The 55,554-nt window shown below is 60.8% G+C and carries 61 protein-coding genes (1 of these 61 only partly in view); 22 read left to right on the forward strand and 39 right to left on the reverse strand.

Annotated features, from left to right (window positions below; translation table 11 throughout):
- Positions 1-94: 94 nt before the first annotated feature.
- The 5 genes from FJ248_05030 to FJ248_05050 form a co-directional block, all read right to left on the reverse strand.
- Positions 95-1,438 carry a hypothetical protein gene (locus FJ248_05030; protein ID MBM4120247.1) on the reverse strand — a complete coding sequence of 448 codons (1,344 nt, stop codon included), beginning with the start codon at positions 1,436-1,438 and terminating at the stop codon, positions 95-97.
- 53 nt (positions 1,439-1,491) lie between these two features.
- A complete protein-coding gene (locus FJ248_05035; GenBank protein ID MBM4120248.1) occupies positions 1,492-2,217 on the reverse strand; it encodes a phosphocholine cytidylyltransferase family protein in 726 nt (241 codons plus the stop codon).
- Complete coding sequence (locus FJ248_05040) at positions 2,214-3,308, reverse strand: aminotransferase class V-fold PLP-dependent enzyme (GenBank protein MBM4120249.1); 1,095 nt, start codon at positions 3,306-3,308, stop codon at positions 2,214-2,216. Before FJ248_05040 ends, FJ248_05035 begins: the two co-directional genes overlap by 4 nt.
- A 92-nt stretch (positions 3,309-3,400) precedes the next feature.
- On the reverse strand, positions 3,401-3,979 hold the full coding sequence (locus FJ248_05045) for a sulfopyruvate decarboxylase subunit beta (GenBank protein ID MBM4120250.1): 579 nt from the start codon (positions 3,977-3,979) through the stop codon (positions 3,401-3,403).
- A gap of 63 nt (positions 3,980-4,042) precedes the next feature.
- On the reverse strand, positions 4,043-4,540 hold the full coding sequence (locus tag FJ248_05050) for a sulfopyruvate decarboxylase subunit alpha (protein MBM4120251.1): 498 nt from the start codon (positions 4,538-4,540) through the stop codon (positions 4,043-4,045).
- A 127-nt stretch (positions 4,541-4,667) separates the two neighbouring features.
- Here FJ248_05050 and FJ248_05055 point away from each other — a divergent pair, with 127 nt between their 5' ends.
- The 6 genes from FJ248_05055 (at position 4,668) to FJ248_05080 (ending at position 12,625) form a co-directional block, all read left to right on the forward strand.
- Positions 4,668-5,192: a hypothetical protein gene (locus FJ248_05055; protein MBM4120252.1), complete on the forward strand. Its 525-nt coding sequence runs from the start codon at positions 4,668-4,670 to the stop codon at positions 5,190-5,192.
- A 10-nt stretch (positions 5,193-5,202) separates the two neighbouring features.
- A complete protein-coding gene (locus FJ248_05060; GenBank protein MBM4120253.1) occupies positions 5,203-5,727 on the forward strand; it encodes a hypothetical protein in 525 nt (174 codons plus the stop codon).
- Positions 5,728-5,786: 59 nt separating this feature from the next.
- Positions 5,787-7,463: a phosphoenolpyruvate mutase gene (locus FJ248_05065; GenBank protein ID MBM4120254.1), complete on the forward strand. Its 1,677-nt coding sequence runs from the start codon at positions 5,787-5,789 to the stop codon at positions 7,461-7,463.
- Positions 7,464-7,559: 96 nt separating this feature from the next.
- Positions 7,560-8,195, forward strand: coding sequence for a TetR/AcrR family transcriptional regulator (locus FJ248_05070; protein MBM4120255.1), 636 nt, complete (start codon positions 7,560-7,562; stop codon positions 8,193-8,195).
- Complete coding sequence (locus FJ248_05075; protein MBM4120256.1) at positions 8,192-9,385, forward strand: efflux RND transporter periplasmic adaptor subunit; 1,194 nt, start codon at positions 8,192-8,194, stop codon at positions 9,383-9,385. The genes FJ248_05070 and FJ248_05075 overlap by 4 nt, the downstream gene beginning before the upstream one ends.
- A 69-nt stretch (positions 9,386-9,454) precedes the next feature.
- Positions 9,455-12,625 (forward strand): efflux RND transporter permease subunit, encoded by a 3,171-nt coding sequence (locus FJ248_05080; protein ID MBM4120257.1) that lies wholly within the window; start codon positions 9,455-9,457, stop codon positions 12,623-12,625.
- Between the two features lie 426 nt (positions 12,626-13,051).
- Here the strand turns inward: FJ248_05080 and FJ248_05085 are convergent, their stop codons facing one another.
- The 6 genes from FJ248_05085 to FJ248_05110 all read right to left on the reverse strand — a co-directional run bounded on the left by FJ248_05085 (position 13,052) and on the right by FJ248_05110 (position 17,233).
- Positions 13,052-14,293 (reverse strand): tetratricopeptide repeat protein, encoded by a 1,242-nt coding sequence (locus FJ248_05085; protein MBM4120258.1) that lies wholly within the window; start codon positions 14,291-14,293, stop codon positions 13,052-13,054.
- A gap of 155 nt (positions 14,294-14,448) precedes the next feature.
- Positions 14,449-15,510 (reverse strand): hypothetical protein, encoded by a 1,062-nt coding sequence (locus FJ248_05090; GenBank protein MBM4120259.1) that lies wholly within the window; start codon positions 15,508-15,510, stop codon positions 14,449-14,451.
- A 78-nt stretch (positions 15,511-15,588) separates the two neighbouring features.
- Entirely contained in the window at positions 15,589-16,218 is a 630-nt protein-coding gene (locus FJ248_05095; protein ID MBM4120260.1) for a hypothetical protein, read from the reverse strand.
- Positions 16,219-16,274: 56 nt separating this feature from the next.
- Entirely contained in the window at positions 16,275-16,628 is a 354-nt protein-coding gene (locus FJ248_05100) for a hypothetical protein (protein MBM4120261.1), read from the reverse strand.
- The gene (locus FJ248_05105; protein MBM4120262.1) at positions 16,629-16,961 is read right to left on the reverse strand and encodes a hypothetical protein; all 333 of its coding nucleotides are present in this window, start codon (positions 16,959-16,961) and stop codon (positions 16,629-16,631) included.
- Positions 16,958-17,233, reverse strand: a complete 276-nt coding sequence (locus FJ248_05110) for a hypothetical protein (protein MBM4120263.1) — start codon at positions 17,231-17,233, stop codon at positions 16,958-16,960. Before FJ248_05110 ends, FJ248_05105 begins: the two co-directional genes overlap by 4 nt.
- A 483-nt stretch (positions 17,234-17,716) precedes the next feature.
- Between FJ248_05110 and cobT the strand changes: the two genes are divergently transcribed.
- The 10 genes from cobT to FJ248_05160 all read left to right on the forward strand — a co-directional run bounded on the left by cobT (position 17,717) and on the right by FJ248_05160 (position 26,752).
- A complete protein-coding gene (cobT, locus tag FJ248_05115) occupies positions 17,717-18,793 on the forward strand; it encodes a nicotinate-nucleotide--dimethylbenzimidazole phosphoribosyltransferase (protein MBM4120264.1) in 1,077 nt (358 codons plus the stop codon).
- Positions 18,780-19,592 (forward strand): adenosylcobinamide-GDP ribazoletransferase, encoded by an 813-nt coding sequence (locus FJ248_05120; protein ID MBM4120265.1) that lies wholly within the window; start codon positions 18,780-18,782, stop codon positions 19,590-19,592. Before cobT ends, FJ248_05120 begins: the two co-directional genes overlap by 14 nt.
- Complete coding sequence (locus tag FJ248_05125) at positions 19,592-20,143, forward strand: phosphoglycerate kinase (protein MBM4120266.1); 552 nt, start codon at positions 19,592-19,594, stop codon at positions 20,141-20,143. The genes FJ248_05120 and FJ248_05125 overlap by 1 nt, the downstream gene beginning before the upstream one ends.
- A gap of 246 nt (positions 20,144-20,389) precedes the next feature.
- On the forward strand, positions 20,390-21,280 hold the full coding sequence (locus FJ248_05130) for a polyprenyl synthetase family protein (protein ID MBM4120267.1): 891 nt from the start codon (positions 20,390-20,392) through the stop codon (positions 21,278-21,280).
- Positions 21,281-21,391: 111 nt separating this feature from the next.
- Positions 21,392-22,378, forward strand: coding sequence for an NAD-dependent epimerase/dehydratase family protein (locus tag FJ248_05135; GenBank protein ID MBM4120268.1), 987 nt, complete (start codon positions 21,392-21,394; stop codon positions 22,376-22,378).
- Positions 22,378-23,193: a carotenoid biosynthesis protein gene (locus tag FJ248_05140; protein MBM4120269.1), complete on the forward strand. Its 816-nt coding sequence runs from the start codon at positions 22,378-22,380 to the stop codon at positions 23,191-23,193. The genes FJ248_05135 and FJ248_05140 overlap by 1 nt, the downstream gene beginning before the upstream one ends.
- A gap of 47 nt (positions 23,194-23,240) precedes the next feature.
- Positions 23,241-23,807 carry a cytochrome c gene (locus tag FJ248_05145; protein ID MBM4120270.1) on the forward strand — a complete coding sequence of 189 codons (567 nt, stop codon included), beginning with the start codon at positions 23,241-23,243 and terminating at the stop codon, positions 23,805-23,807.
- 31 nt (positions 23,808-23,838) lie between these two features.
- Positions 23,839-24,297, forward strand: a complete 459-nt coding sequence (locus FJ248_05150; protein MBM4120271.1) for a phage holin family protein — start codon at positions 23,839-23,841, stop codon at positions 24,295-24,297.
- 82 nt (positions 24,298-24,379) lie between these two features.
- A complete protein-coding gene (locus FJ248_05155; GenBank protein MBM4120272.1) occupies positions 24,380-26,224 on the forward strand; it encodes a GAF domain-containing protein in 1,845 nt (614 codons plus the stop codon).
- 153 nt (positions 26,225-26,377) lie between these two features.
- Positions 26,378-26,752, forward strand: coding sequence for a hypothetical protein (locus FJ248_05160; GenBank protein ID MBM4120273.1), 375 nt, complete (start codon positions 26,378-26,380; stop codon positions 26,750-26,752).
- 208 nt (positions 26,753-26,960) lie between these two features.
- On the opposite strand, the gene FJ248_05165 is transcribed toward FJ248_05160, so the two are convergent.
- The 5 genes from FJ248_05165 to FJ248_05185 all read right to left on the reverse strand — a co-directional run bounded on the left by FJ248_05165 (position 26,961) and on the right by FJ248_05185 (position 32,243).
- A complete protein-coding gene (locus FJ248_05165; GenBank protein MBM4120274.1) occupies positions 26,961-27,503 on the reverse strand; it encodes a DNA-3-methyladenine glycosylase in 543 nt (180 codons plus the stop codon).
- Between the two features lie 92 nt (positions 27,504-27,595).
- A complete protein-coding gene (locus tag FJ248_05170; GenBank protein ID MBM4120275.1) occupies positions 27,596-29,644 on the reverse strand; it encodes a TonB-dependent receptor in 2,049 nt (682 codons plus the stop codon).
- Between the two features lie 6 nt (positions 29,645-29,650).
- Complete coding sequence (gene nikR, locus FJ248_05175) at positions 29,651-30,067, reverse strand: nickel-responsive transcriptional regulator NikR (GenBank protein MBM4120276.1); 417 nt, start codon at positions 30,065-30,067, stop codon at positions 29,651-29,653.
- Between the two features lie 114 nt (positions 30,068-30,181).
- Entirely contained in the window at positions 30,182-31,627 is a 1,446-nt protein-coding gene (locus FJ248_05180; GenBank protein ID MBM4120277.1) for a Do family serine endopeptidase, read from the reverse strand.
- Positions 31,575-32,243: a disulfide bond formation protein DsbA gene (locus tag FJ248_05185; GenBank protein MBM4120278.1), complete on the reverse strand. Its 669-nt coding sequence runs from the start codon at positions 32,241-32,243 to the stop codon at positions 31,575-31,577. Before FJ248_05185 ends, FJ248_05180 begins: the two co-directional genes overlap by 53 nt.
- A 76-nt stretch (positions 32,244-32,319) precedes the next feature.
- On the opposite strand from FJ248_05185, the gene FJ248_05190 reads away from it, so the two are divergent.
- Positions 32,320-32,862, forward strand: a complete 543-nt coding sequence (locus FJ248_05190; GenBank protein ID MBM4120279.1) for a hypothetical protein — start codon at positions 32,320-32,322, stop codon at positions 32,860-32,862.
- A gap of 91 nt (positions 32,863-32,953) precedes the next feature.
- On the opposite strand, the gene FJ248_05195 is transcribed toward FJ248_05190, so the two are convergent.
- From FJ248_05195 to FJ248_05295, 21 genes are all read right to left on the reverse strand, one after another.
- Positions 32,954-34,006, reverse strand: a complete 1,053-nt coding sequence (locus FJ248_05195; protein MBM4120280.1) for a tetratricopeptide repeat protein — start codon at positions 34,004-34,006, stop codon at positions 32,954-32,956.
- Between the two features lie 129 nt (positions 34,007-34,135).
- Positions 34,136-34,621: a hypothetical protein gene (locus FJ248_05200; GenBank protein MBM4120281.1), complete on the reverse strand. Its 486-nt coding sequence runs from the start codon at positions 34,619-34,621 to the stop codon at positions 34,136-34,138.
- A gap of 22 nt (positions 34,622-34,643) precedes the next feature.
- Entirely contained in the window at positions 34,644-34,985 is a 342-nt protein-coding gene (locus tag FJ248_05205; protein MBM4120282.1) for a PepSY domain-containing protein, read from the reverse strand.
- A gap of 151 nt (positions 34,986-35,136) precedes the next feature.
- Positions 35,137-35,436, reverse strand: a complete 300-nt coding sequence (locus FJ248_05210) for a hypothetical protein (protein MBM4120283.1) — start codon at positions 35,434-35,436, stop codon at positions 35,137-35,139.
- 221 nt (positions 35,437-35,657) lie between these two features.
- Positions 35,658-37,013, reverse strand: coding sequence for a PepSY domain-containing protein (locus FJ248_05215; GenBank protein ID MBM4120284.1), 1,356 nt, complete (start codon positions 37,011-37,013; stop codon positions 35,658-35,660).
- Positions 37,014-37,026: 13 nt separating this feature from the next.
- Positions 37,027-37,449, reverse strand: coding sequence for a YceI family protein (locus tag FJ248_05220; protein MBM4120285.1), 423 nt, complete (start codon positions 37,447-37,449; stop codon positions 37,027-37,029).
- Entirely contained in the window at positions 37,343-37,813 is a 471-nt protein-coding gene (gene exbB, locus FJ248_05225) for a TonB-system energizer ExbB (GenBank protein MBM4120286.1), read from the reverse strand. Before exbB ends, FJ248_05220 begins: the two co-directional genes overlap by 107 nt.
- 3 nt (positions 37,814-37,816) lie before the next feature.
- Complete coding sequence (locus FJ248_05230) at positions 37,817-38,428, reverse strand: hypothetical protein (protein ID MBM4120287.1); 612 nt, start codon at positions 38,426-38,428, stop codon at positions 37,817-37,819.
- Positions 38,425-38,994: a hypothetical protein gene (locus tag FJ248_05235; protein ID MBM4120288.1), complete on the reverse strand. Its 570-nt coding sequence runs from the start codon at positions 38,992-38,994 to the stop codon at positions 38,425-38,427. Before FJ248_05235 ends, FJ248_05230 begins: the two co-directional genes overlap by 4 nt.
- A 146-nt stretch (positions 38,995-39,140) precedes the next feature.
- Entirely contained in the window at positions 39,141-39,386 is a 246-nt protein-coding gene (locus FJ248_05240; protein ID MBM4120289.1) for a helix-turn-helix domain-containing protein, read from the reverse strand.
- A 128-nt stretch (positions 39,387-39,514) separates the two neighbouring features.
- The gene (locus FJ248_05245) at positions 39,515-40,063 is read right to left on the reverse strand and encodes a hypothetical protein (protein ID MBM4120290.1); all 549 of its coding nucleotides are present in this window, start codon (positions 40,061-40,063) and stop codon (positions 39,515-39,517) included.
- A gap of 45 nt (positions 40,064-40,108) precedes the next feature.
- Complete coding sequence (locus FJ248_05250; protein ID MBM4120291.1) at positions 40,109-40,450, reverse strand: hypothetical protein; 342 nt, start codon at positions 40,448-40,450, stop codon at positions 40,109-40,111.
- A gap of 258 nt (positions 40,451-40,708) precedes the next feature.
- The gene (locus FJ248_05255) at positions 40,709-41,065 is read right to left on the reverse strand and encodes a hypothetical protein (protein ID MBM4120292.1); all 357 of its coding nucleotides are present in this window, start codon (positions 41,063-41,065) and stop codon (positions 40,709-40,711) included.
- A gap of 48 nt (positions 41,066-41,113) precedes the next feature.
- Positions 41,114-41,350 carry a helix-turn-helix domain-containing protein gene (locus FJ248_05260; GenBank protein MBM4120293.1) on the reverse strand — a complete coding sequence of 79 codons (237 nt, stop codon included), beginning with the start codon at positions 41,348-41,350 and terminating at the stop codon, positions 41,114-41,116.
- A 23-nt stretch (positions 41,351-41,373) separates the two neighbouring features.
- Positions 41,374-41,736, reverse strand: coding sequence for a Plug domain-containing protein (locus FJ248_05265; GenBank protein ID MBM4120294.1), 363 nt, complete (start codon positions 41,734-41,736; stop codon positions 41,374-41,376).
- 16 nt (positions 41,737-41,752) lie between these two features.
- Positions 41,753-44,056: a TonB-dependent receptor gene (locus FJ248_05270; GenBank protein MBM4120295.1), complete on the reverse strand. Its 2,304-nt coding sequence runs from the start codon at positions 44,054-44,056 to the stop codon at positions 41,753-41,755.
- A 92-nt stretch (positions 44,057-44,148) separates the two neighbouring features.
- The gene (locus FJ248_05275; GenBank protein MBM4120296.1) at positions 44,149-44,478 is read right to left on the reverse strand and encodes a hypothetical protein; all 330 of its coding nucleotides are present in this window, start codon (positions 44,476-44,478) and stop codon (positions 44,149-44,151) included.
- 1 nt (position 44,479) lies between these two features.
- Entirely contained in the window at positions 44,480-45,301 is an 822-nt protein-coding gene (locus FJ248_05280) for an energy transducer TonB (protein ID MBM4120297.1), read from the reverse strand.
- On the reverse strand, positions 45,298-45,828 hold the full coding sequence (locus FJ248_05285; protein MBM4120298.1) for a TlpA family protein disulfide reductase: 531 nt from the start codon (positions 45,826-45,828) through the stop codon (positions 45,298-45,300). The genes FJ248_05280 and FJ248_05285 overlap by 4 nt, the downstream gene beginning before the upstream one ends.
- 5 nt (positions 45,829-45,833) lie before the next feature.
- Positions 45,834-47,108, reverse strand: coding sequence for an exo-alpha-sialidase (locus tag FJ248_05290; GenBank protein MBM4120299.1), 1,275 nt, complete (start codon positions 47,106-47,108; stop codon positions 45,834-45,836).
- A 95-nt stretch (positions 47,109-47,203) separates the two neighbouring features.
- Positions 47,204-47,509: a hypothetical protein gene (locus FJ248_05295; protein ID MBM4120300.1), complete on the reverse strand. Its 306-nt coding sequence runs from the start codon at positions 47,507-47,509 to the stop codon at positions 47,204-47,206.
- A gap of 103 nt (positions 47,510-47,612) precedes the next feature.
- On the opposite strand from FJ248_05295, the gene secA reads away from it, so the two are divergent.
- Positions 47,613-50,330 carry a preprotein translocase subunit SecA gene (gene secA, locus FJ248_05300; GenBank protein MBM4120301.1) on the forward strand — a complete coding sequence of 906 codons (2,718 nt, stop codon included), beginning with the start codon at positions 47,613-47,615 and terminating at the stop codon, positions 50,328-50,330.
- 579 nt (positions 50,331-50,909) lie between these two features.
- On the opposite strand, the gene FJ248_05305 is transcribed toward secA, so the two are convergent.
- Together FJ248_05305 and FJ248_05310 are read right to left on the reverse strand one after the other, a co-directional pair.
- Positions 50,910-51,581 carry an FKBP-type peptidyl-prolyl cis-trans isomerase gene (locus FJ248_05305; GenBank protein MBM4120302.1) on the reverse strand — a complete coding sequence of 224 codons (672 nt, stop codon included), beginning with the start codon at positions 51,579-51,581 and terminating at the stop codon, positions 50,910-50,912.
- A 157-nt stretch (positions 51,582-51,738) separates the two neighbouring features.
- Positions 51,739-52,410 carry a winged helix-turn-helix transcriptional regulator gene (locus tag FJ248_05310; GenBank protein ID MBM4120303.1) on the reverse strand — a complete coding sequence of 224 codons (672 nt, stop codon included), beginning with the start codon at positions 52,408-52,410 and terminating at the stop codon, positions 51,739-51,741.
- A gap of 147 nt (positions 52,411-52,557) precedes the next feature.
- Between FJ248_05310 and FJ248_05315 the strand changes: the two genes are divergently transcribed.
- The 4 genes from FJ248_05315 to nuoD all read left to right on the forward strand — a co-directional run.
- A complete protein-coding gene (locus FJ248_05315) occupies positions 52,558-53,859 on the forward strand; it encodes a class I SAM-dependent methyltransferase (GenBank protein ID MBM4120304.1) in 1,302 nt (433 codons plus the stop codon).
- 17 nt (positions 53,860-53,876) lie between these two features.
- Entirely contained in the window at positions 53,877-54,248 is a 372-nt protein-coding gene (locus FJ248_05320) for an NADH-quinone oxidoreductase subunit A (protein ID MBM4120305.1), read from the forward strand.
- An 88-nt stretch (positions 54,249-54,336) separates the two neighbouring features.
- Positions 54,337-54,816: an NADH-quinone oxidoreductase subunit B gene (locus FJ248_05325; protein ID MBM4120306.1), complete on the forward strand. Its 480-nt coding sequence runs from the start codon at positions 54,337-54,339 to the stop codon at positions 54,814-54,816.
- 74 nt (positions 54,817-54,890) lie between these two features.
- On the forward strand, positions 54,891-55,554 hold the 5' portion of the coding sequence (nuoD, locus tag FJ248_05330; protein ID MBM4120307.1) for an NADH dehydrogenase (quinone) subunit D. The gene runs 1,088 nt beyond the window's last position; the window shows 664 of its 1,752 coding nt (coding positions 1-664); the start codon lies at positions 54,891-54,893; the stop codon falls past the right edge of the window.

A 55,554-nucleotide genomic window follows, 5' to 3' on the forward strand; every position in this document is an offset into this window, starting at 1 on the left:
TTTCAGTGATCAGTTCCGGGTACTGGATACTGCCAACTCATCGCTTTGAAAGAACGCGAAGTGAAAAAAGTTCACCGCCGTGTTCAGCATTCGGCTAAGCACGAGTCGTGGCAGAAGGGCGGATCACCCACGCCAGCATCGGCCAGAACAGATTCGCGCCGATGGCCGCGAGCCACAGAAACCATTCCAGCTTCCCGATCACCGCAAAGGCAAGCAGGAGAATGGAAAAGTCGCGGCTGGCCATGTTCTTGAGGATAAACTCCGCGCGAGCCGCCTGCTCCGGCGTGCGCCAGGCGTTCTGCGCCTGAGCTGTCTTAGCCCTCGTCATTAGCCATAGGGACACAATATTGGCAAACACTGCCGCGCTGCTCAGCGCCAGTGGCAGCCACACCGTGCCGCCGCTGCTCCATCCGCCATGCGCCCGGAACACGCCCAGTCCGATGGCGCCGAAGATCGCCATGTGCACCAGGTTGTCCGTCATGATGTCCAGTTGCTCGCCGAACGGCGATTCGGCGAAAGTCAGACGGGCTACTTCGCCGTCGCAGCAATCGATAATGGCCGACAATTGAAAGAGCACTGCGCCGATAATCCCGGCCGCATAGGTCCCCACCGAAAAGACCGCCGCCGCCAGCATGCCGACCGCCGTGGCCACCAGCGTGATGGCATTGGGCGAGAGATGCAGCGCCAGAAACATTTGGCTGAGCAGCGCCGAGATCTTGCGATTGAAATAGGTGTCGACAAATCCTTCGTACTGGCCACGGAGCGATGCAAATAATTTCTCCTTGGCCCTCGTCGCAGAGTCCAGATCGTCCACGCGCAGACACCAGCAGCGCGACGTCACGGAAGTTTCGAAGGTCGTCACCAGGCCGTCCGCCTGAGCACGCCCCAGCAGGGCTTGCAGCGGCGGTGACTCGCTCTTGATCGGTGTGGCGACACGCAGCAGCACCGGCTGCACCACCGCCAGATCTGTGGCGCGCCCATCGCAGACCACGGTTAGGGCTCCCGCAGCAGCTGCCGCCTCGCCCGCCAACACTTCGAGAAGCTGGCGCGACAACACCATCTGCGCGCCGACTACCACACAGGCCCCCTTCATTTCATGCGCGAGCGCGTCCCATGTCGTGTAATCGTTGGCGGGAAATTCACGGGCTGGCCACCATCGGACCGGCACAGTGATTCTCGGGTTACCCGCTAGCGCGCGCTTGAGCTGCAGCTCGTCATCGCCGGCCACGACCGTGACGCTCTGTACGCCGGCCCGCTGCAGCGTCAGGATGACGCGCACGAACAACGGCAGCCCCCCCACCACTGTCAGCGGCCCCACCGTTTGCCCGACCGGCGAAGCCGAACCAAAGATGCCCGGCGCCGCGATCACGATGGCGCTGACCAGCGACGACCCCGCCGGCACGGCCAGCTGCTCGTTGGGAATGGTCTGGCCCATCATCACTTGCAGGCACGCGGTGAGAGAGGGCGCCCTCTCGCCGCGTGCCCTCCCCCCTAGCCTTCCATTTTTGGCAGAATCTCCCGCTCGGCTTTCGCGATGTCGTCCTCGAAGTCGATTTCGGTCCAGGGCAGCCCCCCGATCCGCTCGAAGCCGACCCTCACGTCTCGGAAAAACTCCAGCAGGGCGTCCTCATACTCCATGTCCAGCTTGCCGCGCTCCACATAGGCGCCCACGGATTTGATGAGCGTCCCCGTGTCCGTACCACGGACCTTCAGAAACCCGACGCCCTCCCCAGCCAGATCGTACTGCTCCGGGATTTTCTTCGTCAGTGCGATCACCCGCCCACCCTGGGAGACCACCATGCACTCTTCGCCGGTCTGCTTCACCGATTCATCCATCAAGAGCGCGTTCGCGTGAGACGACTTCACCAAGCGTTCGAGAATCTGCTGATGAAACAGCACATCGGCATCCATGATCACAGCGTCGCCGTTCAATTCTTCGCGAGCGCGCCACAGCGAGGTGATACTGCCTCTCTGGTACTGATCGCTCTCGAGATAGCGCACCGCGACGCCGTGCAGCCCCGACCCGACGGCTGCCTGGATCATTTTATTTTTATACCCGACGACGAGGACCGCCTGCCGAACGCCCACAGCCGCGAGCGACCGGAGGTAGCGCACGATGAGCGGCTGCCCACCAAACTGGATCAAACACTTGGGGTGATGTTGCGTGACCGGCCAGAGCCGTTTTCCTACACCTGCCGCCAGGATGATCGCTTTCATGTGCGGATGGTCGAGGTTTCCAATACTTTTTGAAATGCAGCGAGAAATCCGTCCACGTCCTGCACAGATAGGGCGCCCATATTGGCAATGCGAAACACTTTGCTCTCCAATTTTCCTTGCCCCGCATAGATCACATAGCCCTGTTCTTTCAGGCGATCGTGCAGCGTCTGATAGGCTAGGCCCTCAGGCAGATGGAAGCAGGTGATCGTGTTGGACTGATGATTAGCCGGCAGCAGCGGCTTGACGCCCAGCGCCTTCATGCGCTCACGGATTTTCGCAGAGACTTTTTTATACCGCTGGATGCGAGTGGCCACGCCCTCCTCGAGCAATTCATCAAGCGCTTCGTTGAACGCATACGCCACCTGCACGGCCGGCGTGAAGGGGATGGCCGCCGCTTGATTGTCCTCATAATAATGAGGCAGGTGCAGGTACCAGGAACGCATGGGATAGCCCTTCATCCGTTCCATGAATCCCTTGCGAATCAGCACGAAGGACATGCCGGGAAAACCCTGGATACATTTGCCTGCCGTCCCGGCAACCATGTAGAGCTTCGAGCCTGCGATGTCGAGCGCCTCGCCCGCCAGTCCGCTAACCGAGTCCACGAGAAAGGCGCGGTTCTGGCTATCCACTACCTCGGCAATCTCTTTTATCGGATTGATCAACCCCGTCGTTGTTTCGTGGTGCACCATCGCCACTACGTGCACTTCCTGGTGCTGCCGCAGCGCCAGCCGTAATTGTTCCGGATCGGGCCGTTTCGTCCAGTCCATCTTCAGCTCAGCCACGCCCAGGCGGTGCACACCGATCATGCTGGAAATTCGTTCACCATAGACACCGTTGTTGATTACAAGCATCCGCTTGCCGTGCGGGAGGGAGGAGAGCGCCGCGGCTTCGACGGCGGCGGTGCCCGAGCTGGTCAGCAGCACGGCCGTGTACTCAGATTCCGCTCCTGGTACGAACGCTTTCAGGAGTTTGTGCCGGATGCCCTGCAGCAGTTCCGCGCATTCCGGCTCACGATGGCAGATATCGGGCTTGTGGAGCGCCTTGCGGACACGCTCAGTGACATTGACCGGTCCGGGATTGAGAAGAATCATAAGAACTTGGCGCGATGACTGAGGAGCGATGAACGAAACGGGCTTGGGTCTTTCCGCTCGTTTATCATTCTACATTCAGCATGCATCGCTGGCTATTCAATCGCTTTCTTAAACCGCTGCGTCATATCGTGCGGCTCGATCAGTACGCGGTCGGCATCCTCGGTCTGCTCGGTCACCTTGATGAGCAGCATGCTGGGGCCGTCCTTCTTAAGCATCTCCTTGAACTCGTAGACGATGTCCTCACGCTCAATGACGCGCTCGACGTGAACGTAGCCGGCCGCCTTTGCAATGTGCTCCAGCCGCACGACGTTCGAAATTGTCGGCTGATTGCCCGTGGTGCCGTAGACTTCGTTATCCAGCACGACGTGCACAAAATTTTTCGGCCTCAGAGCGGCGACGGTCGCCAGCGTCCCCATGCCCATGAGCACGTTGCCGTCCCCGTCGAACACGACGACCTTCTTATTCGGCTTGTGCAGCGCCACGCCAAGGCCGATGGCTGCCGCTACGCCCATGGAGCCGATCATGTAGAAATGCGTCGCCCGGTCCGCAATCTTATGCGCCTCACGCGACGGAAAGCCGTTGCAGATGATGACCGGTTCGTCCTTCAACTGCTCCAGCAGCGCGGCGATCGCCCGCGCGCGGCTCTGCATGGTGCCTTCTTCGGGTCTCATTCTTTCCTCGCCACACTCGTATTTCCTCGTTTGTGAAACAAAATCATTTTGACGAGATGCACTTCATGGATGGAGCGACTTGACGATACCTTTTTTTAGCAGCAGTGCCACTGGCACGCGCTCCTTCATGAAAGTCTGCGCGGTCCACCGGAGGTCGTCCACCAGCGTTTGCTCGGAAATGGTGCGATGCGGAATCTTCACCGAGTCCAGCACTTGCGTCATGTTCTCGCCCATGACCAGATGTTCAGGCGCGTCCTTGCCCTGAAACCCGCGCCACGAAATCAACAGTAGGCAGGGCTGTTTGTAGATGACATTGAGCGAGATGATCGCGTTCATGGACGTGCCCAGGCCCGAGTTCTGCATGAGCACCGCCGGCACCTTGCCCGCCATATAGGCGCCGGCCGCTATGGCCACCGCCTCGTCCTCACGCACGGCAGGGGTATACAGACGCCGCTCCATGAGGGTTTCAATGATGCCGCCCAATATGGAGTCCGGCACACCGGTGAAGAAATCAAAGCCTACGTCCTGTAGGGCCTGCACGAATACGTCGCTATCGATCATATCGTCCCTTCAGAAACAACAACGGCCGGCCTCATCTGCCGACCGACCGCGCGCATTATAGCCAAGCCTCCGGGGGATTCACAAGGAGCCGTGATCGTGTTACTGTGCCACACGTCAGGAGCGATTCATGCTGACTTTACGCCATCGCTTTCCTCTTCTCACCGCCGTGTGCATGTGGGCTGTGATCAGCGTGCCTGTCACCCACGCCGTCCCCATGGTCAGCGACCCAAAAGGCTTCAGCGGTATCACCTGGGGCACCTCGTTGAACGATCGGCCGGAACTCGCACTGGTCACTACCGCCAACCGCATCAAGGAATATGACCGCAAGAGCAGTCCGCTGCAGTTTGGCGACGCCGCCGTCGACACGATGCGCTTCTCCGCAGTAGACGGAAAATTTGCCCGCGTGACCATTCGCTACAAAGGCAAGGACACGCTGGCGAAAGTCCTGGTCCATCTTCAACTGCTCTACGGCCCGCTGGACCGCACCCCCGGCCAGATGATGCGGAGCGCCAATCAGCAGTACAACTGGCGCGGCACGGACACCGAGGTCAACATGACCTTTGATGGCATGGGTGAGCGCGGATTCCTGTTCATCGAAAGCACCGTGCTGGCCCCCCGGTTCAATGATTCGCTCACGGATAGCGCCTACTAATGAGGCGGCCATGCGCCTGCCCTCGGCTCGTCTCATTATTTTAGGGCTGACTGTCGGCGCAGTACTTCCGTTTGCCGGCTCCGCTCACGCCGTCCCCATGATCAACGACCCCCAGGGATTCGGCGGCATTACCTGGGGAACTACCTTCAAGACGCTGGACGACTATGCGCTGGTGGAATCCACCACGCGGATTAAAGGCTACGAATTGAAAAGCGGCCCTCCACCGCTGGGCGAAGCCAAAATCGAGATGATGCGCCTGCTGACGATCGATGGGAAATTTGCCCGTGTGATAGTCCGCTACCAGGGCGACCAGACCCACAAAAAGGTGCTGGCCTATCTAGAAACCACGTACGGCCCCCTCGACCGCACACCGGGTCAGCTTTCGGTGGGCACGCTCACTCTGCACAACTGGCGCGGCCCGGAAACTGAGATTAATCTTTCCTTCGACGCCAAACAGGAACGCGGCGTGATTTTCTTCGAAAGCCGGATGCTGCTGCCGACCTTCCAGGATGCCATCAGTGATACGGTGAATTGATCGGCAACAATCGACAACTAGATTGACAATTCGCGCGCCCGTCTCGCATCATGCGCCTCATGCATCAAGCCACCAAACTGCGTGAACTTCTGAAGCGCCCCGGCGCAATCAAAATTGTCGGTGCCCACGACGCGCTCAGCGCCAAGCTGATCGAGCGTGCGGGCTTCGACGGCGTCTGGGCCAGCGGATTCGCCATCTCCGCCTCGCTCAAGTGCATTCCGGATGCGAGCTTCATTGATTCTAGCGAACAACTCGCCGTCGAACGCCGCATCGCTGAAACGATCAACATTCCGATTGTCGCTGACTGCGATACTGGCTACGGTAACGCGCTGAACGTCATGCGCACGGTGAGCGACCGTGAGCGCGTGGGTGTGGCCGCCATCTGCATTGAAGACAACGTCTATCCCAAACGCTGCAGCTTCTACGCCGGCGTCCGCCGCGAGTTGATTCCCATCAAAGAGCATTGCGGCAAGATCAAGGCAGCCAAGGCCGCGCAGACCGTGCCAGACTTCATGGTGATCGCTCGCACGGAGGCGTTGATTGCGGGCTGGGGCAAGGACGAAGCTATCAAGCGCGCAGAGGCCTACGCAGAAGCTGGTGCGGACGCGATCCTGATTCATTCCAAATCGAAAACTTTCGACGAGCTTAAGTCAGTTTACAGGGCGCTCTCGTGTCGGGTCCCGATCGTCGTCGTACCGACCATCTTCGACCAGACCACAGCGAAGGAAATGGAAGACGCAGGCGTCAAGATTATCATCTATGCCAACCAGCCGGTGCGCGCGGCCATCCGGAACATGCGCGATACGCTGGAGCTGATCAAGAAGGACACGCGGCCCGGCGTGGCCAACGACCGCATCGTCACCCTGCCGGAAGTCTACGACATTGTCGGTGTCCCGCAGATGGAGGAGGATGAGAAGAACTTTCTGCCTGTGGGCGGTGAGAAGATCACGACGATCATCGCGGCGGCAGGGTTTGAAAAACAGCTCCTGCCCCTGATCGAGGACAAACCCAAGTGCCTGCTGGACATCAAGGGCAAGACCATTCTCGAACGGCAGGTGGCGGCGCTCAACGATTGCAACATCAAGGACATTGCCCTCGTCCGCGGCTACAAAAAAAACGCGATCAACCTTTCCAACATCAAGTACTACGACAACGACCGCTATGAGGAAACCGGCGAGCTCTACTCAATCTTTTGCGCTGAACCGGCCATGAAAGGTCGCTGTCTCTTCCTTTATGGCGACATCATCTTTGACGCGGCTGTACTGGAAAAACTCTTGAAGTGCCCAGCGGATATGGCCATCGTGGTCGACTTGGCCTGGTCGGATCGACCGAAGACCGGCACCCCGCCGCCGCATCTCAAGCCGGACCTCGTGACATTGGAGCATGCTCCGTCAGCAGGCGGCACGGGCCGCTTCGTCATGCCGGACAACCAGCCGCGCGTGCGCAAGATCGGCCAGCACATCGCCCACGGCCAAGCGCATGGCGAGTTCATCGGCATGGCAATGCTCTCCGAAAAAGCCACGGAAGCCTTCAAGCAGGCCTATCACGACGCAGGCCAAAAAACCGGCAAGGGCTTCCACGAAGCGCCTACGCTCCAGAAAGCCTCCCTCACCGACCTCCTCCAGGAACTGATCGACCGCGGCCAGACCGTCGAGGCCGTGCCCATCTACAAGGGGTGGATGGAAGTGGATTCGTTCGAGGAATATCAGCAGGCCTGGGCCAGGCTTCGTCAGTAATCGCTCCGCGTTCTCTTTTCCAAATCAGCTTTGCCTTGCTCATTGGTCAAGCTGCGTGGTATCGTCATAGGTAAGTGAGTAATCACTTACCTATCTATGCCAAGCATGAAGAAGAACGGCAAGCGGAAGGCGTCCGGACAGGAGCGGCAGGCAGGTATCATCGCGGCGGCGGCGGCGCTCTTCGCGCGGCGCGGCTTCACCGGCGCGACGACCAAGGCGATTGCCAGAACCGCCGGCTGCAGCGAGGCGCTGGTTTTCAAATACTTCCCGACCAAGCGCGCGCTCTACGCGGCCATTTTGGCCGAGAAGGTCCCGCTTGGAGAGATGATGGTCGCCGTGGAGGATGCGGCGAAAAAGAAGGACGACCGGCTTGTCTTTACCACCCTTGCCCGCCACCGCATCCGGCGCAATGCCGACCCAACCCTCCTGCGCCTGCTGCTTTTCAGCGCGCTGGAAGGGCACGAACTCTCAAAGATGTTCTTCAAGAATCAACACCGGGTCTTCTACGATTACCTCGCGGCCTACATTGAACAGCGCACCCGCGATGGCGCATTCCGCCGTGTAGATCCCCTGCTCGGCGCCCGCTCCTTCATGGGCCTGATTGCGCACCATCGGCTGCTGCATGAACTGTTCGGCGTGGCTCTGCACCGGTCCCAGGAAGAGTGCATTGAGAGCTACGTCTCGCTGTTCCTTAACGGCATTCAAACGAACGGCGGAAAGACCAGCGCATGAACCGGCTGCGGCTCCACCCCCTCGTCACCATCTTTGTCGTAATCCTGCTCGTGCTGGCCGGTCTGATCACGTTCAAGCTAACCAGCAGCGGGGCCAAGAGTGACCAGCGTAAGGGCCGCGTGATCACGGTCAGCACGGCCACGCCGGTGCGGCAGGATTTGGACGTCCGCCTCGAGTACACGGCTGATATCGGCCCCTATCAAATGGTCAACCTCTTTTCGCGCGTGGATGGCTACATCGCTAAGATGTACGTGGACAAGGGTGACGTCGTGAAGGCCGATCAATTGCTAGTGGAGATTGACCACACGGATTATCTCCATGCCGTCAATCGGGCCAAAGCCAATCTGGCGTCGGCCCAGGCCGAGGTCCTGAAACAGGACGCCAATCTCCGTAACACCAAACTGACGCTCGACCGTATGAAGGCGCTGATCAAGGATCAATTTGTCTCGCAGCAGGATTTGGATACAGCGCAGGTGAATTTCGACGGAGTGTCGGCGCAGCTCGAGGCGGCACGCGCACAGGTGAAACAGATGGAGGTGGCACTGCAACAGGCCGAGACCAATCTGGCCTATTCCTACATCCGCGCGCCCTTCAACGGCTATGTCGCCGAGCGCAATCTCGATCCTGGCGCCTACGTGACTGGCTCAACGGCTAGCACCTCGACCATGTCGCGCGGCATCCTGAGTCTGCACGATATCGAAACCGTTCGCACACTAATCGAGGTAGTCGAAAAAGATATCCCCCTCGTGAGGATTGGCCAGCCAGCGGAGATTCGCGCCGAAGCTTATCCGGACCGTACCTTCACCGGCACGGTGACGCGAACCGTGCAGGCCGTCAATCGCAACACGCGCACGATGACCGTGGAGGTGGATCTGGCGAATAAGGACCGCCTACTCAAGGGCGGCATGTTCGCTCGCGTAGCGCTCAAGGTGGGCGTGCACCGGAATGCGATTCAGATTCCAATTGATGCCGTCACTCGACTCGAAGACAACCAGTACGTCTATGTGGTGCGCGAGGGCAAGGCACGCCAAGTCGCCGTCGACCTAGGCGCCCGCAGCGAGCACAGGGTCGAGATCACGAGGGGGCTGACCGGAGACGAGCAGGTGATCGTCTCCGGTAAGGACCTCGTCAGCGACGGCACCGTCGTCGAAGTCCACCCACTGGAAACCGACGTGAAGCGGCCCTTATAAAGGGCATCTCTTAACCATGACGACTCTTCGACGCTTCACACTTCACGTTTCACGCTTCCCGGCACCGCCATGTGGCTGACGATCCTCGCGCTCCGCAACAGCGTCGGCATTTTGATGCTCTCCCTTGCCATGGTGGTCCTGGGAGCGACGTCGCTCCAGCGCCTGCCGGTGGACCTCTTCCCGAACATTTCCGTGCCAGTGGTCTTCGTCGGTGTCATCTACGAAGGGGCGCCGCCGGTGGATATCGAACAAAGTGTCATCTATCCGATTGAGAAAGCCGTCAGTTCGGCCTCGAACGTCGAGCACGTCGAGTCTTTTTCAAAACTTGGGCTGGGCGCGGTACAGGTCTGGTTCAACTGGGGAGCCGACATCAACGTGGGCCAGATGGAGGTGATGCAGCGCATCACCCAGATTCTCAATCAATTGCCTCCAGGCGTCTTGCAGCCCTTCGTCGTCAAGTTCGACGTCTCCAACATCCCCGTGGCCTACGTCACGGTCGGCAGCGACAACCTGGACGAACGCGCACTCTACGACCTGGCCTTCAATACCATCGCGCCGCAGATTGAGCAGATCAACAACGTGGCCGCGGCCACGGTCGAGGGTGGCAAGATCCGCCAAATCAACATCAGTCTTGACCCGGCACTCTTGCACGCGCGCGGCCTATCCATTCTGGACGTTGTCAAATCCGTCAAGGCCGCCAATCTGATTCTGCCGTCTGGCGACATCAAAGCGGGCAATCTCGATTACAACGTCTTCACGAACAATCAGTTCAAGACCGTTGAGCCGATCCACGACGTCGTCGTAAAAGTGGACTCACGAGGCAACCCGGTACGGGTGCGCGATCTGGGAATCGTCACTGATTCCTCCGACATCCAGACCAACATTGTACGCATCGACAGTCAGCGCGGGGTCTACCTCCGCGTAAACAAGCAACCGATCGCCAACACGGTGGAGGTGGTCGACGCACTCCAGCGCACCCTGCCCAACATGATCGGGATCCCCCCCGGCGTGAAACTAGGCATTTCGTTCGACCAGTCGCTCTACATCCGCATGGCGATCAAGAACCTAACCGAGCAGGCCTTGCATGGCTCGCTGCTGGCGGCGGCGGTCATTCTGCTGTTCCTCCGCAATTTGACCAGCACGGCCATCATCTCTATCGCCATCCCTCTCTCGATCCTGGTGACGTTCATTGTCATGTTCTTCAGCGGTATGACGCTCAACATCTTCACACTTGGCGGGCTGGCGCTCGGCGTCGGCCGTCTGGTGGACGACTCGATCGTCGAGCTGGAAAACATCCAGCGACATCTCAACAAGGATCCCTCTCGCTGGCACGCCATCGTGAACGCAGCCCGCGAGGTGGCCATGCCAATTTTCGTATCCACCGTGACAACTGTCGTGGTGTTTCTCCCGATGTTTTTCGTCATCGGTATTGCACGGCTGCTGCTCATCCCACTTACGCTCACGATCGCTATCTCACTGTTCACATCGTTCTTCATCTCGCGGACGGTCACGCCCTGCCTCTGCTACAAGTTCCTCAAGCCGGAGGAGGAAGCCGCGCGCAATCTGCCCGACTGGTGGCGCCGCTTTATCGAGCGCAGCCGGCGGTATTACGAACGGCTGGATGACGGCTACCAGCAGGCGCTGGACTGGACGCTATCGCACCGCAAGACGGTCATCGGCTCGATTCTGACGCTATTTCTAGGCACCTTGGCCCTGCTGCCGTTCATTGGTTCTGAGTTCATCCCCGTCACCGATGAAAGCCAATTCCGCATCGTCGTGCGCGCGCCGGTGGGTCAGCGGGTGGAAAAAACGGAGCACCAGGTAGCGGAGATCGAAAAGGTCCTCCGGGAAAACATCCGGCCGGAGGAATTGGACACGATCGTCTCCAGCACCGGTGTGCTCCAGCAAGGCCGTTCGTCGCTGTTCAACCCTAACACCGGTCCGCACACCTCGCTTGTGCAAGCCTACCTGGTCTCGCCGGACAAGCGGACGAGAAGTCAGGTCCAGATCATGAACGACGTCCGACCGAAGATCACCAAGCTCTTTCCCGGCGTCGCCATGTTCTTTGACCCTGGAGGGATCGTCAAGCGCGTGACCAGCTTCGGCTCGCAGAAGGCGGTGGATGTCGAAATCTACGGCTATGAATTTGAGAAAGCCCGGACCGCCATCAAACAGGTGGAGGCGGTGATGCACGAGGTTAAGGGCCTGGCTGACATTGAAGTCAGCCGGGAAGAAAACTATCCGGAGCTCAACGTGCAGGTGGACCGCGAGAAGGCTGCACTGCTGGGCATTAGCGAGACCGACGTCGCCAACGCCGTCCTCTACTCAATGGTCGGCAACGGCCGAACTGATCCGATCATCTACACCGATCCACAGACTGGCAACGAGTATTACATCAGTGCCTGGCTAGCCGAGCAATATCGAAAGGAGCTGAGCGACCTCGAAAACAACGTAATCCTGACGGCGCGAACCGGCGAGCCGGTACTGCTCAAGAACTTGGCCTTGATCAAGTTCAACGCCGGACCAGTGAAAATCGAGCGCAAATACTTCCAGCGTGTCATCCATATCACCGCCAACCCGGTCGGGCGCGACCTCGGCAGCATCGGCAATGAGCTCGACGAGCGGTTCGCGCAATTACAATTGCCGCCGGGCTTCGGTATCCGGCTGGCCGGCCAGATCCAGCAGCAGCGCGAAACGAGGGAGGGCCTCCTCTTCGCAACCCTTCTTGCCATATTGCTCGTCTACATGGTCATGGCCGCGCAGTTCAAATCGCTGGTCGACCCCTTCATCATCATGTTCTCAATTCCGCTTGGACTCGCTGGCGTTTGGCTGATTCTCTTCCTAACCAGTACGACAATCTCGACGACTTCGATGATGGGCGTAATCATGATGCTGGGCATCGTCGTCTCGAACGGCGTGTTGCTGGTGGATTACACCAACGTGCTGCGGCGGCGTGGCCTGGCCCTGCGCGAAGCCATCGTGCTCGCGTCGCGGACGCGGTTGCGGCCGATCCTCATGACCTCGCTGGCAACCGTGGTCGGTCTGGCTCCGATGGCGCTGGGCTGGGGCGTGGGCGGGGAAACCAACGCGCCGCTGGCGCGCTCGGTGGTCGGAGGGCTCAGCGTCTCGACGATTTTGACGCTGTTTCTGATCCCGACGCTCTACATGATTCTCGAAGAACGTTTCCCGCGCAAATCCGATCCGATGCTGGGCGATGGACCGCCCACACTGCAGAGTTGAGAGTTATCCATTGAGCCTGCTGGGCTAAAAGGACTCTTCACTCTCCACTGTCAATTCGCAACTGAGTTGGAAGCACGTTGACATCCGCGCGAGGGCTCAGTGACAATGCCGCGCATGTCGTCACAGCCGGGCCAGCCCGCACAAGCTGACATTCCTGACCGCCGCTGCACCTGGTGCAAGGTGCCGATGAAGAAACGCCTCGTTGGCAACGGGCAGTATCTCCACTACACCTGCCCAAAGTGCGTGTTTCAGCACGCCATGAAGTGGGAGAAAAAGTAGCGGGAGCAGGCCGTATGGCTGCTTTCGTCCGCACCTGCCGGAGCGACCCGTCCGGGCTTGCTCTCCAGATCAATAAGCAACTTTTCATCCCCTGCACGTTGTTTCTGATACATCGATTCGCCGGTGGGGGCCTTTCCCGGCATCCTGCTATAATGGGCCGCGCTTAGAGGGGGGAGCTACCGCTTCGGCCGGCTTCGGCTTGTCTTCGAACTGCCTCAGCACTTTCAGAATGGTTTTCGCGCGGTCGATACCCACCCGGTTCCCCGGCGTGTCGGCCGCAAGCCGCAGATATTCGCGAAACTCCGGTACCGCCTCTCTGGGGCGCGATTTCGCCATCAGTGCCACGCCCAAATTGTAATGAACCGTGGCGTAATCAGGTTTGAGCTTCAGCGCGATTTGGTACTGCTTGATCGCACCGTCGAGATCCTGCTTATCTTGCAATGCTAGCCCTAAATCGTGGTGCGTGTAGGCGTCGTTGGCGTTGAGACGGAGGGATTCCTGATATTCAGCGATGGCGCCCACTAAATTTCCCTTGGTCTTGAGCGTGAAGCCCAAGTTGTGATGGGCCTCGGCGTAGCCCGGCTGTAGGCGGATCGCGTGGCGGTACGCCTCGATCGCACCGTCGAGGTCGCGCTTGGCCTGCAGCGCGATCCCGAGATGGAAATAGATCGGCGCGTTGTCCGGCTGAAGACGTACGGTTGTGCGGTACTCCTCGATCGCCGCCGTCTGATCGCCTAAGGCGGCGAACGCGAGGCCCAGATTGTAGTGCGCTTCCACCAGATCCGGATTAAGTTTCAACGCCGCCCGGTATTCGGCCACGGCCCCCGGCACATCGCCCTTCGCATGCAACGCGGCGCCGAGTCCCTGGAGTGCAACCACGAGATTGGGCTGATATTGCAACGCGGCGCGATACTCCTCGATCGCACTGGTGAGATCCCCACGTTTGGCCAGCGCAACGCCGAGCGCATGATGCGCGGCGGCGAATCCCGGCCGGATCTGGACGGCGGTCCGGTAGGCAGCAATCGCACCGGTCTGATCGTCCACCGCCGTGAGCACCACGCCCAGATTATAATGGGCTTCAACCAGATCGGGTTGGAGCCGCACCGCCTCACGATATTCAGCAATGGCGGCCCGATGTTTATTTTTGGCCTGCAAACCGACGCCGCGATTGTAGTGGGTTTCAGCATCCGTGACGTTTCGGTGGACTCCGGATGGGACATCCCCCTTGGCCCAGAGACTGGGGGGGCACGCACATATCAGTGCAAGCAACAGCCCCGCCCACACCATCATTAGTCCCATCCGGCCTTGAGCGGGCATGGTCAACGGTGGAGACGGGAAAATCTGTGCGGCGGTTCCGGACGCGACCTGGAATATGATCTGCGTCGTCATTGTTTCATTATATCTCCCACTCTGCGCGTCAGCCTACCTAGGCGCCGTGCCCCTGTCCAGTGGAACCTCGGTTCGATAGATGAGAGTCTTATGCTGTCTCAAGGGGCCGGTCGGCGACTCTACGCGCACTGCAATGCGCGGCAGCAGGACATACATCACGGGAAGGGAAGAAGCGGCGCATACGTCACCGGCATCCCCAGCAACCGCTCCAACTCGCCGGTCATGTTTTCCTCCTGCAGCGGCGCACGGTTGAGCCGAACTTCAAGTTGAAATCCCCCGTCACTGCCGACGATGCCTATGATCGCCGACGCGTCGGCGCCACCCGGCCAGATCTGCTGCGTATGGAATTCGCAGAGCGTTGTGTAGAGCCGGCCGGCCGGCGCGATCGCACGCAAGACTTCGGGCACGTCACCTAGCGGGCAATGGACCGAGCAACGGTAGGATAAACGGGTGCCGGGCGCTTCTGCGGCAAATTCGTCCAGCGCCTCATCAGAAAATCCCGTCAGATAAGCCCGTACGCGGGCCGGCGTGCCACCGCACGTCGCGGCCAGACGACTGGCGGGCACAAGATATTCGAAGGCGTCCGGCGAATTGCATTCGAACTGGCAGGGACCGAAGGCATCGGGCCACGAACAGAACAGCGGACGGCTTGTGTCGTCGGAGCACAATATGGTTTGCCCGTTGTCGTTCCGCACGTCGATCGGCACGTCCAGCAGCTTGATGGCAGCGAGAAACGCACGCCGGCGTTCGTCAAGCCACTCCCCGCGCCAGGCATCGGCCCGGGTTTCCCCCGGCGTCACCACTTCAGTCGTGTGCAGCCGTACGCGGATGAACCCGTGCGTGTGACGGAACCCTTGCCAGAGCATGCCACGGGGATAGTGACGGGCAAAGGGACCGGCCAACTGCCAGGGATGGCTGACCGAGCAGTAGGTGCCGACGGACTGGTGGCGCTGGTAGACCGTGTGGTAGGCACCGGCCAACAGAAAGAAATCGCCCTGCCAGCCCTCGCGCAGATGCACGAGCGTGACGTCTTCGGTGGACCAAGGATCGAGCGCGTCGAACTCCTCTGGCGCACGAACGGCCCATTCCTCGACATAACAGATGACGTCCTTGTTGGACGCCACCGGTGTCAGCCCCTGAGCGGCCAGTTGGCCGGAAACGGCAAGCGCTTCACCGAAGGTCAGCGTGGCCTGTGTTTCCCATCGCCGCTCGCGCATCTAGTCAAGATGGGGTGAGGGGCAGGCTTAGGCGAAGCAACGGATTCCCTGTTCTCGACCCCACCCTCAGCCTTTCCGCTACTTGATCTGCAGCGCGCGATCCTGCACCCGGATGTCGGCCAGCACCTTGTCCAGATTCTCCGCGAGCATCCGGTTCACCAGTTCCTGCACTTCCATCGGGTCAAACCAAAAGATGGCACTCTCGCGCATGCCGTCAAGGTTGAACCGCATCGTACTGCGATCCGACGCGTTGGCCACCTGGATTACCGCCTTGACCCTGGCCGTTATCGCGGTCGAAAAAAACCGGCTGCGCCCCTGGACCGAAAGCTGTTGCACCTGGCCAGTGATCACGACATCCGGTTTGGCCAGCACCTCCTGCGCGGTGGATTTGCTTACCCAAACTTGGAATCCCAGCCGGGCCAGATGATCGCCCACCATCCGCGCCAGTACTGTACCGATCTTCCCGTCCTGCACCGTGAACACTGTTTCGCCGCCGCCGAGATGCGTACGCACGCCAAGCCGGTCCGCATCCGCGTTGGATTCGAATGGCTCGATAACGACCCTAATATCCTGAAAACTTTGATTGACGGATTTGAGACTCGGCAGGGTCTGAATTTTCAACGGCACCACTTCACCCGTACCGACGCAGCCAGCCACGCCCAGGATGATCCCAAGGCATGCACACAGTCGCTGCACCAATGACATCATGACATCCTCCCGTACCTGAATAACGCCGCCCTCTACCAGACCGCACCAAATTATCGTTAATGCGTTTCGATGGCGCCGATTTCGAGATCGAAGAGCCTCCGGCAGTCGGCGCAGCGGAGTCCCATCTGGTCACGCACGACGTCCATGGCCCGGACTCCGATGGCGGTCAGGTGCGCTCCCGCGCAATCTGTCAGTCGCTCGGAGGCCGAGCGCCCAGGACCTTCCTCAACCGCCCGCATCACGGAGACCCGCAGCGAAAGCGTCCGGACGGCCACCGCATGGACCAAATTACACGAGCTGCAGTGAAAGATCAGCCGGGCGGGAAGGTCGAGCTTTTTGAGAGTGAGGCACAGGGGATGGACCGCAAAACACTGTTGAATGAAGGCTCCGCTTTTATACACCTGTCCCATTTACATCCTGGCAAGCAGGAGAAGGACCGCAACCCCCATGAGATACGGCAACGCGCAGGTGTAGAGCACGATTTTCAGCGCGCGGGAGCTGTCTGGCTCACGCGTCAGCTGTTCCTTGTACACGAATTCGTAGGTGAGTACGGCAATCGTGACCGTGAGGACTAACACGCGGCTGGTCCGCGGCCAGGTGTAGGCACCGCTCAGGACAAAGTCGGTAGTGGAAAATCCGCTGATGAACAGGATGACCGGCGCGACCACGAAACGGACGCCATCGGCAAACCGTTGCGGCCAGCGGGAGGAGGGTTCGTCGACCCTGATATCGGCCCGCGTCACGCCCCGACCACGGTCTTTTTGGTGGCGCCAGAGGCTAGCGCCTGGTTGGACTGGCAGGTTTTGCAGATACGGGGACGCTGCTTGAGGAACTTAGCCTTACCGCCGGCTAAGCAGCCGTAGTGCACGAACTGATCGCAGACCGTGCAGCGGGACCAACCGCCGCGGAAAAAGGTAGTGTTTCGGTAAAGACCCTTGTGGCAAACATAGCAGGTGCGGGGCTCGATCCCCAGCAGCATCGGCTCCCACTGCCCGCCTAACGCGCGAATACTCATAGAGTCAGTTTAGCAAAGCTGACGGCCGGCTGACAAGACGGAGGGATCTGGACACCACGGACTGTTAATCTGCGGGTCTGGGGTTCGTGTCCAGATCGGGGAGCCAAAAAATACGAACGCCCAGCAGAAATGCTACCCCTCCCCCAGCACCCGAGGCTTGGTTGCCAAAAACCAAGGCAAAAAAACCTTGCCTTTCAGTTTGTTTCCACCCGCTCTAACTCTACAGGAGGTGATAAAAATATTGAATTAGTAATAGCATCAAGCTAGGCTGAAAACTCTCACAAACCTTGAATCAACATTTAACGCGGGCCCGTCTTGATGCAGTGATCAGCGGCGCTTAGAGAGAAGACAGCACCTTGTTCAATGGCGGTGCCGGCTGCCAAACCTGAGCAGGTCCGGCCTATTGAGTCCACCCCCGCTTAGAAAGATGCCGGCAAATCGGTTTCGCCAGGTAGATTTCAGATCATAAACGCAGGCTAAACCATGTTTTTCACCATTCCCTCCATCGAAGACATCGACCAGCCCGCACTGACCGAGCGCCTCCAACGCAAACTCGACAACAAAACCAAGCCCATCGGCTCGTTAGGCGACCTGGAACGCTTGGCCATGCAAATAGCCATAACCTTGGGCACTGAGTCGCCACAGCTGCAAAGCCCCCAACTGATCGTATTTGCTGCAGACCACGGCTTAGCCCAGCAAGGAGTGTCGGCCTACCCCAGCGATGTGACGTGGCAAATGGTCGCAAATTTTTTGTCAGGCGGTGCAGCCGTAAGTGTGTTAGCGCGCCAACATGGTATTTGCCTTCACGTGGCCGACTGTGGCGTTAGCCATAACTTTGACCCCAGGCACGGTTTGCTTAGGTACAAAATTGCCCATGGCACGCGAGATGCCCTGCTTACCCAGGCGATGTCGCTTGAGCAATGCCACCAAGCGTTGGCCAATGGCGTTGATCTGATTAAAAACCTGCCTGGCAACGCGCTGTTGTTGGGAGAAATGGGTATTGGGAACACATCTGCAGCAGCATTGCTCATGAGTCGTTTGTTGGGGCTCGACATTGCCGATTGCACAGGTGCGGGCACAGGTCTTGATGCCGGAGCCATAGAGCATAAAACGCAGATCTTGCGGCAGGTTTTGTTGCGCCACGACCAGGCCCATGAGCCTCTCGATGCGCTGGCCGCCATGGGTGGGTTTGAAATCTCCACCATGGTGGGGGCGGTACTCCAAGCTGCTGTAGAACGCAGGGTGATTGTGGTGGATGGATTCATTGCCTCGGCAGCCGTGCTGGTAGCCTGCAAGCTCCAACCGTTTGTTGTGCAGCGCTGCATATTTGCACACCAATCGGCTGAGCGCGGGCACGCAATCATGCTCCAGCACTTGGGCGCTAGGCCGCTGCTCCGGTTGGACCTCCGGCTGGGTGAGGGCTCGGGGGCCGCTTTGGCCTGGCCCTTATTGGTGTCAGCCTGTGAGGTGCTAAACAACATGGCCAGCTTTGAGTCTGCAGGTGTGGCCCGCCAAGTGCCGGTCGACCAAGAAAAACATAAACCTAATGCAAGCCCTTAAGCACTTTTTAATTGCTGTACAGTTTTTTACCCGTATTCCTGTCGTGGGGCGATTAGCGGCATGGGTGGGGTACTCACCAGACATGCTGCGTGCCTCTGCCGTGTATTTTCCGCTGGTGGGGTGGGTAGTAGCAGCAGTATCAGGGGCGGTGATGTGGTTTGTTTACGCTACACTGCCAGCCCTGTCTGCAACGCCTTGGGCGGCTGTATTGCTCAGCACCGCGGCGGGTATTTTCCTGACCGGTGCTTTTCACGAAGATGGCCTGGCCGATACGGCCGACGGCCTGGGCACCGGCTTTCCCCCTGAGCGCGTATTGCTCATCATGAAAGACTCTCGAATCGGCACCTATGGTGCATTGAGCCTTTTTTTGGTGGTCTTGACAAAAGTTGCCTTGCTGGTTGTGTGGGTGCAGCTGTCTTTGACATGGGCGCTTTGTGTCTTGTTGATGGCGCATACCGTCTCCAGGTTCTTCCCGCTCTGCGTGATCAAAGCCCTCCGCCATGTAGGAGACGCACCAACCTCAAAATCCAAACCCCTTGCGTCTCAAATCTCTTGGCGTGGGCTGTGCATGGCACTGGTCTGGTGCGTGCCACCTTTCATTGGCTCGTTAAGTTGGTTTCCGGGGCTGGTCATGGTGGGTGGGGTGTCTTTCTCGGCTCTATGTGCGGTTTATATGGCTTGGCGGCTTCGTGTGCGCATCCAGGGGTTTACAGGTGACGGCTTGGGTGCCGTACAGCAGCTAAGTGAAATTGGGTTTTACTTGGGTGCTTTGTGGGTTGCGGGGCTTAGGGGCTGGTGATGAGGCTGTGGCTTTGTAGGCATGCGCCGGTGCTCGTTGAGCCGGGGGTCTGCTATGGAGCCAGCGATGTGCCATTCGATGAAACAGCCACCCAAGTTGCTGCGAAAAAAATAGCCACTTGGCTACCCAAGGCCTGCGTGGTTTGGGCATCACCCTCGTCCCGAGCTGCCGTCTTCGCCAGGCAACTTGTGCAATTTCGCCCCGATTTGAATCTCGCAATCGATCCCCGTCTTGCTGAAGCGGACTTCGGCACTTGGGAGCTAAAGAAATGGCATGACATCCCCAAAACGGATCTCGATACGTGGGTCGCGAGCTTTGCCCTTTACACGCCAGGCGGGGGTGAAAGCGTGTATCAATTGATGTTGAGGGTTACCGCGGCCCTTGATCACCTGCAGGATTTACAGGTGCCTGAGGCACTTTGGGTTACTCATGCCGGCGTCATTCGCGCAGCGCAGTTCATGGCCATCCATGGGGTGAGGAAATTACCGGAGGCCCAAAATTGGCCCGATACGCCAATTCCGTTTGGGGAACCCCTGCCACTGGATCTTTAACTCAACATTTTTGAGGCCTGGGCCAAAATTATTAGTGCACCGCTGTTGCGCGGAGCCGCGGTTTTGCGATCTGCCGCGATCCCTGTTATTTGGCAAGGCCTCTTCGGGGGGACGGTGAATCAAGCGGTTCGCGCAATATTCAAACTTGGACATTCTGTCCGACTTGTTATTAGTACACCGACTTTCGTCGCGCGGCTTGCCTGATGCTATAGCCCTTTGTTAGTCTGCGACGCGACGGACGAACTCATGGATATCAAGAAATATCTCGAGCAAAAACGCGACGCGGTAGACCGGTTTTTGGACTCGGTCATCCCAAGCGCCACCACCCCGCCGACCACGCTGCACGAATCCATGCGTTACAGCCTCTTCGCTGGCGGCAAACGCGTGCGGCCAATTCTGGCCATTGCGGCAGCCGAGGCGGTCAGCTCTCCGTCAAAAGCCATTTTCCCGGTCGCCTCCTCTCTTGAACTCATTCATACCTATTCGCTTGTTCACGACGACCTGCCCGCGATGGACAACGACGATTTTCGCCGCGGCAAGCCGACCAATCACAAGGTCTACGGCGACGCGATGGCCATTTTAGCTGGCGACGCGTTGCTGACGCTGGCCTTTGAGCTCTGCAGCCGGCCCGATCTGATGGACGGCCTCGACCCGGCTCGCCAGGTGCAGATCGTCCGCGAGCTGGCGCATGGTTCCGGCAACCTCGGCATGGTCGGAGGGCAGGTGCTGGACATCCAGGCGGAGAACAAGGACATCGACCTGGCCATGCTCCAGGGCATTCACAAGCACAAGACTGGCATGCTGATCCGCGCCTCTGTGCGCATGGGCGCACTCGTGGGCGGCGCTACGCCGGCGCAGCTCGACTGCCTGACGAAGTACGCGGAAGACATCGGCCTCGCCTTCCAAATCGCTGACGACGTGCTCAACGTCACCGGTACGCGCGAGGAACTCGGTAAGGACGCCAACACCGACGCCAAGCGCGGCAAGAAAACCTATCCGACGTTTTACGGCGTGGACGGCGCCAGAAAAATGGCCGACGAATGCGCGCGGCGAGCGATCGGTCGCCTGCCATCTTTGGACGCCAAAGCCGATCCGCTCCGCGAACTGGCCCGCTACATCACGTCCCGCAAGAACTAAGTCCGAACGTAGCATGATGACCGCTGGAGCAAGCATCTCGAGACTGAGCAGCCAGCGTTTTCAATCCTCGCCCACCTTCATCGTTCATAGTTCCTCGTGCATTGCGGTTTTATGAAAGCGCTTGTCACCGGGGCGACGGGATTCGTGGGAGCCGCCGTGGCTCGCGCTGTGGCCGCCACCGGCGCGGACGTGCGCGTGATGGTCCGGCAGGACAGCGAGCGCGGCAACCTCGACGGCTTGCCTGCTGAGCATGTCCAAGGCGATTTGCGCAACCCCGACTCCTTGCGCCATGCGCTGGCCGGCTGCCGGCAGCTCTACCACGTCGCCGGTCATTACGCACTCTGGGCGCAAAACCCGTCGATTTTCTACGACATCAACGTCACCGGCACGCGCCTGTTGATGGAGGCGGCCGGCGATATCGGCGTCGAACGCATCGTCTACACCAGTACGATCGGCGCGATCGGCCTGCCGGATGGCGGCGGCCCTGGAACGGAACAGACACCTCTGTCGCTGGGGCAGATAACGGGCGACTACAAGCGCTCCAAATACCTTGCCGAGCAGGAGGTGCTGAAGCTGACACGGGCCGGTCTGCCGGTTGTGATCGTGAACCCCAGCGCGCCAGTGGGTGAGCGCGACATCAAACCCACTCCTACCGGACAGATGATCGTCGACTTCATGAAGGGCCGTATGCCGGCCTATATCGAAACCGGCATGAACCTGATTGACGTGGACGATGTCGCCACCGGCCATGTTCGCGCGATGGAACGCGGCCGTATTGGCGAGCGGTACATTCTTGGGAACAAGAATCTCATGCTGCGGGAGATTTTCGACGCGCTCAGCAAACTGACCGGAGTCTCCGCCCCGACAATCAAATTGCCCCGACTGGCGATTCTGCCACTGGCCTACGCCAATCAATGGATCGCAAATTACTTCACCCATCAGCCGCCGCGCATTCCGCTGGAAGGCGTCAAGATGGCCAAGTACAAGATGCACTATGATTGCAGCAAGGCCGTCCGCGAGCTGGGCCTACCGCAGCCACCGATCGAGATCGCGCTGGAGAAGGCCGTGCGGTGGTTCCGTGCGTACGGCTATGTCTGATGGCCGCTCCCCTTCTCCTTTATAAGACGCTCCTCCTCCGGCCTTACGTTTTTATTTTTCTTGCCGCGGCGGTCTTCTGCGCATACCGGCTGATCGGCTGGAAACGGACCGGACTGTTTTTCGGCATCACGTGGTTTGTGGCATTCGTGTGCGAATGGTCATCCACGCGCACGGGCATTCCCTTCGGCTGGTACCACTACACAGGGTCGACGGAGGGACAGGAGCTCTATTTTTCGAACATCCCCTTCATGGATTCGATCTCGTTCAGCTTTCTGCTCTACGCGAGTTACTGCCTTGCGCTGTTCTTCCTGTTGCCCAAACAGACGGGTGCTGGCGCGCGCGGTTGTGGGCCTGCGCTTGATTTTACACTGACAGCCCGCACCTCCTGGCCGGCCTGCGGAGTGACCGTGCTGCTCTTCGCCCTGATCGACATGGTGATTGACCCGGTCGCGTTGCGCGGGAGCCGTTGGTTTCTTGGGCAGATTTATTTTTACCCCGATCCCGGCATCCACTTCGGCGTTCCACTCGCCAATTACGTCGGCTGGATGGTGGTGGGCGCGATATCGCTGGCCCTCTACGTCCCGCTTGACCGCAACCTGCCCGGACCTCTGCCCTGCGATGGCCGGCCTGCCACCAGCGCGATTCTCCTGGGCTGCGGCCTCTATTATGGGGTACTGCTCTTTAATCTGGGCGTCACGTTCTGGATTGGCGAGTTTTTGCAGGGCATTACCGGCACACTCATGTACCTGCCGCTCACGGCCCTGTTTCTGATACGCGCCTTGGATCGATTGCCGCTACCGGGGCACAGCGACTAATCTACGCCATCTTGGGTTCTGTACCATAAGGCTGTATACTGAGACTGATGTCATTTCGCGCTAAAATTGCTTTCGGTATCATTGCCGCTTTTGTCCTCAGTGGCATTCTGACTGGAGTCTGGTTTGCCTACGTGTTTTTCCAGACCGGCTTCAGTGCCAGGGCCGAGCCGTCCGCGCTGGAAGTGGCCGTGGCCCGGCAGGCCCGCTATCTGGCAATTCCCTACGTGCAACGCAACAGGCCCAATCCGATCCCGCTGTCGCCGGAACTGCTTGTGGACGCCCGCCGGCACTTCGCCGACCACTGCGCCACCTGCCACGCCAACAACGGCAGCGGCAAAACCACGATCGGCGAGAACGTGTACCCCAAGGTACCGGATCTGAGGCTCGCTGACACACAATCCATGTCGGACGGCGAACTCTTTTTCGTCATTCACAACGGCATCCGCTTCAGCGCCATGCCAGCCTGGGGCAAGGGAAGTCCGGATGAAGACAAGGAAAGCTGGAAGCTCGTCCATTTCATCCGGCACCTCCCCCAAGTCACGCCGGAAGAACTGCGCGATATGGAACATTTTAATCCGAAGACCGCACACAGCGCGGAAAGCCACCGTCACTGAGTAATTTTAAATTTTTGATGGTGAATTATGAATGGCACTGGCTCGGCTCCGCAATTCACCGTTCATCGGTCATAATGCAACACGCTGGCTGCCCATGAAAGGTCTCTTCATCCGATTCTGCATCACCGGGGCGGCCGTTCTCGCAGCGGCCGAGATCGTTCCCGGCATCCACATCGACGGTGTGGCGGCCGGCGCGGCCACCGTCATCGTGCTGGCGCTCCTGAACGCAGTCATCCGGCCAATTCTCTATCTCTTTTCCTTTCCTCTCATCATGTTCTCTCTCGGCCTGTTCATGGTCATCATCAACGCGATTCTGCTGCACCTGACAGCCTGGCTGGTGACAGGTTTCACCTTGGCCGGGTTCTGGCCGTCGGTCTGGGGTGCGCTGCTGATCAGCGCGGTGAGCACCGTGCTAAATCTCATGATTTCTGAGGAAGGCAAGGTCGAGGTCCTCGTCCACAAACCCAGACTGCCGCGCGTCGTCAATTAAATTGAACATGATCGCTGCCATTGCTAGAATCCTGGCGTATTCGCTCAGCATCCGTCGGTCCTAGTTTATTATTGGAGACCCCATGGCCTACGCTGCGCACGCACAGAGTGACCGCTCCCCAAAGCAGGAGAAACAGACGACCCTCCAGCGCACGCTGACGACCGCGCTCAACGAACTGGGCACCGAAACGGCGTTGATTGGGCTGTTCGAGCTCGAAGGTGGGCCCCTGGCACTCCACGGCTGCCGCGGATTCTCTCCGCGCGAGGCGCAGGCCATACTCCGCACCCTCTCGGTCCAGGATGTTGACTTGCTGCGGAATGCCACTCTTGCCGATGAAGGTGAATCATTCCGTGCAACACGGCTGCGCATGATCACACCGGTTGCCAAGACGCTGCTGACCGTGCCGCTCCAGCACCTCCACCGGATCTACGGCGTACTCGTGATTGGCCGGAAGGAAAGCGCCCCCTTCACCAAAAAGGAAAAGGCAATTCTGGAAGGCGCGGGCGAGCAGATCACGTCGGCACTATCGCGGGCTGATCTGTTCGACGGTACGATCTTGCTGCGCCGCCCAACGGTCGGTTACGAGCCGGCCGCCGCCGCGTCCCGGCCGGCTGCAACCGCGCCGCTGGCTCCGCTGCTCTCCTATTCGACACCAGAGATGCAGGAACAGGTGACGGCCCTGCTCAACGAGACCGCCGCCACGCTGCCCTTCGACCGAGCATTCGTCACCGTCTACGATCCCGTGTCCAGCGTCATCGAAATCGTCGGCATGGCCGGCACACCGAATGCCGACCCCAAAAAGGATCTCAAGCCCGGGCAGCGCCTGGCGCTCGACGCCTCCGCCTCCGGGTGGGCCATCCGGCACCGCAAGACACGCGCGGACCAGGACCTGGCCTCCTCGCAGGGCCGCTTTCTCGATTACAAGCCGCTCTACAAGGACCACTACATCTGCGCGCTGGTCGTGCCATTTTTCGTTCGCGGCCAGGTGGGCGGCACCGTGGCCCTTGTGTCAAAAATTGCGGGGCAGTATTCGCTGGCCGACACCAAACAGCTCGAAGGCCTGATCAGCAAACTGGTGGAGCTGCTCCAGCAAACGCCTGTGCCGGCCTCGCCGGCTGGAACGGCCACCGACGAGGAGGGCGATGAGGGTACGCCTGCGCCGGGGGCCCCGATGCAGGCCGGCCCCTCCGAGCCGATGATCCGCAAACAGGAACGGCAGGCGGCGCTGGGCGAATTCAGCACCTTTCTTGCCACGGAAGTCCGCGAACCGATGGCCTCTGTCCGGGCGCAATTGGAAGATATCACCCGCGAGGGCATTCTCGACTTCGATCCCCAGACCCGGATCGAAAGTGCGATGCGCGACCTAATCCGCGTGGAAACTACGCTGAACGAAATCCTCGATTTCGCCAAACCGCTGGAGCTCAACCGCCGCGCATGCCGCATTTCCGAAGTCATCGAAGGCACGCTGAGCCTGGTGTCGAACGATATCGAAATGAACCGGATCACCGTCACCAAGGAATACGAGGGCCATCCGGTACCGGTCCGATGCGACGACGCCAAAATGCAGCAGGTGTTTCTCAGCATCGTCAAGAACGCGCTGGAGGCCATGACGCCGGGCGGCCAGCTGGGCATCAACGTCTCTGCCCAGAAGGGCGGGCGCATGGTGCAGATCGTTATCAGCAACAACGGCGCGCAGATCCCGGCCGAACACGTGGGAAAGCTGTTTGAGCCTTATTTCACGACCAAGCGGTCTGGCACAGGGCTGGGTCTGGCAACGGTCAAAAAGATCGTGGACGAACATCAGGGGGAGATTGCGATCGCCAGCGAGCCGGAGCGGACGGCCGTCACCATCCAGTTGCCCGCCGCCCCCGCCCGAGGGGGAGGGCGATTCCGGGGCCGCGGGCGGGGCCGCCGGCACCGGCGGTGACAATCAGGGAAAACCCCTCTGCCCTACCCCAGTTTCCCCTCTGCCTCTCGTCTTGACACGCTTCCCCGAGGTCGCTAAGATACGCCCGGTTTTACGCATTTATCAGTCCCGAACACGACATATTTTCCACCATTCTCAAAAGGAGTGCGTGACATGAAAACGTTGATCAGCACTGTTGTGGGCGTCGCAATCATCGGTGTAGCCACGTCGGTGGCCATGGCCAATCCCGCGAACCTTCCGAAGCACGAAGGCTATCCAGCGAAGGCGGCCACCAGCCCGGTGACCGGGCAGTCGCTAGCAAACGATCCCGGTCAGACCAACGCCGGTGGGGACAAAGCGATTGTAAAGTCCGTCGACCGCACGGACAACCACGTTGAGCAGAAGCTGGTGGACCCGAACAACGCTCGCGTCACCGACAAGTCGGCGGGCTCGGGCCGCGTGCCGAAGGTGCAGGGACCGCAGATTCAGATCAATCCTCCCGTGACCTCAGCGACCAAGGCGGACGCCAGCATCGGCGCGGCTAAGTAAGCTTTTTCGTGAGACATCAACTGGGGCCGCCGGGAAACCGGCGGCCCCATTTGATTTGTGCCGTGCCCTCCCGTTCTGACTTAGAAGGGCTTCCCGCAGAATGGTCAAACCGGTCACCCGGCGAGGCGGCAGCAAACGCCGGCCCGAGCGATACGTTTTCAGTGCGTTGCGGGTCTGCGTGAGGCGAGAACAACGCCAAAAGCCATTTTCACCCTTCTGCCAGTCGAAAGCGCCACGGTTTTTTTGCCCAGATTCCAGCATATTCAACTCCGATCCTTCGACCAGCCTCAATGCGCGAGTGGACAGTTCGTCTGCCCCGATCCTCAACCCACAACTGCGAGCCCGCCGTCAGATCTTTGCAATTTAACGTCCGATCGATCGCCAGAAACCGGCAGACACGACCGGGACCGTCGATCCGCACCTGCGCCGCCACATCTTCCACCGCCCGCACCAAGATGGCGGAGGGAAAGCCTTCCCGCTCCGTGACGATATTGAAGCAGTGGTGCATGCCGTAGATTAAATAGACATACGACACCCCGGCCGGGCCGAACATGACGTCCGTGCGGCCCGTGCGCCCCTTCGAGGCGTGGCAGGCGCGATCCTCCATGCCGATATAGGCTTCTACTTCCACGATCCGTCCAGTAATAGTCCTGCGGCCAAGTCTCCGGACAAGGTACTTGCCCAGCAACGACCGGGCCACCCGAAGCGTGGGTCTATTGTAATACCGGCGCTGCAAGACAACGGGGCGCATGGTAATTGTTAGTGATCACCGTTTACTGGCGCGAAGCCTTCCGGCAATGCATCATTCCACATAGCGCATTAAACATTCGCGCACATCGCGCGTCAAAAGTACCATGCCAAGCCGCCCATGAGCATGCGCGGGTTCCCTGGCACGAAGTGAATATCACTTGCTCCGGCTAACTCGTTTCTCAGGCGTGATTGAAATGCAAAGGTCGCCTGTTCCCATTTAGTGTCCAAGAGATTCTGCACGAAAAGAAAGGCCTCGAGCCGCCCACCCTCCAATTTGACCGGCACCTGATAGCGCGTCGCGAGGTCGAAGGTCAGCCACGACGGTGCATGGACGCTTTTGTTCTCCGCCAGTGGACGGACCCCCAGATAGGTCGCCTGCAATTGCGTCGTCACCCCCTGCGGCCATTTGACGATGGCTGCACCATAGGCCGTGAGTTCCGGTGCCAGCGGGATGGCACTGCCATTCGTGAATTCCGCTTTTGTCCACGTCACGCTGCCGTTGAAGGCCAGTGGGCCCCAGACTGGCCCGCGCGCGCCGGCTTCCAGACCGCGCCGCCGGCTGGCGCCACGAATCTGCGTCGTCCCCTGATCGCCAACGAACACCAATTCGGAATTTAAATCCACCGCCCAGAGGGTCCCGGTCAATTCCATGCCGCCCGGTCCCCACGGTTTTGAGCGGATGCCAACCTCGTAGGTGCGCGCGCGGGCCAGCGGCGCGGAGCCGCTCGTAATGGATGCTCGTGCGTCGTTGCTGTGAAAGCCCTCGCCATAATTGGCAAACAATTCCGTCGCGCCCCAGGGCCCGAGGATCAGATTTGCCTTGGGCAGCAGAATGGATGACATCGCCCGTCCGCCCGATTGCGTCGCGCACGCCGCACAGCGATTGCGGACATCGAACGTGAAGGTCTCGCTGCGCATACCGCCGGCCACTCGCAGCCAGCGGGCCAGTTGTAACTCCCCCGTCACATAGGGTGAATAGGATGCCTCCAGCACCTCGCTGTCCGTTGTCACGCCGGTCGGATCGCGTTTCACTTGGGGAGCCAGCCGGGCATGAATAGCATCCCCCCGGCTTTGCACCCCGACTGTCGCAGACGCATCCATCTCCAGCAGCTTCCCGACTTGACGGTAACCAAGATCGCCACCGTACATCACACGGCGGTCGGCTTGCAGAAACCCGTCGCCCTCCGTTTGATTATTCAGAAAGAAAGTGAAATTCGAGAAGAGATCGAGCCGGTAATACTGCGCATAGCCATTGGCGAAGAAACTCCCACCTGTCGTCGTATCATAGTGAAGGTTGAGCCGGCCGGTGACGCGGGTCGTCCGGCCGCCCTCGGTCGGATCGACCGAACCGAAGCGGTCCAACGTCCCGCCTGTGACGGCCCGCAGCGGAATTTGTCCCGACCCGTTCCACTGGGCCTTGTGAAAGGTCCCGGTCAGGCTGAGCTCCGATCGCGCATTCGGATGCATCGTCATTTTGCCCATCAGATTACTTCGAAAATAGCGGTTGTCGTTCTGAACGGGCCCGTTCGTATAGTAGCCTTCGGCGGCAACCAGCGTGCGGACCTCCCCGGTGGTCGGCGAGAACATGAGCAGATGCCGTTGCGTATCGAATTGTCCACCGGACAATTGCACCACGCCTTCCTTGACCACCTCGCGGGTTTTGAAGTCGACGGCGCCCGCGGTAGCGAAGTCTCCAAACCGGGCATCGTAGGACCCCTTGTGGACGTCCAGCCCCTCGATCGTCTCCGGAATGATGAAGTTCAGATCCGCATAGCCCTGCCCATGCGCGTGGGAGCGGAGATTGACCGGCATGCCGTCGGCGAAAAATGCGACGTCCGTGCCGTGGTCCGCATCAAATCCGCGCAGGAAATACTGGTCGGCCTTGCCCGCTCCCCCGGAATGCTCCACGGCGATGAAGCCGGGAATCAGGCGCAGCACCTGGGCCGGACGGCCCTGCGGCTGCAACACGTATTCATTGTCGGGAATAAACTGTTGCGAGGAAGCCGCGATGGGCTGGTCGGTCATCACCCCGACTTCCGGCACGGCAATCTCCGGCAGGCCCGGATCGTGCGCGAATAGCGGCGGCACACCAAAAAAAGCCCATAGATACCAGATTGTCAGGACGAATCCGCGCGGGCGCATGACGAATCAGTGGAAGCCCTTTGCTGTGGTCGTCATCGCCAACTTGCCGTGCTTGACGCCCTTGGTCCCGATCAGGATATCGGCCACTTTGCGAACCTCCGAGCCGCGGCCCCGTACGACCAGCACCTCCAGACAATGGTCATGGTCCAGATGCACGTGCATGCCGGAAACGATCAGACGCTGATAGTCGTGCTGGATGCTGGTGAGCTTGTCGGTCAGGGCGCGGACGTGATGGTCATAGACGATCGTAACCGTCCCGACCGTATCTTGGTCCGCGCCCCACTCCTGCTCGACCAGATTGCCCCTGATCAGGTCGCGGAGGGCCTCCGACCGGTTGAGGTACCCCTTGCGGGCGATCAGCTTGTCGAAGTCGTCGAGCAGATGGTGGTCGAGGGAGACGCCGAACCGGACAAGTTTTTTCATGCCACCCTCGTGCTACGAATTGTGAAAACGTAGCACGACAATAGCACCGCGGCCCCCCGAACTCAATGACTATTCCCAGCGAGCCCGCGCCGGGGAGGTCGGTTTCAGCGGCTGTTAGCCGCCTTCGATGGGCACGTAAAGAATCGTCCCCTGGCGGTTGATGAGTAGGAGGGTCAGATCCTTGGGTTTGATCGGTTCCACCAGGCGCTGGTAGGCCTGTAGGTCGGCGACCGGTTTGCGGTTCACTTCCAGGATTTGATCGCCCATCGAAATGCCGGCCGATTCGACCAGGCTCCCTTCCTCGACTGCTGTGACGACCACGCCGCTCGTGGACGTCAGGCCCAGTTGCCGAGCCACCTGCGGAGTCACTTCCTCGACCAGCAGCCCGCCCAGCGGATGGCTCAGCGAAACGCCGTGCGCTGATGCGGCCGCCCGCTTTGTGCGCTCGCGGGGCGCTTCCTGGATCAGCAATTCGGCCTGCCCCGGCTTGTTGTCACGAATGAACTCGAGTCGGTGCTTGCTGCCGATCGGTGCCAGTGCGATGACGTTGCGTAGATGGCCCGAGTCCACGACGTCCCTGCCGTCGAACCGCACCAGCACGTCGCCACGCTTGAGCCCGGCTTTGTCGGCCGCCCCCTTCGCGAACACGTCCGTAACGATGACCCCCTTCACTTCCGGCAGCCGGAACATCTTGGTCAACAGCGGCGTCACATCCTGCGTGCCGGCGCCGAGAAAGCCGCGCACCACGCGGCCCGTTTTAAGCAGGCTCTGCATGGCCGCCCGCGCCATATTGCTAGGAATGGCAAACCCCACGCCGACGCTGCCGCCGGTCGTGCTGGCGATGGCCGTGTTGATGCCCACCAGCTCGCCCTTCACGTTCACCAGCGCGCCCCCCGAATTACCTGGATTGATCGGCGCGTCGGTCTGGATGAAATCCTCGTAGTCGGCTACGCCGACGTCCGCCCGCCCGACCGCGCTGACGATACCGAACGTGACCGTCTGGTTGAGCCCCAGCGGATTGCCGATGGCTAGGACAAAATCGCCTGCCGTCAGCTGGCTGGAATCGCCCCAGGCCACGGTCGGCAGGCCACCGGCCTCGATCTTCACGACCGCCATATCCGTCTTGGGATCGGTAGCCACGACGCGGCCCTTGAATTGCCGCCGGTCCGCCAGCAACACCTCCACGTTCACCGCCTCCGCCACGACGTGATTGTTCGTGACGATGTAGCCGTCTGAGGACACGATGACGCCGGAGCCCTGCCCGTACTGGCGGCGCGGGGTGGGCTGCGAGAAAAGGCCGAACGGAAGCCCCTCGTCACTGAACGCCTGCTCGCGCACGATGACCGTGGACGCGATGTTGACGACCGCGGGCGTGACCTTCGCCGCCGTGCCCTTGATCTGGCTCTGCAGATCCGACAAGTTGGCGGCGGCCGGCGCCGTCGGACCGCACCAGACAAACACGCACAGCAGTCCGATCAACCCCTGCCGGGCTGGATTGCTCTGCCCGTTATTTCTTCTCACTCTTCCTGCTCTTGCCGTCCAGGGCCAGGATGCTGGCAATCACCGTCTTGAGATTGTCGGGTTGCAGGTTTTCGCCTTCGACCTTAATGTTGCCATCGAGCACCACTGTCGGCGTGTACTGGATCTTCACCCGCTCCCCCCACTTGCGGCCGGCCTCGAAGGCGGCCGCGGGCTTGCCGCCGTCCAGCCCGGCCTCGAACGTAGCCGGGTCGAGCCCGACTTCTTTAATCAGGGTCTCGCGGATCGTCTTGTCGAGCACGTGCAGCTTGTCCTTGTGGATCGTGCGGAAGAGGACCTTCTTCATTGCCGTCCCCCGCCCCATGATCTTGGCCTGCTCGTACATTTCGAAGGCCGTCGGCAGCTTGCTGTTGATGACGGGAAACCCGACCATCGTGATCTCCACCTTACCACCAAATTCCTTCTCCATCATGATGGCGACGGTCTGCTCAAACATGTGGCAGTGGGGGCAGTAAAAGTCGGCGAACGTGGTCATCTTTACCCGGCCCGGCTCGTGCGTGTTTTTTTCGTTTGCGAGAATTTCGTATTTGCCCTCGTATTTCGACGTCACGCCTCCGTCGACGCCTCGCGGCGCGGCCGGGCTGGCCCAGACCGGTCCGCCGACCATGACCGTCAGCATGATCGCCGCCATCACCATTCGGTGCATACGTTTCTTCCTTTCTTGACAACGGAAAACGGGGCTCATTATAGCCAATCTGCTGTTATAATGAATCATGATTCCTCGCGTGCACAGCCTGATCTTCGCACTGGCCGCACTGCTGGCCGGTTGCGCCGGCAATCCAGTCGTGCCCGCCGCCCTTGCCGCCCAGCTCGACAAGACCCTGACCTTCACGCTACTCCGCCAGTCTGCCGATTCCTACCGCGGCCATCTGATCGTCTTAGGCGGCGAAGTGCTGTCGGCGAAACGGCTCAAGGACGGCACGCGGATCGAGGTCCTGGAGATTCCACTGGAAGGATCCCTGGAACCGGGACCGGACCGCACGATGTCGGAAGGCCGGTTTGTCGCCATCCAGACGGAATTTCTCGACCCTGCGACTCTCCCCCCCGGCACGCGGCTCACCGTCGTCGGCGAGGTGACCGGCTCCGCGGTCGATAAACTCGACGAAACGGACTACACCTTCCCGGTGCTGGAGATCAAAGCCTTGAGGGTCTGGCCGAGGAGAGAAGAATCCTACGCCCGCACGCCCTATTACTACTACCCGCCCTCATACTACTGGCGGCCGTACTACCACACGTTCGGACGAATCAGGCGGTAGCGCGAGAACGCGAGCGGGACTTGCGAGAAAGGCGCGCCTCGCCGGAGGCTCCCCCGGCCACACGCGCGGCTCTCGCAGGTGCGATCAGCGCCTATCGTGCCGCTTGGCCCACGATGCGCTCGATGCGCTCGTCGCGCCCGCCCAGTTCGATGTATTTGCGGTAGGACGCCAGCGCACGCCCCACATCCTTCCGGTGGGATTCGTAGAACAACCCGAGGCTATAATGGGCCTCGGCGAGGTTGGGCTTGAGCTGCACTGCCGTTTCGTATTCGTCCTCCGCCAGGTCGAGCTTGCCCATGTTGGCGTAGAGCCCGCCCAGATTCAGGTGCGCCTCGGCATATTCCGGCCGCAGTCTGATCACCTCTTCGAAGCGGTGGACCGCCTCCTGCATCTTGCCCTCACTGCGGTAGAGAAACGCCAGATTGAAATGGGCGTCCACCAGATCCGGCTTGGCGGCCACGGCCATCCGGTAGGCGTCGATCGCCTGCGGCACGCGGCCCCCCTTTTCCTCAAGCCGGCCCAGCAGGTACCAGCCGTCCGGATGCGAGGGATCCACCTTGGTCAAACGCTCCAGCGATTCGCGCTCCTGCTTGCCCTCTCCCTGCGCATCGTGAACCATCGCCAGGCTGAAGAGCGCACCCGTGTGGTTAGGATTGACGGCCAGCAGCTCGGTCAGGAGGCCGATGGCCTGCTCGTACCGGCGGTTGCGCTGGAATTGTCGGCCCAGCGCCCAGTAGGCTTCTTCGTACTTGGGATTGAGCCTGATGGCCTTCCGCAGTAAATCCTCAGAATCGCGGAACTTGCCCTGCACCTGATAGACCAGCCCGAGATAGTAATACGCCTCCGGGAAGTCCGGCTTGATCTCGATGGCCTGCTTCATTGCCGAAGTGGCATCCCCTACGCGCCGCTTCCCCTCGAATTGGATGCGTCCGAGCAGCAGATGGGCGTCGGCTAATTTGGGCTGCAACTGGATGGCTTTCTTGGCGGATGCGATCGCCTCGTCGTATCTGTCCTGCTCGAAAAGCTTGGCGGCCTGGAGATACTGCTCCTGCGCCTTGCTGTCGGCGGCCACGGCCGGACCGGGGAGGCTGAGCGTCAGCGCAAGAGTCACCGGCAGGAATCGTGTCGCAAAAGAATTCGGCATCGCGCGCCCTCCGGAATGTGCGGCGACTATACCCGGCAGAAGAAGCGAAATCAACGTGCGAAAGGACAAAAAAGCCGCCTCCCGTCCGATGTTCAGGACGGAAGGCGGCAAAACGCAGTCGCGGCTCGGCTACTTGAGCATCACCAGCCGCCCGCCGACCACCTCCGGATGCAGGTGGTCGCTGTAGTACAGCACGTTGCCCTGCGTGGCGTAGAAGAGGTCGCTGGTCGGAATGCCGATGTACTTGGACTCGCCCGGCTTCAGCGTAATTTTCGCCTTCATCACGGTCGGCGCGGCCTGGTTTTGCTCCGCCGAGAAGAAAAACCCGCGCTCGCCCGAAGAACTGTTGGTGACTTTGATCATGAACGGACGCCCGGGACGGACCTTGAAGTCCACCACCGTCGTCGGAGGATACCAGACCTTCTTGCCCTGCGCCCCGCCCAGATCGAGCGCGAACAATTCCGCATCCACCTCCAGCGACTTGAACGGCAGCCCGACGACCGAACCCGTCTCCAGATCGCCGATTTCCACACCGCCGGCCTGGAGCGCCCATCCTGACGATGCTAAGGTTAGCACAACTATCAAGAGACAGAATCCCGAGATCCACAGTTTCATAACAATGACCTCCTCGTGAATATTAGGACGATGATGGCTGCGCTGAGTCCGACGACCCGCACGGCGGTAGATCCTTGCCTTCCAGCACATTCCCGCCGATCACCTGCTCGCCGGCGATGAGAAACAGGATTTTAATACGCTTCGTGTTCTCCAAAAACCTGCCGCTGGCCACAGCCACCACCTCGCGCGATCCGTCGCCCTGCGGCTCGTCGGACTCGATCGTGACGTGATAAGACGAGAACCCCTCGAACATTTTGTTGAACACCTGCGCCCGCAGGAGCCGCTCCAGTGAGGACTCATCCGCGAAGACTGACGCCGTGCCCGCCCAACACAGCACCAGCAGCACTATTCCCGCGATGGACATTCCCCGTATCATAACGGGTCGGTTATACGGGCTTGGCAACGACCTGTCTACCGATGAAAACAGACGTCTGCTACAGGATGCTACACATTTTCATCGATCGAATTTCGGCCGACGGCTGGGCAGCACCGAACGTTGCTCCGCACAGAGACGCTTACTTGCCCTTCGCTTTTTTCTTCTCAGCCGCCTGCTCCGCATGCGCGAGGGATTCTTCGGCATGCTTGACCGCTTCCTTGGCATGCTCCAGGGCTTCCTTTGCATGCGCGTCGGAAGCTCCTTTCACGGCCTCTTCCAGATGCTTGATGGCTTCCTTTTCGTGCTGAATGCCTTCCTTCGCATGTTTGATGGTTTCCCGCACGTGTCCGTCGCCGCCGGCCAGCGCGACGCCCCCGGACATCGCAAGGGACAGTCCGTACACGGCCAGCACCAGCAACCCGAATCCTGAACGTTTCATGACATTCCTCCTTGTGAATGAATTACAAGGCTTCCTTCACGCTCCGGCGAGTATACTCCACGCGCCCCACCCCCTCTGCAACCGATGCAGACCGATGCAACAGTTTCTCCACATTTCGCCCATGCCGGAGGGCCGGGACCGATGCACCGCAACCGCGCGCTCGACGCGCGTGAAGGAGCGTCTGTGCGGTCGGATGGAGGGAGAACAACTCCCGCGAGGATCTAGGCGAGTCCGAGCCAGTTGCGCGCGGCGGGGATGCGGCGCAACATGAAGTGTTCCGTCAGGAGCACGACGATCAACGAGGCGGCGAACAGCGGCAGATAGAGGCTGAAGAGCAGCACCAGCGCCGGCAGACCTTTCGAAAATCGCGGCGGTTGGAGCGCCTCGGGCGCGCCCAGCACGCCGGGGGCGCGCCGGCGCCACCACATGGTCACGCTGCTGGCCGCCAACGTCAACAGACCGAGGGCGGTCAGCGCGCCCACAACCTGATTGGGCCAGCCGAAGAGCTGGCCCTCGTGGGCGGCCACCCCAATGCCCACCATGCGATCCAGCACGTGACGATCCTTGAAGTCTTCGCGTTTGAGAATGGCGCCCGTTGCCCCGTCGAGCGTCAGATTCACACGCAACGGACGGTTCTGCGTGTCTGATTTGGCCGTCCATGGGGCCCCGGCCTTCGCCGGAGGAGAGAGCAATACGGGCGGAGGCAGATCGAGAGGACGCACCGTCTCGATCAATCGGTCAAGCGCGGAATAGTCCGGCGCCGTTTTGATCGAACCGGATTTCCCCATGGGCGCCCCCGGATGGTCTCCGTGCCCGCCCGAAGCGGTTCCACTCCGTTCGGCGCCAACCGTCCAATCCTGCCGCGCCACGGCCGTTCCGGTCAGCCTCCGGACGCTCTTGAAATACTCGCCCCAGACCTTGGCCCATGGCAGCCCGGTCAGCAGCAGGAACAACACGAAAAATGAAATCCAGAAGCCGGTGACGGCATGCAGGTCATGCCAGAACGCCCGTCCACCGCGCCCGAGGCGCGGATACAGTACGCCGCCCAAGCCCCGTTCCGAACGCGGCCACCAGAACGACAGTCCCGTGGCGATCATGACGATCGTCCAGGATGACGCCGTTTCGACAATGGCCGATCCGATATTCCCGGCAAGCAGTTCGCCATGCAGTCTGAAGATGACGCGCATCAGCCGATCTTCCTCCCCAACGACCTTGAGCACCGCCAGGGTTTCAGGGTGGAGGTAGACCCGCAGACGCTCGTCGCCGCGCTTGACGATCACGCGCACAGCTGTATCCGGCGCCGTCGGCAATTCGTAGGCGAACAGTGTCGAGCCGGGAACGGCGGCGAGCGCCGCCTGAGCCTGCGCCGCCGCGCCGGCCGGCTGGCCGGTGACCGCGAGATGGTCGTATGGCCGGTCCAGCCAGGCCTCGATTTGCGGCGTGAACAAATAGATGGTGCCGCTGATCGCCAGGACGACGACGAACGGGAAGCAGAACAGGCCCGCGTAGAAATGCCAGCGCCAGACGGCCCGGTAGTCGGGCCAGGGGCTGGACGGCCGTGTTCCGTCTAGCAGCATCGTCTCTTGCACATCACGACGGCTGCTTGATGCATTCGATTTCCAGCCTGATCTCGACCTCGTCCCCCACGGCGAGCCCGCCGTTGTCCAGCGCCTTGTTCCACACCATGCCGAAATCCTTCCGGTTGATCTTCCCCTGCGCCGAAAACCCCGCGCTCGCGAGCCCGCGGGGATCCCTGGGCAGCACGCCGTTGAAGGTGCCGGTGAGCACGATCTCCTTCGTGACGCCCAACAGCATCAGGTTACCTTTGGCAATATAGTGGTCCCCTTCCTTGGCATAGGAGGTCATGCGGTAGACCATGGTCGGAAACTTGTCCGCACTGAAAAAATCAGGGCTTTTGAGATGCGCGTCCCGCTTGTCGTGGTTGGTGTTGACCGACGTTTCGCTGCGTCTTGTACAGCACCAGCAATTCAGCCACGCGCCGGCGCAGCGCATTGTTCAGCACCACGCAGGGAATCGCCACCAGCAGACCCACGGCCGTGGCCTTGAGCGCCAGGCTCAGCCCGACCATGATGGCGCTCACGGACATCGCGCCGGAAGTGCCCATCGCATGGAACGTGAGCATGATGCCGAGCACGGTGCCCAACAGACCGATGTAGGGCGCGTTGGCGGCGACGGTGCCGATGACGACCAATCGCCGCGTCAGGGCGATTTCGAATTCCTCGACGGTCCGGAAGGCGGACATGTCCGCGCGCTGGTAAAAACGCGCCCGCTCGGCCGCCACCACGGCCGCCACCACGCTGAGCGCCAGCAGCAACCCAATGACGCCATAGTCCACGGCGTGCTTCAGCCAATCCATCGTCTAGGACACGGCGCTGAAGACGGCGGCCCCTGTCCGAGGCGTCTGTCCTTCGGCAAGCTGCCCCAAGGGGCAGCACTGTCGCACTGCCGAAGCCAGCAGCCCTCCGTCAGCGGCATAGGTGGCATGGGCCCACAATTGGCGGTTCTGCCCAGCCGATCCGGGAACGCTCACGTCCGCGTATTTCTCCATGACGAAGACGGTGTCCGGCGCCGCATCCGGCGATTTCGGTCGCGCGGAACGCCTGTCCCCATCCGGAGCGACCCGATAGGTTTCCATGATAAAGCGCGTTCCGGTCTGGAACTCCTCGTGCGGAAGCGCGCTGAATCCCTTGGGGCAGATGTAACATGCGAACGTCGTCGTGCGCGGGACGCCCTCGGCCGTCGTCCGTATGCACGGCCAGTTCCGATAGGCCGCCGGGAGCGCGATGGCATTCGAGATGACGCGCCGGGTCGGTCGTCGGCTCAGTTCAATCGCAATCGCCAAGAGTCGGACCGTTACCACGGCCAGCGGCGACGGCTCCGCAGCCTTGCGGCGAGCCGTGCGTACCGTTCCCAGCCCGGCGATCTTAGGCAGTTTCACCAGTCGGCTTGTCTCCAGCGCACGCTTGTTCATAGGACCCCCTTTACGTCCGGCGTGAGCAGAATCGCGACATCCCGAACATCGGACGACAACTCCAGCCAATACAGCCGACCGCCCTTTAGCGGAAACACGACGACCTTGAACAGGGCCGGACACTCGGTCTGCATTTCGAAGGCGGCGGCTTCCATCGGCACGTTCTCCTCAACAATCTCGATTCGAACCGGTTGTCCACTGCTGATGCGGTATCGCCCTCCCTCCGGAACGCTGAATGCCACCATGCCCGCGTAGGCCGCAGCCCGTTTCGGCGGAACAGTCAGGGCCACATGATCCCGCGGCAGCAGCCTAATCTCGACCGGCCGCATCGGCATAAGCATCGCCGGCTGCTCGCCACGGCCCGGCCACGCGATTCTCGCCTCATGTGCCCCCGCCATGGTCCGCAGTTCGGTCCTCACGTCCATGTCGAACGACGCGCACCCGCCGTGCATTTCGTTCAGTGGACGGTGTTGCGGCTCCCCGAACACAGACCCGGCCATGGTCCAAAGACAGACAACGACGAGCAACACGACACGCGCGCACGACGTCACGTTCGACCCGATCACCAACAGACCCCTGCCCGCCCCTGTCTGAAATGGGCCGGGGTGAAGGCCACAGGAGGCCCCGCCTTCACCCCGGGAACCGGTCCGGACCGGGAGGCCGCCCTGCCCGGACCAGGTTTGCCATCATGTTCTCCGCGCACAGGCCGTCGTCACCGACGTTTTGCCGGCCTAGCCACACCCGGCGCACGCACGGACTTGAGCCGGGGGACGGACTCGAGCGCGTCCGTCCGTCCTCGCTCGATCAACGACGCGATGGAGTGGCGGAAGATGCGCAGGCTGCTCTTGCCGATCCGCGCCGCCTCCAGCCGGCCCTCCTCCACCCACCGATAAATGGTCCAGCGGCTGACGTTCAACGCCTGCGCCGCCTCGCCGACCCGCAACAACTGCCGGTCCATTCCGTGCTCCCCTTCACCCGGTAGCGGGGAGCGGCCTTGCGACCGCCCCCCCACAGGAACCCGCGCAAGGAGGTTGGCCAAACACGGGTTCCGCCACGGCGTCGTGGGCAAGACGACGCCAGTCCGGGTCAATGACCGTGGTGCTGCTGCTCGAAATACTCGTCGTACCGATGCACGAAATCCTTCTGCGCCAGGGGCGCGTGGCAGGCCCGGCACTTGGTGAAATCCTCGGCCAGCGCCTTGCCGTCCGGCCCGTAGGCGGCGAACACCCAGCTGCCGTTCTTAAGATTGTCCGGCACGTCCCCACCCCATCCCCTGTCCTTCCCCATCACGAACACCTTGGCCAGGTCACCCTTGACCAGTTTGCCGTCGGCGCCGGTCACCAATTTATCACCGTCGGCTTTCGCCTTGTACAGCTCCATCACGAACTGAGTACCGTCCGGAAACGGCTGGCCATGAGCAGCTTTCACGCCGGTGAGATTGATGAAAATCTCCCGCACCTGCTTCGCATCCGGACGCTGAACCTCGGACAAAAACTTCGGCCAGACCACGTAGTTGCCAGGCAATGCCAGTTCTCCGTCTTTCGGCCCGCCTGCCACAGCCACGTTCACCGCCGCCACCAGCGCGAGCACACCAAGACCGACACGCACACTGCTGCGTTCTGCGATTCTCAACATGACCAGCCTCCCTGTTGATGAAGTGACTCCTGCGCGGCCCATTGCCTATTGCGCCTTCGCCTTGCACCCCCAACCCATCGCCAGTTCCCGCTCGACCTCATCCGCAAACTGCTCCGGTGTCGCGCCGCCGGGCCAGTACGTGATCAGCACCGTGCCGTGATCGTTCAGAAATTTCACGTTCGCGACCACCTGGAAGCGCCGCAACGCGTGCTCCACATTCCTGGGGTAGTACTCGCACCGATTGCCGAAAATCTGCACGATTGCTTCCCGTGTCTCATCGGTCACCGGCGCCGTCGTTGTCCCGCGTTCTTCAGCGCAGACATTGGCGGCAATGCCGGCGCCGATCCACAGTCCCACGATGAACATCATCGTCCTTCTCGACATCATTCGTCCTCCCGTCATTCTGAAAACGTCCCCGCTTTCGAGAAAAATGGGCCGGGATGGGGTGAAGAAGGGTTCAAGCCCCACCCCGGTCCGGTCCGAGCCAAGGAGGCCGTCCCCACTCGGACCATGCACATTCGCGTACAGGCGGATTCTGAGTGCCTGCACCCATTGAAAGACCGGCCTGGGTCTGCCGATGGCGGCAGCGTGTCCAGGACCTTTGGCCTAGGTCGGCCTGTCGATGGATGCGGATAGAAGAAAGACTTAGCGGGGAGGCGCCCGGGACCGGATGAGGTTGGGAGAGAACGACGACCACTGCGCGATGACCGCGACAACGCTTGCGAACAGCACCGGGGACACCGCGGGCACGGGAGCGCCGACGGAGAGACAGTCGGACGATCCGGCCTGACAGGCCCAAGCGCAGAGCAGGGAATGCACGGGCTGGCTGCCGTGATCGTGCGCACCGGCATCGTGCCCGGCATGCGTCGTCATGCATACCGTGGCCAGCAGCGCTAGGCACAGATACACGACGGCCATGACGCCGGCGGCCGGCGCCAACACGCCTGTCCATCGCCTGATCACACCATTCGTCACGACACCATAACCCTCAATTCGACTCATGCCATCCACCCATCTGCATTGCACCCTAACCCGGCATGCCCCGTCTGCCTACAGACTCCTGCTCACTCCTGCTACACGGCGCCCGGTTTCTCGGACCGGCTCGTCCAGCAGCGGCGTGCGATGGCTTTGTACCAGCGCGTCCACCGATGCCCGAAAAATTCGGAGGCTCCCCCGGTTGAGCTTCGTGCCCTCCAGCCGGCCCTCCTCCAGCCAGCGATAGATCGTCCACCGGCTCACGCTCAGCAATCTGGCCACTTCATCGACCCGCAAAAGTGGTTGCTCCATGGCATCACCTCAATGATCGTTGTCTATTTCCCCGACCCCCGTATGGAGATCGTGGCGTCACGGCCCCCTGATCCCTGCCGGGCGGTCACGCCCGGCAGGGATTCCAGGGATTCCCGCATGGTGCGGGTCGGCTGTTCCATGAGTTCGCTACGCGGCGCCACCGATCGCGTCACACCCTCAGGCTGACGCTCCAACTGCCGCAGTTCCGAACGGATTCGAGCGGCCTCCGCCGTCAACTTCCGAATCCGCTCGGCCCGCTCCTTTCCCGTCCGGTCTGCCGCCGGCGGTTCAGCCCACGCGGCGCAAGTGCCCAGCAGGGCCAGCAACAGGGCAACGATGAGCAGTCCCGCCGGTAACAGACGGTGATCGGACAACGCCTGGTCCATCACAGTGCCTCCCTCTTCAGAATCCCAGCGTCACGCCGCCGTAGAGCGCGCGCCCGTAGCCGGCGAAGAAGAGCGTCTTGGACGCGTCGGCCGTGGAATCGGCGATGATGTTGCCGGATGCGGCGTACTTTGTGTCCGCCACGTTGTCGAGCTGGAGGTAGAACTTCGCCGAACGGATGTACGACGAACTGGCAAACTCCATGTTCTTGTGCAGATTCAAATTGAGTAGCCAATATTCCGGCATCCGCACGGTGTTGTTGTTGTTGAGAAAGTAACTGCCGTGATAGCTGGTCTCGAACCATCCGCCCCAGCCAGACGGATGATCGTATTCCTCCTTGAAATTGATCACGTCGCGCGCCACGTTTGGCACCTCCTTACCGTCCCGTACGGCCGTTGTGACCGCGCCGGTCGAGCCGTACTTGTCTGTGAAATTGATGTACTTGGCGTCCACATGCGTGTAGGCGCCGGAGAACCGCCAGCCGGCCGCCGGCCGCCAGTTGTACGCCAATTCCACGCCGCGATACTGGGACGAGTCGGCATTGACGGAGAAGGAGCCGCCGGACGACGAGTTCACCTGACTGATGATCTCGTTCTTGAAGAACACATAATAGCCGGTCGCGGAGAGGGTCAGGGTCTTGTGGACCTGGGACTCCGTGCCGATCTCGACGTTGAGGTTGCGCTGCGGCTTGAGCGCAAAGTTTGTGCCGGCCAGACCGTCCAGCCCGGTGGTCAGATTGCTTAATTGCGGGATCCCGTAGCCCGTGGACCCGCGAATCCAGTGCCGGTAGCCCTCGGCAGGCTTCCAGGACAGCGACAGTTCCGGCGCCCAATTGGAGAAGGTCCGATCGGCCGAGGCCCGCGTGCTGACAGCTCCGGCGGACGAATAGTCGATCGCTTGGATGCTCAGCTGGGATTGCTCGAAGCCCAGCCCGCCGGCCAGCGTCCATTTCGGTACAAATTCCAATTCCTCGCGGACCCGTCCGCCGACGTTGCGGATCGTCCCGCGGGTCCTTTGCCGCAACACGCCGCGCGTGCCCTGGTAATCCCCCCCATTAGCGAAGCTCTGCCCTTCCTGTTCCATGTTGTTCACAAAGAACCCGACGTAGCTTTTCAGTGGCATGTCACCCAAGCGGCCGTTGTGCCGCAGGTCGGTGTAGTGTTTGTAGTTCGGATTGATGTTGTCGGTGATCTGCGTGAAGGTTTGGTTGATGTCCTTCAGGTCGTAATCGGCCTCGATTGTGAGCGTGGTGTTGGCGTCCAGCTCACGTTCGTAGAGTCCGCCGATGATCGTGCGCCGGTCGAGCCGCCGCTGGGCGAGCCGCTTCGCATCGTTGGAGGTACTGGTGCCGCCGGCATAGCGGGGATCGTCGCGGAACTGCGAGAGGGTCAGCCGCGTCGGCACATTGGTATCTAGCCAGTTGTTAATCGCCTTGAAATAGAAGTTCTGCTTGTCGTCGATTTTGAACCGGAAGTTAAAATTGATCGTCTGGGTATCGTAGTCGCTGTGGCGGATGTACCCTTGCTCCGCCACGTTGCTGACGAACAGCGAAACGTCGAGATTCTGATACTGCTTGCCGACTGCAACAGCCTGCTTCTGGTATCCAAACGATCCGCCGCTCAGGAAGGTTTCCACGCCGTTGATGTCGCTGCCCCGGCGCGTCTTGAAGTGGATCATGCCGCCGAGCGCGTAGTTGTCGTAGAGCGATGAGGAGGCGCCCTTGGTCACTTCCACGCTGCGCATGAACCAGGGATCGTGGATGTCGAGACGCGAGAGGCCGTCCGACTGCGTCTGGATGAACCCGTCCTCGTACATCTTGAGTTCTCGGACTGCGAAGGTGGTCTTCACGCCGGAGCCGCGGATCGAAATGCTGAAGTCCCGCGGTCCGTTGGCCTGGCGGATGATCACACCGGGCAGCGATTCCAGTGACTCCCGCATGTGCCGGGTCGGCTGTGACTGATACTCGGTCGGCTCGGTAGCCGAAATGGACACGCCTGCCGGACGCATCTGCACCCGCTGGCTGACGATGCTCATATCTTGCAGCGAAACTTCCGGCGTTCCTCCCTCAAGTTCGCTCATCTGGCGTACCGGCGCCGCAGCGGACGGCTGCTCCGGCGGCGCGCCGCCGGAGGCGGGCGCGCCCGGCTGTTTGAGCTGATCCAGCTCGTCTAGAATCCGTTTGAGATCCTGGCGCAACTGTTTCTCGCGCGGCGACGGTACATCCGCCTCCTGCGCCCAGACATGCAGCGACACACCCCAGAATGAGAGCCCTGCGGTGACGATGATGACCCCCGTGAGAACCGACAGACGTTGACATACCATGGCGATGGATCTCCTTGATGACGATGACGGACAGGCCCCGGCTCCATGCCGGGACGCTTCGATGCTGTTCTGATTTCTACGACGAAGACGGACTAGCGGGGCGGCGCGCGCGCGGGGACGAATCGAATGACTTGGACGTACCCAGTGGTGAAATCGGACAAACTTGAGCCGGCTACGATGAGCACGAACCCGGCCGCCAGCACCGCAGCAACCGGTCCGGGCTGCAGATTGGCCTGGCAGGCCCAGATGCAAAGGGAGGAATGCAGCGCATGACCGGGCGCCTTGCCATGCTGATGCGCGTGCGCCGTGACGGACGGCTCGGCAGGGCAGACGGCCATCAGCACGCCCAGCACAAGATAGACCGCCGCCAGTGCCAGAATGCCGGCGCGGCGCAAGGACGGCTCTAGGGTGCTGTGCGTCACATTAATCATTGAGTTTGTAATTGACCGGCACTAGCACCGCCACCTGTTGGCGTCCCAGTTCGTGCTTCATGTGCAATGGGCACACGCGCCGGATCAGCTCTAGCGCCTCCTCGTCCAACACGCGATGGCCGGAGGTTTCGTGCACGGCGAGGGCCTCCAGATGGCCGTCGTGTCGGATGACCGCGCGCACCACCACCCGCCCCTCCAAATGGTTCAGCCGAGCCTGGAAGGGATACCGCTGGATTTCCGACGCGCGACGCCAGATGGAATCCGCCAGCCAGCCGTAATCCGCCCGCCCCCCGCCCCCCGCGCCGCGTGAAATCGATGCCGCCACGGCCGGAGCGGGTGCCACCGGTTCGGACGATGCGGCTGCGCTCGCTGGAGCGCCGGGCGGTTCCACGATCGCCGGCATGGGAGCCGTGGCCACGACCGTGGCTGTTGCCGGCTCCGCCGGTTCCGACGGCGCGTGCACGGCGGCCACCATCGGCGCAAGCTCCTGGATGACGGTTTGGATTGTTTCCGGTGTCGGTGTCGGCTCGACTTTCGGTTGCTCCGGTGGTGGCGGCGCAATCGGCTGCGCGGCAGCCGTGGATTGCGGGGCCGCCTTAGGCGCGGCTGGTGCGGGGCGTTCCGGCTCACGGACCGCCGGGGCTTCCGCCATGGTTAATTCCAGCCGGAAGGATTCCGGCATCGGTACGAGCGTCAGGCTCGACGTCAGATGCACGGCGACGCCGACCATACCGATATGGGCAAGCGCGGATGCCAGCCATCCGGCCAGCTCCGGCGTGACGATGCTGGACGCCCCTCCGGCACGTAGGTTCACCGCGTTCCCTCCAAACTCTTCACGAAGGCCACGGCGTCAGCGCTGTCCCAGTCCCGCGGCCCCACCGCGCGGCCGGCCAGGCGGCCGTCCGCTCCAATGAACACCGTGGTCGGCAGGCCACGCACCAAAAACGCCGCCGACACAGATCGATCCTCGTCAAGCCAGATCGGAAAATTCAATCCCAGTTGTTTCACGAAAGCGCGGATGCCGTCCCGCTGCATGTCGGTCGTCACGGCGGCCAGCACCACCTTGTCACCGTCCACCTGGCGGCGCAGACGCTCCAGCGCCGGCATCTCCTCTTTGCATGGCCCGCACCACGTGGCCCAGAAATTCAGCACGACTACCTTGCCCTTGAGCTCCGCGGAATCGATCTCTCGGCCGTCGAGCGCGCGCATTTGGAATACCGGTGTCTCGTCCACGCCCATGACCGAGCCGATCTTCAGCATCGCGGCCGGGTCGGACGCGCTGCCGGCCGGCAACACGCCGGCCAGCATCAGCATCGCGATCATGAAACCGATCGTCCGCATGCGACTCACCGCTCCACCGCCGCTGCCACCGCCGGCAACTGCGCCGTCTGCACGACGAGCTTGTGGCTCGTCATGGCATGCTCCTTCCAGGCCAGCGCCAGCAGACCTGTGCTGTTCACCGACACCGCAGGGCTGTGACTTTTCTTCTCGTTTAATTTGTAGGGGCGGCTAAAGGTCTGGCCACGATCCAGCGAGACGCTCACGACGACTTCCTGGCGGGCCGGCGACTGTTCCTCCCAGATCGCCACCACGTGGCCAGCGGAATCCACCGCCAACTGCGGGTGATCGGGAAATGTGCCCTTCGATCCATTGAGCATCCGCTTGGGTACGAAGGTTTTTCCGCGATCGTCCGAATAGGCCAGATACACGGCCGGCGTCTCGTCGGCGCCCTCAGAATACCAGATCACGTAGAGCCGCCCGCCACGGTCCACGCCGAGCGCGGCCGGCCGGTGCGGGCAGCCGGCATAGACCCAGCGGTCATGGCCCACAATGACGGGTTCGGAGAAGGTCTTGCCGCCGTCCTCCGACCGCGCCACGACCGTCTCACGGATATTACCCTCGAAAATTTTTCGCCACGCCACGTAGATGGTCCCGTCCGGGGCCGTCGCCAGCGCGGTCCGGCAGCAGACGCAGGTGTTCTCGTCAATCTTGCGGTTTTTCTCGACGCTCTGACCGTGGTCCACCGACCGCGCGATGTAGGTGCCAGGATCCTTCTTGCCGTCGCGGGGATCGATCCAGGAAATATGGATCGTGCCGTCGGGGGCAATGTGGAGCGCGTCGAATGTGTGGTTGGCGACCGTGTCGTCGTCGTTCACAACCACTGAGGGCAGGAACGAGCGCCCAAAGTCGGTGGAGCGGCTCAACCGCAGCTCGGTGCTGAACGGCTTATCGGGCGTGGACTTCGGATGCGTCAGCGCCCAGGTGATATAGACATCGTGGCCAGACACGGCGAGCGTTGGAGCTTCCTGCCGCCAGTAAGGCGCCTCCGTTGTGCGGTTCACCCGCGTCGGGGCACCGACCGTGCCCGCCGCGTCCGCGCTGCGGGCATATTGCACGGTCCGGACTTCCTGCTTGTCCTCCTCCATCCAGACCAGATGCACGAGACCCTGCTCGTCCACCTGCACCGAGGGCCCGACGACCGACCGGGCCTTCAGTTCGATAACTTGCTTCGCCGCCAGTGTCAGCGGTGGCGCCGCGGCGGGCTCAGCTTGTACGCCGGCAGACACAGCCGCACTCACCACCGCAATGGACATTGCTGCAATCAACCGCTGGATGAACATCTACCTTGGGCTCCGCATGACCCGTGACGCTTACACGCACCCCGCGGCGCGTCACGCACAGGAATTCGTCAATGTGAAGGAACCGAGTCGACGAACTAGCGGAGAGACGGAGGGCCGCGGGAGGAAATTGCGAAAGGAACGATGCTGAGCGGTTCGCTAACAACGACCGGCGCAGCCGCACCGATCGGATTCAGCTCAACCCGAAAGACAACCGCCGTGCCTTCGAACACCTGGCCGGCAGAGCACACCCACGAACACAGCGAGGTGGCGTGCGTTGCGGCCTTGTGTGCAGCGTGGTGGCCGGCATGCGCGACGATCTGCGGATAAGCCAGCCCGCTCAGGAGCAGAAGACAAACCGCCAAGCCCACAGCAACCGTTTTGAACCCGCCGCGTGACAACATCGACTGGAATACTAATGAGGCGCTCCGCCGCTGTCAAGCAATCGCACCGGTGGGATTTTGCTCATCCAATAAGGTATACTGCCGTGAAATTTTGGAATTTCTGATGCTCACGCGCGTCCTCAATATTCTGTTTGGCAGCAAAAACGACCGGGAAATCAAGGCACTCCGGCCGATCGTCGAGCAGATCAACGCGCTCGAACCGTCCCTGTCGCCGCTGTCCGACCAGGCGCTTACCGACAAGACCCAGACCTTCAAAAAGCGGCTGGCTGACGGCGCTACGCTGGACGACCTGCTGCCCGAGGCTTTCGCCGTCTGCCGCGAGGCCGGCAAGCGCCGCCTCAACATGCGGCACTTCGACGTGCAGTTGATCGGGGGCATGATTCTGCACAAGGGTCGCATCTCAGAAATGAAAACCGGCGAGGGCAAGACGCTCGTCGCCACTCTCCCGATTTATCTCAACGCGCTCGCCGGGCGCGGTGTGCACCTCATCACCGTCAATGACTATCTGGCCAAACGCGACGCGCAGTGGATGAGCCAGCTCTATCACAGCCTTGGCCTCTCGGTCGGCATTATCCAGCACGACGCCTCGTTCCTCTACGACCCGGCCTACGACGCGTCTGATAAACGCCTCCAGCACCTGCGCCCCTGCACGCGGCAGGAGGCCTACCACGCCGACATCACCTACGGCACAAACAACGAATTCGGGTTCGACTACCTGCGCGACAACCTGATCGTCCACAGCATCGACCAGTGCGTGCAGCGCGAGTTGAACTTCGCCATCGTGGACGAGGTGGACAGCATCCTGATCGATGAGGCTCGGACACCACTCATCATTTCAGGCCCCACGGAAGAGACTACTGACCTCTACCACCGCGTCAACAGCATCATCCCCCAGCTCAAGATCGAGCGGGATTACACGATCGAAGAGAAAACGAAGACGGCCGCGCTCACTGAAGATGGCAACGCGCGCGTGGAGAAATTGCTCGGCGTGGACAATCTCTACGACCCGGTCAACATGGACCAGGTCCACCACGTCACCAAGGCACTGCAGGCCCACGCGATTTACAAGCGCGACGTCGACTACGTGGTGAAGGACGGCGAGGTCATCATCGTGGACGAGTTTACCGGCCGCCTCATGCCAGGCCGCCGCTGGAGCGACGGACTACACCAGGCCGTTGAGGCAAAGGAAGGCGTCAAGATCGAGAACGAGAACCAGACACTCGCCTCTGTCACCTTTCAGAACTATTTCCGCATGTACAACAAGCTGGCGGGCATGACCGGCACCGCCGACACAGAGGCGCCAGAGTTTGCCAAGATCTACAACCTCGACGTGAACGTCATCCCGACCAACCGTGCGATGATCCGAAAGGACTTTGCGGACATTGTCTACCGGACCGAGAAGGAAAAGTTCACCGCCATCGTCGAGGAGATCAAGGAGTGCCATAAACAGGGCCAGCCGGTCCTCGTCGGCACCATCTCCATCGAAAAATCAGAGCGCCTCGCCGGCTTTCTCAGCCGCCAGGGCATCAAGCACAACGTCCTGAACGCCAAGTACCACGAGAAGGAGGCGGAGATCATTGCGCAGGCGGGCCAGAAAGCCGCCGTGACCATCGCCACGAACATGGCCGGCCGTGGCACGGACATTCTGCTCGGCGGCAATGCGGACTTCCTCTACAAGCGGTTCCTCTATCAGAAGGACAATGAGAACCTCCCTGAGGAGCAGAAAAAGGCCACGTTCGAGCAGATTGCGAGGACCTGCGACGAGGATCGCAAGGCCGTAATCGCGGCGGGCGGCCTGCACATCCTCGGCACGGAGCGGCACGAGAGCCGCCGCATTGATAACCAGCTCCGCGGCCGCGCGGGTCGGCAGGGGGATCCGGGTTCCTCGCGCTTCTACCTGTCGCTGGAGGACGATCTGATGCGCATCTTCGCCTCCGAGCGCGTCTCGCAGATGATGCTCAAGCTCGGCATGGAGGAAGGCATTCCCATTGAGCACGGCATGGTCACGCGCGCCATTGCCAACGCGCAGAAGAAGGTCGAGGCGCACAACTTCGACATTCGCAAGCAATTACTCGAATATGACGACGTGATGAGCAAGCAGCGCGAGGTCATCTACAAGCATCGCCGTGCCATCCTCGCTGGCAAGGACTTGTCGGATCAGATCGGGCACATGGCCGTGCAGGTGACTGATTCATTGCTTGACGTCCACTGCCCGCAGGAACAGTACCCAGAAGAATGGGATTTCCACGGCCTTGTCGAGTCCGTGCACAGTCAGTTCGGTCTCACGCTCGCGCACGGCGAGAGCGGTTCCGGCTCCCTCAAAGAATTGAAGGAAATGGGTTACGAGGCGCTCAAACAGGATTTGCACGAGCGCGTAGAGAAGACCTACAAACAGAAAGAATCCGAGCTCGGCCCGGAACTGCTGCGGCAACTGGAAAAGATGGTCATGCTCCAGGTGATCGACCACCATTGGAAAGATCATTTGCTGAGCATGGACCACCTGCGCGACGGTATCGGCCTGCGCGGCTACGGGCAGAAGGACCCCCTCATCGAGTACAAGCGCGAGGGCTACGACATGTTCGCGGCCATGATGAGCCGCATCAAGGGCGACGTGCTGGATCGACTCTTTCACATCCAGGCGGTCCGCGGGGAGGCCCCGCCTGTGCCACGTCCCACCGCCCCGCCGCGTCTGACCCTCAACCTCGGCGAGAAGGAATTGCAGCCCCAGGCCGCAGTCCATCGTACCGCCGACAAAGTCGGCCGCAACGACCCCTGCCCGTGCGGATCGGGGAAAAAATACAAGAAATGCCACGGGGCGTGAGCGTACGGCCTGGGCGTAGTGGGCTTGCTTGTGGGCTCGCCAAGCGTACACGCGGGACTCATTCGAAATTGCATTGAAGCGGCCGGCACGCGCTCGATGCGCGCAGTTGGAGCACGCCCACAGCTCAGCGACTTAATTGGAAGACCGGGGCGGAAAAGGTCCGGTGCGTGTCTAGAAAAGAGCTCGTTTAGGTCGCGCAATTAGCCATCACAAGGCATCGCGGCCGTATCGTGATAGATGTCCCTTCTCAGTTGGCAGGCGGGAGAACGGAACTGATTCTTCCGAGCCGTGACGGTTTTCTCCTCAGTGCTAACCGCCAGTTGCGCCATCGGAGTCCCGATAAAGTGATCCCCGTCGCTCCAACGGATCAGCGAACTGCTTGCCGGAAAGCCGGAGCCCAAACCACGCTTGTACCGCCGTGGCTCAAGATGACCGTGGTCGTGTAGCCGCTCTGACTATTCTTGCCGTTATCCTGATCCCGCAATTTCGTTAACCCGCGAACCACACTGCGTGCAAAAGAACAGGTGCCAGGAATGATTGGGACACTTTCTGGCACCTTCCTCGTTGTGCGGTAGTCGGCTATTTTTTCACAATTTCGAGCAGTTCGACTTCGAAGACTAGCGTAGCGCCGGGCTTGATCGTTGGCGGCTGCCCGCGGTCGCCATAGGCCTGGTTGGAGGGGCAGACCAGCCGGCTCTTGCCGCCGACCTTGATCTGCTGCACGCCCTCGGTCCAGCAGGGAATGACCCGCTGCAAGGGGAACGTGGCCGGCTCGCCGCGCTGCACGGAACTGTCGAATACCGTGCCGTCGGTCAATGTGCCGTGATAGTGCACTTTGACGGTGTCTGAATCCTTCGGCGCGGCGCCCTTCCCTTCCTTCAGTACCGTGATGACGATGCCGGACGCCGTTTTCGTCGAACCCTTCTCGGACGCCGCCTTGGCCAGGAACACCTCCCCGGCCTTCTTTTCCTTGTCTGCCAGCATGGAGGCGCGGGCCTTCTGAAGCTGCTGGACCTTCGGTCCGAAGGCCTGAACGTCCACCTTGGCCTTGCGGTTTAGCACGCCGTCGGTTATGCCCGCCTTGACGAACTCCAGTTCACCCTCGCTCAAACTGAAGGTCGCCAGCGACTGACTGATGGCGAGCCCGAGCGCATAGAGGGTTTTCTGCTCGTCGTTGGTGGGATCCGCGGCAAACAGGGAGGAGGCTCCCAGGCAGACGACGACGGACAACACGGCAGCAATGATACGCATGGACATCCTTTCGTGTAAGGGACGTGATATCGAATGGCATTGCACGACGGGCGCTACCCTAAGCCAGTCGTGCCGGCGGCTTCAATAGAAATGTGCTTGGGGGAAAGAGCCCGCGGCAGTACCCATACTTAAATGGTTTGTGACGCCGGTTGAGAGATCAGTCCGAAACCGACTTACGATGCAAAAAGATCTGCCACTGGTGTTCCTGCTGGTCGCGTGGCGCAGGCAGATGCTCAATGCAGTCCACGCGGATCAACCGGTCGCCGAAATCCGCGTTCATCAACTCGCAGTGATGCAGTCGCTCCGCACCCTGATTCACATAGGGGCGGAAATGCGTGCAGGTAACGCACATCTTGGCCGTCGGAGTCTCGCCGCAGTCCTGGATGGACTTGGTGAGCTTGACAAGGGTTCGTAGCAGCGTTTCCTGTTCTTGGTCGGGCAGCAGCTCGATGGCCCGGAGCAGAAAATCCGGCCACCCCATGACTTGCTCGGCCCGACGCCGGCCGCGCACGGTGAGCATAACCGTAAAGACCCGTCTGTCTTCCTCTGTCCTAAACTTGCGCAGCAGACCCCGGCGGGTGAGCACGGCAATGACGTCTGACGCGGTTGGCATGCTGACGCCAAGCATCTGTGTGATGGCGGAAACCGTCGCACCGTGCGAGGGCTGCTGGCGAAGAAAATTGAGAATCTGTGCCTGCAAGGGGCTGATGCGCCGTGAGAATGCGTCGCGCCAGAGGCGGCGCTTGAGCGATACGCTGACTTTGCCCAATGCAGAAGCCAGCCGGTGCGGCAGGGGGTCGGTCGTTTTTTCAAGTACACTCTTGTCCACGACAGGCTCCTTCTTTTTAGGACTACAAACTTTACCCTACAATATTCCAGATCGCTGGTAAATCCACTCCGGTTGCAAGGTCTTTAATCTTGACTTGCTCGGACTTCGGCGGATAAGGTAGCTCTCTTTTTATAGGCCTAAAGCACTATGGCGGCCCATACGCAACAGACTGATTTTGCTCAGATTGGTTCCCCCGACACGGTATCGTCCATCGTGGATGAAATCCGCGCGGCGGGGCCGATCCCCTTTGCACGTTTTATGGAGCTAGCGCTCTACCATCCGGCGTCTGGCTACTATATGCGTACGAGGGATGCGAACGGCAACCAACTGACTGCCAGTAATTCCGATGCCGAACATCTAATCGGCTGGTCCGGCGATTACTATACTGCCCCAGACGCCCATCCCATCTTCAGCCAGGCGCTCGCGCGCCAGGTGGACCAAATTGATACAGGCATGGGCCACCCTGTTTCTTTTACCAGTGTCGAGATGGGTCCGGGCAAGGGATTGTTAGCCCGCGATCTATTGGCGACTTGCGAGCGGCAATTTCCCAACCTCTTCGCTCGTCTGCACTGCATACTGATCGAACGCAGCCCCACGATGCGGGAAGCCCAGCGCCAACATCTGGCGCCATGGGTGGCCTCCGGACACGTCTCGTGGCAGGATGATCTGCGCACGCTGTCGGCCAACAGCGTGACAGGCGTTTTTCTTTCGAACGAACTGGTGGATGCCCTCCCAGTGCATCGCATCAAGATCGTAAACGGGACGCCTGTGGAATTATACGTGGCCTGGCGCGACGACTGCTTCGTCGAGCAGGTAGGCCCTCTTTCCACGCTCGCCCTGTCCGACTACGTGAATCAACTGGCCGCGATGGACGTCGCGCTACCGGAAGGCTATGTGACGGAGATCAATCTGAATGCCCTTGCCTGGATGCGCGATGTGGCGCGGGCACTTGGCCATGGCGTGGCGATCACGATCGATTATGGCCACACGGCCCAGGATCTTTACGGTCCCGACCGCGCGCGGGGGACTCTGCTCTGCTACGCCAAGCACCAGGCTTCGAAAAATCCTTATGTCCGTGTGGGGCAGCAGGACATCACCGCGCATGTGGATTTCACCGCGCTGGCCGCAGCCGGCGAGGAGGCGGGCCTCCACGTGACCGGCTTCACGAACCAGATGAGTTTTCTGATGGGGCTCGGCGCAGAGGACCTGTTCGCCTCACTTGCACCGGACTCCGCGGAACTGCGCGCGGCCATCCGGCTGCTGCGTCCAGACGGGATGGGCCGCACGTTCAAGATTCTGATCCAGCACAAGGGCATCACGGCGCCGGCGCTGGATGGGCTTCGCCATAAACCATTTTTCGGCTCTGTGCTGGCGGGCGCAGGGCAGAACGTCAACCGTCCCCCGTCAGGTGGGAAGCAGAAAGAATCCGGCAAATCCAATGACGAATAACGAGTGCCGAGATCCCTATGGGTAACGAGTCGGTTCCTTTAAATTATATCCCGATCCTGTTTTTCATCGCGGTCGCGCTGGTTTTCGGCGTGGTATCGCTGCTGGCTGGCTGGGTCGTCCGTCCAAGCCGCCCCTACCAGGCCAAGCTCAAGACCTACGAGAGCGGCAGCCCGCTTTTTCAAGATGCGCGCGTGCAGTTCCCGATGCGTTATTACATCATCGCAATGCTGTTCGTGATCTTCGACATCGAGTTCGTGTTTCTCTATCCGTGGGCTGTGGAATTTCACAAGCTCGGGCTGGTGGGATTGGTTGAGATGGTGGTCTTCATCGGTATTCTGCTTGTGGGGTTCTGGTATGCTTGGAAGAAGGGCGCGCTTGAATGGGATTAGAGCAGAGGTCATGGGCGATGGACTATAGGGTGGAACGGACTTCCGGCCCCTTAGTCAGGACCCACCGCGTATTGTCTGGGAGTTATTAATGAGCATGCTGGAACGGCAGTTTGAGGCGAATATCATCACGACGAATCTCGACGCGCTCGTGAACTGGTCGCGGAAGTCGGCCCTATGGCCAATGACCTTCGGCCTGGCCTGCTGCGCGATCGAGATGATCGCGGCTGTCTCTTCGCGCTACGACATCGACCGCTTCGGGGCCGGCGTCTTCAGGGCCTCGCCTCGGCAGTCGGACCTGATGATCGTCGCCGGTACCGTCACGCGAAAGATGGCCGAGGTGATCCGCCGCATCTACGACCAGATGCCGGAGCCGCGCTACGTGATCTCCATGGGATCCTGCGCCACATCGGGCAATCACTACAACAGCTACAGCGTCGTCCAGGGCGTGGACCAAATCGTGCCAGTGGACGTCTACGTCCCGGGCTGCCCGCCCCGACCTGAGGCACTGCTAGATGGTTTACTCAAATTACAGGAAAAGATTCAGCGGGAAAAGGTCTTTGTGAAGTAAGAAGTAAGAATGCTAAGCGATGAACTGAATTCTCTGTCGTTTGTACTTTAGCCTTCAACGTTCAGAGCTAATTTATGCATCCGGTCCTCGACATACTCAAGGCGCAGTTCCCCGACGCCGTCCTGTCCGTCAACCAGGACAAGAACCACGGGGATCTCTCCGCACGTGTGACGGCCGCTCGCATGCTGGACATTGCGCGGTTCCTGCACGACGAACCGCGCCTGGCCTTCGACCACATCACGGACGTCTGCTCGGCCGACTATCCCGACGACCCCGAACGCTTTGAGGTGATCTACCATCTGCTTTCCCTCTCCTATGGCGTACGCCTGCGCGTGAAAGCGCGCGTGACCGAGGACCATCCGGCGATTGCCTCTGTCGTCAGCGTCTGGAAGGGCGCCGATTTCATGGAGCGCGAAACCTACGATATGATGGGGATTCAATTTTTAAGGCATCCCGATCTACGCCGTATTCTCATGCCGGAGGACTACAACGAGGGGTGGCCGCTGCGGAAGGATTTTCCCGCTGAGGGGAAAGGCTGGCGCGGTAGCTTCTCCTTCCTGCCCAAGATGGACGAGCCGGTGGGCGAGATTCCCCAGGTGGAAGTGTCCGAGGAGAGGAAGAAAGTCTATTTGGCTGACCGCGGCGTGTCATCGACCCATCGCACAGAAGAACTGCTGCTGAATATGGGCCCGCAGCATCCGAGCACGCACGGCGTGCTACGCGTCGTGCTCGAACTGG

Source organism: Nitrospira sp., from assembly GCA_016873435.1.
Taxonomy (GTDB): Bacteria; Nitrospirota; Nitrospiria; order Nitrospirales; family Nitrospiraceae; genus VGXF01.

What these genes read in the sequence shown, in the direction of transcription:
- FJ248_05045 (MBM4120250.1), bottom strand. Translation starts at nt 3,979, where the DNA reads ATGAGACCCGAAGAAGGCACCATGCAGAGCCGCGCGCGGGCGATCGCC.
- FJ248_05075 (MBM4120256.1), top strand. Translation starts at nt 8,192, where the DNA reads ATGAACCGGCTGCGGCTCCACCCCCTCGTCACCATCTTTGTCGTAATC.
- FJ248_05065 (MBM4120254.1), top strand. Translation starts at nt 5,787, where the DNA reads ATGCATCAAGCCACCAAACTGCGTGAACTTCTGAAGCGCCCCGGCGCA.
- FJ248_05205 (MBM4120282.1), bottom strand. Translation starts at nt 34,985, where the DNA reads ATGTCCATCGCGGGAATAGTGCTGCTGGTGCTGTGTTGGGCGGGCACG.
- FJ248_05170 (MBM4120275.1), bottom strand. Translation starts at nt 29,644, where the DNA reads ATGCGCCCGCGCGGATTCGTCCTGACAATCTGGTATCTATGGGCTTTT.
- FJ248_05240 (MBM4120289.1), bottom strand. Translation starts at nt 39,386, where the DNA reads ATGGACCGGCAGTTGTTGCGGGTCGGCGAGGCGGCGCAGGCGTTGAAC.
- FJ248_05055 (MBM4120252.1), top strand. Translation starts at nt 4,668, where the DNA reads ATGCTGACTTTACGCCATCGCTTTCCTCTTCTCACCGCCGTGTGCATG.
- FJ248_05100 (MBM4120261.1), bottom strand. Translation starts at nt 16,628, where the DNA reads ATGGGACAGGTGTATAAAAGCGGAGCCTTCATTCAACAGTGTTTTGCG.
- FJ248_05090 (MBM4120259.1), bottom strand. Translation starts at nt 15,510, where the DNA reads ATGCGCGAGCGGCGATGGGAAACACAGGCCACGCTGACCTTCGGTGAA.
- FJ248_05190 (MBM4120279.1), top strand. Translation starts at nt 32,320, where the DNA reads ATGATTCCTCGCGTGCACAGCCTGATCTTCGCACTGGCCGCACTGCTG.
- FJ248_05200 (MBM4120281.1), bottom strand. Translation starts at nt 34,621, where the DNA reads ATGAAACTGTGGATCTCGGGATTCTGTCTCTTGATAGTTGTGCTAACC.
- FJ248_05265 (MBM4120294.1), bottom strand. Translation starts at nt 41,736, where the DNA reads ATGGACCAGGCGTTGTCCGATCACCGTCTGTTACCGGCGGGACTGCTC.
- FJ248_05285 (MBM4120298.1), bottom strand. Translation starts at nt 45,828, where the DNA reads ATGCGGACGATCGGTTTCATGATCGCGATGCTGATGCTGGCCGGCGTG.
- secA (MBM4120301.1), top strand. Translation starts at nt 47,613, where the DNA reads ATGCTCACGCGCGTCCTCAATATTCTGTTTGGCAGCAAAAACGACCGG.
- cobT (MBM4120264.1), top strand. Translation starts at nt 17,717, where the DNA reads ATGTTTTTCACCATTCCCTCCATCGAAGACATCGACCAGCCCGCACTG.
- FJ248_05210 (MBM4120283.1), bottom strand. Translation starts at nt 35,436, where the DNA reads ATGAAACGTTCAGGATTCGGGTTGCTGGTGCTGGCCGTGTACGGACTG.
- FJ248_05130 (MBM4120267.1), top strand. Translation starts at nt 20,390, where the DNA reads ATGGATATCAAGAAATATCTCGAGCAAAAACGCGACGCGGTAGACCGG.
- FJ248_05085 (MBM4120258.1), bottom strand. Translation starts at nt 14,293, where the DNA reads ATGACGACGCAGATCATATTCCAGGTCGCGTCCGGAACCGCCGCACAG.
- FJ248_05305 (MBM4120302.1), bottom strand. Translation starts at nt 51,581, where the DNA reads ATGCGTATCATTGCTGCCGTGTTGTCCGTCGTCGTCTGCCTGGGAGCC.
- FJ248_05315 (MBM4120304.1), top strand. Translation starts at nt 52,558, where the DNA reads ATGGCGGCCCATACGCAACAGACTGATTTTGCTCAGATTGGTTCCCCC.
- FJ248_05080 (MBM4120257.1), top strand. Translation starts at nt 9,455, where the DNA reads ATGTGGCTGACGATCCTCGCGCTCCGCAACAGCGTCGGCATTTTGATG.
- FJ248_05060 (MBM4120253.1), top strand. Translation starts at nt 5,203, where the DNA reads ATGCGCCTGCCCTCGGCTCGTCTCATTATTTTAGGGCTGACTGTCGGC.
- FJ248_05160 (MBM4120273.1), top strand. Translation starts at nt 26,378, where the DNA reads ATGAAAACGTTGATCAGCACTGTTGTGGGCGTCGCAATCATCGGTGTA.
- nikR (MBM4120276.1), bottom strand. Translation starts at nt 30,067, where the DNA reads ATGAAAAAACTTGTCCGGTTCGGCGTCTCCCTCGACCACCATCTGCTC.
- FJ248_05145 (MBM4120270.1), top strand. Translation starts at nt 23,241, where the DNA reads ATGTCATTTCGCGCTAAAATTGCTTTCGGTATCATTGCCGCTTTTGTC.
- FJ248_05295 (MBM4120300.1), bottom strand. Translation starts at nt 47,509, where the DNA reads ATGTTGTCACGCGGCGGGTTCAAAACGGTTGCTGTGGGCTTGGCGGTT.
- FJ248_05195 (MBM4120280.1), bottom strand. Translation starts at nt 34,006, where the DNA reads ATGCCGAATTCTTTTGCGACACGATTCCTGCCGGTGACTCTTGCGCTG.
- FJ248_05125 (MBM4120266.1), top strand. Translation starts at nt 19,592, where the DNA reads ATGAGGCTGTGGCTTTGTAGGCATGCGCCGGTGCTCGTTGAGCCGGGG.
- FJ248_05135 (MBM4120268.1), top strand. Translation starts at nt 21,392, where the DNA reads ATGAAAGCGCTTGTCACCGGGGCGACGGGATTCGTGGGAGCCGCCGTG.
- FJ248_05260 (MBM4120293.1), bottom strand. Translation starts at nt 41,350, where the DNA reads ATGGAGCAACCACTTTTGCGGGTCGATGAAGTGGCCAGATTGCTGAGC.
- FJ248_05040 (MBM4120249.1), bottom strand. Translation starts at nt 3,308, where the DNA reads ATGATTCTTCTCAATCCCGGACCGGTCAATGTCACTGAGCGTGTCCGC.
- FJ248_05140 (MBM4120269.1), top strand. Translation starts at nt 22,378, where the DNA reads ATGGCCGCTCCCCTTCTCCTTTATAAGACGCTCCTCCTCCGGCCTTAC.
- FJ248_05185 (MBM4120278.1), bottom strand. Translation starts at nt 32,243, where the DNA reads ATGGTGATGGCGGCGATCATGCTGACGGTCATGGTCGGCGGACCGGTC.
- FJ248_05120 (MBM4120265.1), top strand. Translation starts at nt 18,780, where the DNA reads ATGCAAGCCCTTAAGCACTTTTTAATTGCTGTACAGTTTTTTACCCGT.
- FJ248_05230 (MBM4120287.1), bottom strand. Translation starts at nt 38,428, where the DNA reads ATGAACAAGCGTGCGCTGGAGACAAGCCGACTGGTGAAACTGCCTAAG.
- FJ248_05250 (MBM4120291.1), bottom strand. Translation starts at nt 40,450, where the DNA reads ATGATGTCGAGAAGGACGATGATGTTCATCGTGGGACTGTGGATCGGC.
- FJ248_05035 (MBM4120248.1), bottom strand. Translation starts at nt 2,217, where the DNA reads ATGAAAGCGATCATCCTGGCGGCAGGTGTAGGAAAACGGCTCTGGCCG.
- FJ248_05270 (MBM4120295.1), bottom strand. Translation starts at nt 44,056, where the DNA reads ATGGTATGTCAACGTCTGTCGGTTCTCACGGGGGTCATCATCGTCACC.
- FJ248_05255 (MBM4120292.1), bottom strand. Translation starts at nt 41,065, where the DNA reads ATGAGTCGAATTGAGGGTTATGGTGTCGTGACGAATGGTGTGATCAGG.
- FJ248_05215 (MBM4120284.1), bottom strand. Translation starts at nt 37,013, where the DNA reads ATGCTGCTAGACGGAACACGGCCGTCCAGCCCCTGGCCCGACTACCGG.
- FJ248_05165 (MBM4120274.1), bottom strand. Translation starts at nt 27,503, where the DNA reads ATGCGCCCCGTTGTCTTGCAGCGCCGGTATTACAATAGACCCACGCTT.
- FJ248_05325 (MBM4120306.1), top strand. Translation starts at nt 54,337, where the DNA reads ATGAGCATGCTGGAACGGCAGTTTGAGGCGAATATCATCACGACGAAT.
- FJ248_05110 (MBM4120263.1), bottom strand. Translation starts at nt 17,233, where the DNA reads ATGAGTATTCGCGCGTTAGGCGGGCAGTGGGAGCCGATGCTGCTGGGG.
- FJ248_05245 (MBM4120290.1), bottom strand. Translation starts at nt 40,063, where the DNA reads ATGTTGAGAATCGCAGAACGCAGCAGTGTGCGTGTCGGTCTTGGTGTG.
- FJ248_05030 (MBM4120247.1), bottom strand. Translation starts at nt 1,438, where the DNA reads ATGATGGGCCAGACCATTCCCAACGAGCAGCTGGCCGTGCCGGCGGGG.
- FJ248_05290 (MBM4120299.1), bottom strand. Translation starts at nt 47,108, where the DNA reads ATGTTCATCCAGCGGTTGATTGCAGCAATGTCCATTGCGGTGGTGAGT.
- FJ248_05320 (MBM4120305.1), top strand. Translation starts at nt 53,877, where the DNA reads ATGGGTAACGAGTCGGTTCCTTTAAATTATATCCCGATCCTGTTTTTC.
- FJ248_05070 (MBM4120255.1), top strand. Translation starts at nt 7,560, where the DNA reads ATGCCAAGCATGAAGAAGAACGGCAAGCGGAAGGCGTCCGGACAGGAG.
- FJ248_05155 (MBM4120272.1), top strand. Translation starts at nt 24,380, where the DNA reads ATGGCCTACGCTGCGCACGCACAGAGTGACCGCTCCCCAAAGCAGGAG.
- FJ248_05050 (MBM4120251.1), bottom strand. Translation starts at nt 4,540, where the DNA reads ATGATCGATAGCGACGTATTCGTGCAGGCCCTACAGGACGTAGGCTTT.
- FJ248_05095 (MBM4120260.1), bottom strand. Translation starts at nt 16,218, where the DNA reads ATGATGTCATTGGTGCAGCGACTGTGTGCATGCCTTGGGATCATCCTG.
- FJ248_05220 (MBM4120285.1), bottom strand. Translation starts at nt 37,449, where the DNA reads ATGCGCTGCGCCGGCGCGTGGCTGAATTGCTGGTGCTGTACAAGACGC.
- exbB (MBM4120286.1), bottom strand. Translation starts at nt 37,813, where the DNA reads ATGGATTGGCTGAAGCACGCCGTGGACTATGGCGTCATTGGGTTGCTG.
- FJ248_05150 (MBM4120271.1), top strand. Translation starts at nt 23,839, where the DNA reads ATGGCACTGGCTCGGCTCCGCAATTCACCGTTCATCGGTCATAATGCA.